Raw genomic sequence first — 48,641 nt, forward strand, 5'->3', positions numbered from 1 at the left:
CGTATAAGTGCAATTTTTTTATATAAAAATATCTGTTAGAGATTTACTCCCCAACAGATATTATAGAGCCAAAAAATAATGCTACAAGAAAACTCGTAGCATTAAAAATTTTATTTAATTTGAATCAACCTGGTGGCCAATTTAAACTTCTTCCACCAAGGACATGGAAGTGAAGGTGATCAACACTTTGACCTCCATCTTCTTTGCAGTTATTTACAATTCTGTAGCCCTTAGTAAGTCCTGCCTCAGCGCAAAGTTTTTTGGCAACTAAAAATACATGGCCAATTAATTCCTTGTGACTTTCATCAAGGTCATCTGCTGATGCAATATGTTCCTTTGGCACAATTAAAAAATGTGTGGGTGCTTGTGGGTCTATGTCCTTAAATGCATAGACAAGTTCGTCTTCATAAATTTTGTCTGAATGGATTTCTCCACTAATTATTTTACAAAATAAACAGTCCATTCTTACCTCCTTTTTCCTTCAACTTCTTTGCAGAGTTCGTTCCACTGACAAGATCTGCAAATTTCCTCTCGCCTATCTTTACTAAATATTATATCACAGGATAAAGCCCTAAGGTCCTCCCAAAAATATTTTTCATCTGCCCTTATATTTAAAAGCTTTAAAACTTTCTCGTCGTAGGATTTTACTTTCTCTTGGCTCTCACAAACTTCTCCAAGATTTTCTGGGCAGTATTTGCAAATATCATCTAGGTCTTTTATAAGCCTTACCTCAGGATTTTCTCTAAGCTTTTTTATAACTTCAGTCATATTTTTTGAAAAGTCATCGCTATATCCCTCGCCCACAAAATTTTCTGTGCACAAGAGATGATGGGCTCTTATCTTTAACATTTAATCACCAATAATTTCGCAGTTAGCAATTTTGCCTGTATCTAAAATTTTTACCTCTTTTATTTTATTTTTAAGATCAATCTGGCTTTTTGCCTTAACTCTAATGTAGTTTGTAGTGTAGCCGTAGTACTCGCCCTCATGTTCTTCTTCAAATAAAACTGACTGAGGGGTCTTCATATTTTCTCTCTCAAAAATTTCTTGATATTCTTCTCCAAGGGCAATTAATTTTTCTGATCTTTCTTTTTTCACATTTCCGTCAATTTGATTTTTCATGAGGGCTGCCTTAGTATTTTTTCTTTTGGAATACTTAAAGACATGAATTCTTGAAAAGCCAACTTCTCTTACAATCCTCATTGAATCACGAAAATCTTCTTCCCTCTCGCCAGGAAAGCCAACAATAATGTCTGTTGTAAGGCCTGCATGAGGCATATACTTTCTTATAATATTTGCTTTTTCAATGTATTCTTCACGAGTGTATCTTCTATTCATTGCCTTTAAAATGTTATTAGACCCAGATTGTAGGGACAGGTGGAAGTGGTCGCAGAGCTTTCCAGTTTTCACTGCTCTTTCCATAAATTCATCTGTAATAATTATGGGCTCAACAGAAGAAAGTCTTATCCTCTCAATGCCATCAACTTCTGCAATGGCTTCAATTAAATCAATTAGTCTCATGTCGCCCATATCCATGCCAAAAGACCCTATGTGAATGCCCGTCAAGACTATTTCTTTAAAGCCACGGTCTGCAAGAGTTCTTGCCTCTCTCACTGAATCTTCAATGGTCCTTGACCTAATTGGTCCCCTGGCAAAGGGAATTATGCAGTAGCTACAAAATCTGTTGCAGCCATCTTGAACCTTCATGTAGGCACGAGTCCTGTTGTTGCTGTCAAAATTTGTGGTGTTGGCAAACTCACGGACATTTTTTAAATCCTTAACTATATTTATTTTTTCGTGAAACGCTTTTGACTCTTCAATTAAGTCCACGATTTTATTTCTCTCAGTGGTTCCAATTACAACATCCACGCCCTCAATATTTTTAACTTCATCGGGGCTTACTTGTGAGTAACAACCAACAACTGCTACCACAGAATCGGGGTTTTTCTTTTTTGATTTTCTAATAAACTGTCTGGATTTTCTATCTGATAAGTTTGTAACTGTGCAAGTATTTACAATATACACATCGCTAAATTCATCATTTCCAACTTCTCTATAGCCTCTCTTTTCAAAAATTTCGCTCATGGCTTCTGATTCGTATTGGTTGACCTTGCAGCCAAGAGTTAAAATTGAAAAAGTTTTTTCCATTACTCACACTCCTTTCCGTGTATTATATAAAAGGACGCAGTGATTGCTGCAGTCTCGGCTCTTAATATTCTCCTGCCAAGACCAACTTTTTTTGCATCCCTTAAAATTTCAAGTTCCCTTTCTGATATGCCGCCTTCGGGTCCAATTACAAGACCAATATTATCGCCAAGCTCATGAATAATTTCTCCAAGCTGAGTCTTGTCTTCATCTTCATAGCAAAGGACCAGGTCGCCCTTAAATTTTAAAATGTCATCGGTCTTAATTATGTCGTGAACTATGGGGATTATGTCCCTCTTAGATTGCTTTGCCGCAGACTCAACAATTTTTTGATATCTTTCCTTCTTCTTGTCCTTTTTCTTTGAAATATCAGAAATCGTCCTATCCATTAAAACTGGGTAAAAGTCACTGACACCAATTTCTGTGGCGTGCCTTAAGACATCTTCTGACTTATTATTTTTTATGACTCCAAAAAATAGGGATAGCCTAACCTTGGATTCGTTAGATTCCTCAACCTCTCCAATTTTTTTGAGCTTGCCGGCATAAAAAGCAAAGGAAAAAATTCCATCACTAAAGACAACTTGAAAGACTTCTCCATCTTCTATCCTAATTACATTTTTTAAGTGATGGATTGTCTCTTCCTTTAAATTTGTATTTCCCTTAAATTCTCTATCTTCAAAAAATCTATACATTTAATTTTCCCACTATGGCAAGCCAATTATTCTTTTCGATTTCGTCAATTATTTCAAAATTATTTTCCCTTAGGGCATCAATTACCATTTGTCTTCTCTCTTTTATAATTCCTGAAGTGATAAAAATTCCGCCAGGATCCATATGATTTTTTAGATTTTTTATTTCATCAACGATTATCTCTGCAATGATGTTTGAAACAATTAAATCTGCTCTTCCCTTTACTACATCTAAGAGATTGCCCTTTTTAATTTCCATCTTGTCTTCTACATCATTTAATTTTGCATTTTCATGAGACGCATCAATGCACTTGTCGTCAATATCAATTGCAAGGGCTCTCTTTGCTCCAAGCTTTAAGGCAGCAATGGCAAGTATGCCTGAGCCGCAGCCAATGTCAAAAATTTCGTCGCCTTCCTTTACATATTTTTCTAAAAGTTCAAGGCACATGTAAGTTGACTCGTGAGTGCCAGTTCCAAAAGCCATGCCTGGATTTATTTTTATAATTTTTCTATTTGAATTATATTCTTCCCACTCAGGAACAATTGCAAGGCTCTCTCCAATTTCTAGGGGCTTGTAATATTTCTTCCAATTGTTAGCCCAATCCTCATCGTCTTTTTCTTCTATTTTTGAATTTCCTAAAGACTTTTCTTCAAGTTCAGCCTTTATTTTTTTTGCATCCTCTAAATTTTCTGGATAAACTTTTATGGCAAAAATTTCTTTATCAGAATTTAAAAGGGGATAATCTATAAAGTCCCAGTCCTTTTCGTCTTGGTCCAGCTCCTCCACTAAGTGGCTGGAAACTTCTTCACTTGTATAAATTCCATAGTCAAAAAGAATTCCCTCAATTAAATCTTTTTTTTCCTTTGAAGTATTTATTGTCATTTCAATGTATTTCATCTAATCACCTGACTTCATTATATATTACCTGAAATTTTTATACAATTTAAAAAATGCGAATCAGTGATCCGCATTAATCAAATAAGTCTTTTAACTTGTCTAAAAATGATTTTTTATTTTCCTCAACTTCTGGTTCAGTATCTCTCAATTCCTCCAAAAGTTTTCTCTGCTCATCTGAAACCTTTTTAGGAATAATTATGTCAACTTTAAAGAAAAGATCTCCCCTCTGATTTTCACGATTTACATAGGGAACTCCTTCGCCCTTTAGTCTAAAGACTGTGCCGCCAGTGGTGCCCTTAGGTATGTCGTAGTCCACAAGTTTTTTTAGAGTTGGAACTTTTATCTTTGCACCAAGGACTGCATCGGAATAGGATATTGGAATGTTTAGATAGATGTCATTGCCCTCTCTCTTAAAGACTGCATCAGACCTAACTCTAATGTAGACAAATATGTCTCCATTTTCTCCACCATTTTCACCAACAGAGCCTTGACCCTTTAGTGAAATAATATTTCCAGTGTCCACGCCCTTAGGAATATTTACTTTTAATTTTTTGCTCTTTAGGACAGCTCCTCTGCCACCACATTTCTTGCAAGGCTGGTCAATTACTTCGCCAGTTCCATGACACTTGTCACAAGAAGAAGTTCTAACAAACCTACCAAAAGGTGTGTTTTGCTCTGATGTGACTTGTCCAGATCCATGGCACTTGTCACACTCATGCTTTTCTGAGCCAGGTTCCATTTTGCTGCCGTGACATTGGCCGCACTCTTCCTTAACCTTTACTGAAATTTCTTTTTCCACACCAAAAATTGCTTCAAAGAAATCAAGAGTTACATCAACTCTAGTGTCAGGTCCCTTCTTTGGCATGTCCTTTCTATTTGCATATTCGTATCTATTTGATCTTGAGCCGCCAAAAATATCAAAGATGTCATCAAAAATATCAGAGAATCCACCAAAGCCGCTGCCGCCAGAAGCACCCATGTTACCCTTAAGTCCTTCTTCGCCATAGACATCGTAAATCTGTCTCTTTTCGTCGTCAGATAGGACTTCATAGGCATAGGAAATTTCCTTAAACCTTGCTTCTGCCACTTCGTCTCCTGGATTTAAGTCGGGGTGATACTTTTTCGCAAGCTTTTTATAAGATCTCTTTAATTCTTCCTTTGTTACATTTTTTTCAACTTCAAGAATTTCATAAAAATTTCTCATCTTCCACCTCAATAGTTTTATATTCTAATATAAAGTCTTGGAAAAATAAAGCTTATTTTGTAATTTCAATTTTACTCACAAGTTTTTGCAAGAAAAACAAAATAATTTTAAACATAAAAAAAGTTGCAGCCGAAACTGCAACAATTTTATTTAATTATTATTCTTCGTCATCATCAACAACTTCATAGTCAGCGTCAACTACATCATCATCTTGTTTTGCATCAGTTGCGCCAGCTTGTCCTTGTGCACCTTGTTGCTTGTAAATTTCTTCAGAAATTGCGTAGAAAGCTTGAGTCAATTCTTCTGTTTTAGACTTAATTGCTTCAAGGTCTTCGCCATCTTTTACATCCTTTAGAGCCTTAATTGCATCTTCAATCTTATTCTTGTCTGCATCAGAAATTTTTCCTTTAACATCTTTTAATGTGTTTTCAGATTGATAGATCATTGAGTCAGCATTGTTCTTTGCTTCAATTAAATCTTTCTTCTTAGCATCTTCTTGTGCGTACATTTCAGCTTCTTTAACTTTCTTTTCAATTTCTTCTTCATTTAAGTTAGTTGAAGATGTAATTGTGATGTGTTGTTCTTTGCCTGTGCCTAAATCTTTTGCACTTACATTTACAATACCATTGGCATCAATGTCAAATGTTACTTCAATTTGTGGCACTCCTCTTCTTGCTGGAGCAATTCCATCAAGGGTAAATCTGCCAAGAGTTACATTGTCCTTACCCATTTGTCTTTCACCTTGAAGTACGTGAATTTCTACAGAAGTTTGGTTATCAGCTGCAGTTGTAAATACTTGTGACTTCTTAGTTGGAATAGTTGTATTTCTTTCGATAAGTCTTGTTGTGATGTTACCCATTGTTTCAATTCCTAGAGAAAGTGGTGTTACATCAAGTAGTAACAAGTCTTTTACATCGCCTGAAAGAACTCCACCTTGAATAGCTGCACCAAGGGCAACACATTCATCTGGGTTGATGTCCTTTTGAGGTTGTTTGCCAGTTAATTTTTTAATACATTCTTGTACTGCTGGAATTCTTGTTGAACCACCAACTAGAAGAACTTTGTCAATGTCACTTGCAGAAAGTCCTGCATCAGAAAGTGCATCCTTAACAGGTCCTTCAGTCATCTTTACAAGGTCTGCTGTAAGTTCATCAAATTTAGCACGAGTTAAGTCCATATTTAAGTGAAGTGGACCAGCTTGTGATGCTGTAATAAATGGAAGGTTTATATTAGTTGACATTGTAGAAGAAAGTTCCTTCTTAGCCTTTTCAGCAGCTTCCTTAAGTCTTTGAAGACTCATCTTGTCAGCCTTTAGGTCAATGCCATTTTCCTTCTTAAATTCTTCAGCTATATAGTCGATAACTCTGTTGTCAAAGTCATCTCCACCAAGTTTGTTGTTACCACGAGTTGCGTGTACTTCAAATACTCCATCAGAAAGTTCAAGGATTGATACGTCGAAAGTACCACCGCCAAGGTCGTAAACCATTACTGTTTGAGCTTCTGTGTCCTTGTCTTCTCCATAAGCAAGAGCAGCTGCAGTTGGTTCGTTTACAATTCTCTTGACATCAAGTCCTGCTATTCTTCCTGCGTCCTTAGTTGCTTGTCTTTGAGCATCTGTAAAATATGCTGGAACAGTGATAACTGCTTCAGTAATTTTTTCGCCAAGATAAGATTCTGCATCAGATTTTAATTTTTGTAAAATCATAGCTGAAATATCTTGTGGTGTGTAAGTTTTTGAATCTATTTTTACATTAAAGTCAGAACCCATGTGTCTCTTAATAGATGAAATAGTTCTGTCTGGGTTTGTGATAGCTTGTCTCTTAGCAGTTTCTCCTACTAATCTTTCTCCATCTTTTGTAAAAGCTACAACAGAAGGTGTAGTTCTATTACCTTCGATGTTTGGAATTATTACAGCGTCTCCGCCTTCCATTACTGCTACTGCAGAGTTAGTTGTTCCTAAATCAATACCAATTATTTTTCCCATATAAATTACCTCCTAAATAATTCACTTATTGTGAAACTTTGACCATTGCAGGTCTTAACGTTTTGTCATTAATTAAATAACCCTTTTGTAAAACTTCAATTACATAGCCACTGTCGTATTCATCAGAATCTTCAGTTAATACTGCGTGGTGATAAGTTGGGTCGAACTCTTCACCAAGTGCCTTCATCTCAACTATACCTTCCTTTTTAAGGACATCAGTAAGTTGATCTTTTATCATCAATATCCCGTCATAAGTTGAGTCCTTTTCTCCAATAGAATCTAGGGCTCTCTCAAAATTGTCAAGAACGGGAAGTAAGTCATTTACTATTTTTTTAACTCCAAGCTCAACATATTCAGTCTTTTGCGCTTCAGTTCTTCTCTTGTAGTTTGCAAAGTCTGCTTGAAGTCTCATGAACTTGTCCATTAAATCTTGGTACTTTTCATCATCAGATGAGTCATTGGTAACTTCTTGACTATCATCTTGAACTTCTTCCTCTTTAACTACATCTTCTATATTTTCATTTTCTAATTCTTTATTTTCATCTAAGTTATCTTTTTTTATATCTTCATTTGTCATGTACTCCCTCACATTTCTTTTAATCCTCTCGTCAAAGCGTCGCTAAAAGTTTTAACCACCTTAACCAATCTCGTGTAATCAATCCTAACTGGTCCAATTAGTCCAATGCTGCCATAGATGCCAAAGTCCTTGGCAAAGGGTGCCCGAATGATTGTGTTTTCTTTCATAAGGCTTGCACTGTTTTCTGAACCAATAATCACTTCCACATCTCCTGTGAAGTTATCATTATTTAAGATTTGAAATAAACTGTCTCTGTCCTCAACTAAACTCATAAAATCTTTAGCCTTGTCAAGATCCCTATATTCGTCAAAATTTAAAATATTAGTGAGGCCGTCATAATAAATTTCAATGGATGAGACCTTTTTATTAAACTTGCTTGCAATTTTTACAACATTGGAAATAAAATTTCCATGCCTAATCATGTCATCGGAAAGAGAAATTTTTAGTGACTCAATTTTGTCAAAATCAATTCCCGACATCTTTTCATTTAAAACCTTCTCTATATAATAAAAATCTTCGTCAGGAATATTTTCAATTTCTAAAAAATATCTCTCAATAACTCCTCTGTCCCCTATTAGAACTAAGAGTGCTGTTTTTTCGTCAATTTTTACTAGAGTAAGTCTTTTTATCTTTGTGTCAGCCTTTTGCGGTGTAATAAGATATGCCGTACAGTTGCTGACGCTGGCAAGTAAGTTTACAGAATTTTTATAAAAGTCTTCAATATTTCTTGAAGTGTATAAAAGTCTGTCCTTGATTTTTTCTGAAGCATCTATGTCATGAAATTCATTTAAACTTTTAAAAAACTCATCAACATAAAATCTATAAGCCTTGTCAGAAGGAATTCTTCCAGCTGATTGATGTGGCTTATTTAAAAAACCAAGATCTTCAAGATCTGCCATTTCATTTCTTATTGTCGCTGAACTAACTCCAAGGTCGTAATCTTTGGATAGAGTTCGTGACCCGACGGGAGTGGGCATATCAATGTATGCCTCAATTATGGCATTTAAAATATTTATTTTTCTAGTATCCATAATTCCCTCCTTTGTTAGCACTCATTAATGTCGAGTGCTAATCTATTTATATAGTACCCTCTTCCAAAAGCTTTGTCAAGGATATTTCAAAAATTTTTTTCTTTTATTCTAGAAAATTATTCTAGAAAATTTTTTTAATTTTATTTTTATGAGAATACTTTAAATTTTAACTTAATATAATTTTTATTATCCATAGTCTCTGTGTATAAACTCATGATTTTTTAAAATTAATTACTTGCTTCTCAAAATTTTTTAACAAGACCCTGAAATTTTTTTATCTTATCTTATTGAATACTCTTCCTTCTCATTGAATACTAATAGCTATAAATTAAATTTATTCCAATCTTCAAGCTATTTATGTTAAAATTAGTAATTGGAGATGATTTAATTGAAAAAAAGTGAAACTACATCTTTTATTATCACAATTGTAGCTGCAGTTTTAATTGCACTCTTTGTGAGAAATTTTATTTTTAATATAGCTGTTGTAAATGGAGAGTCAATGCACCCAACCTTAAATGAAAAGGACAAATTGATTTGCCTTTCCTACAAGAGGTTTACTGACATACCTCGTGGCGAAATTGTTGTAATCGATGCGCCAAATGACAACAGAAACTACATCAAAAGACTTATAGGAAAGCCTGGCGACACCATAGAATTTATAGATGGAAAAGTCCTTTTAAATGGAAAAGTTTTAGAAGAAGCTTATACTTCAAGTGATTATACAGAATCTGATGAAGAAAAATTTGTTTTAAAGGATGATGAATATTTTGTCATGGGCGATAACAGACTCCCTGGCATGAGCGTAGACTCCAGATACTTTGGACCAATCGAAAAGAAGAGAATAAAATCATCAGCAGTTTATAGGATTTTACCTCTAAAAGATAGAGGAAAAATTGAAACTCTAATAAAATAAAAATCCCCTAGAACGGAGGTAAAAATTTGAGAAATCAAAATAATATAAGAAATTTTTCAATAATAGCACATATTGACCACGGCAAATCCACTCTTGCCGACAGGCTCATCGAGTCAACGGGCATGCTCACTAAGAGAGAAATGGATGAGCAAGTTTTAGACTCTATGGATCTTGAACGCGAGAGAGGAATTACAATTAAATTAAAGGCAATTAGACTTATCTACAAGGACGACAGAGATGGCAAGGAATACATTTTAAACTTAATCGACACTCCAGGTCATGTTGACTTCAACTACGAAGTTTCTCGTTCCCTTGCAGCTTGCGAAGGCGCCATTGTAGTTGTAGATGCAGCCCAAGGTGTTGAGGCACAAACTCTTGCCAATGTCTATCTTGCCATTGACCAAGACCTTGAACTTGTGCCTGTAATAAATAAAATAGATCTTCCTAGTGCAAGACCTGATGAGATAAAAGAAGAAATTGAAGATATTATTGGCATTGACACTGAAGGGATTCCACTTATTTCTGCCAAGGAAGGCATTGGCATTGATGATGTCCTTCACGCAATTGTGGACAAGATTCCTGCACCAAGTGGCGATCACAAGGCACCTCTTAAGGCCCTTATCTTTGACTCAATTTACGACTCCTACAGAGGAGTAATTTGTCATGTGAGAATTATTGACGGACAAGTAAAGCCTGGCGACGAAATCCTCATGATGGCAACAGGCAAAACTTTTGAAGTTGTTGAAGTTGGAGTAATCGCCAACGGTCACATAAATCTTGATTCTTTAAGCGCAGGCGAAGTTGGTTACATAACTGCCTCCATTAAGAATGTAAAGGACGCAAGAGTGGGCGACACAATTACTCACAAAAATAATAGAACAAGTGAACCAATGCCTGGCTACAAAAAAGTTCTACCCATGGTATTTTGTGGTGTCTACCCTGGCGAAGGCGAAGAGTACAACAGTGTTCGTGAAGCCCTAGAAAAGTTACAGGTAAATGATGCTGCCCTTGACTTTGAGGCAGAAACTTCTGTTGCCCTTGGTTTCGGCTTTAGGTGTGGCTTTTTGGGTCTTCTTCACATGGAAATCATCCAAGAAAGACTGGAAAGAGAATTTGACTTAAATATCGTCACAACTGCCCCTTCTGTTATTTACAATGTAATGAAAAAAAATGGCGAGATGATTTCAATTCAAAACCCATCAAACCTACCTGACCCAACAGAAATTGAGTACATGGAAGAGCCAATTGTAAAGGCAGAAATTATGACGCCAACAGATTTCGTTGGGCAGGTTATGGAGCTTTGCCAAAATAGGCGTGGCGTCTTTAAGGATATGCAGTACCTTGAAGAGACAAGAGCCCTAATAACTTATCACATGCCCCTAAATGAAGTTATCTACGATTTCTTTGATGCTCTTAAATCAAAAACTCGCGGCTACGCATCCTATGACTATGAATTAATTGGCTACGAAGAGTCAGACCTTGTTAAACTTGATATTTTAATCAACGAAGAACTTGTAGATGCTTTCTCACTTATTGTTCACGAATCTAATGCCTATACTCGTGCAAGAAAAATCTGTGAAAAGCTAAAGGATGTAATACCTAGACACCAATTTGCAGTGCCAATTCAAGCTGCCATTGGAAATAAAATTATTGCCAGAGAAACAATTCGTGCTCTTAGAAAAGATGTACTTGCAAAATGTTACGGCGGCGATATTTCTAGAAAGAGAAAACTTCTTGAAAAACAAAAGGAAGGAAAGAAGAGAATGCGTACTGTAGGTAATGTTGACATTCCACAAGATGCCTTCTTGTCTGTATTAAAATACGATGAAGAAAAATAAAATTTCAATTTATATTCATATACCCTTTTGCGAGAGTAGATGTCACTATTGTGACTTCTGCTCTTCTCTTTTAAATAGAGAAAATATTGAAAAATATTTTTCTTATTTGGAGAGAGAAATAAATTTATATAGAAATTTTTTAAGGGAAAAAATTATTGACACAGTTTTTATTGGCGGCGGCACTCCCTCTTCTGTTGACGAGAAATTTATTGAGAAAATTTTAAAAATTTTAAGTGACTTTGAATTTTCTAAAAATCCAGAAATAACTATTGAGTCCAACCCCAACTCTCTGACGCGAGAAAAGGCTGAAACTTATTTTTCTTCTGGCATTAACAGAATCTCCATAGGTGCCCAGTCCTTTAACGATGAAATTTTAAAAAAGATTGGAAGGATTCACAAGTCCGAAGATATTTATAAGGCTCTTGAAAATGCAAGGTCTGCTGGCTTTACAAATATAAATTTAGATTTAATGCTTGCCCTGCCCGATCAAAAATTTTCTGACATAGAAAAATCCCTTGAGGAGATAAAAAATTTAGACCTTCCTCACCTTTCTTACTATTCACTTATCTTAGAAGAAGGCACAAGGCTTTATGAAGCTCATAAAAAAAGTCCCCTAGATTTTCCCGATGAAGATGAGGACAGAAAAATGTATCACTATGTAGTTTCTGAACTTGAAAAAATTGGCCTTCATCAATATGAAATTTCAAACTTTTCGAAAAAGGGCTATGAATGTCGCCACAATTTGACTTATTGGAAGCTGAGGGATTACCTTTCCTTTGGACTTTCTGCCTCATCAAATATAAAAAATTTGCGTTACAGAAATTTTTCTGACTTTAAAAATTATTATGAGGCTCTTGATAAGGGAGAAAAACCCATAGAATTTTCTGAGACCTTGACTAAGACCGATAGGACCAATGAATTTATAATGATGGGACTAAGGCTCAGGTCTGGCATTGACTTAGGTGAATTTAAAGAACGATTTGAAGAAGATTTTGTAAAAACTTATGAAAGTGAAATAGAAAAAAGTATTAAGCTTGGCTTAATAGAAGAAAAAGAAAATAAAATTAAACTCACAGAAAAAGGCAGGGACCTATCCAACCAAGTGGAGCTGGACTTTTTCCGCTAAATAAAAAAAGACAAGAACAAAAAAATAAGAGGTAGAAATTTATCTACCTCTTTCTTTTTATTTGTGAAAAATAAAAAGAGAAACTTTCCCGGGAAAATTTCTCTTAACCAGCGATCTTGCTGTTAAGTTCCTTAGCTAGTCGACTTAGCTTTCTGGAAGCTTGTTTTTTGTGAATTATATTTTTATTAGCAGCCTTCTTTAATTTTCTGTCTGCAACAATTAAAAGTTCCTTAGCATCGTCAAGTCTGTTTTCATCAAGAGCGACTCTAAAGTTCTTAACTGCATTTTTCATTTCAGTTCTAATAGGTTTGTTGTGATCAGAATTTCTTTTAGCTACATCTATTCTCTTAATAGCTGATTTAATATTTGCCATTATTTCACCTCCAATATTTAACGCTTTTGCTATTTTACCACGAATTTACATTGATTGCAAGGTTCTTTTTGCATAAGTTTTTATTCCTAGCAAATTAAATTCCCTGGCAATATTTTATAATAAGAGTCTCAAAAATTATTATTTCATCAACTGAAGAAGTTTTAAAAAATTCATCTGCCTTAATCAGTTCATCATAAAATTCTGTCAAAAACTTTTTAGAAAAGTTTCTCTCATAGACCCTTATTTTTCTTTCAAATTCAAACTTTGATAATCCCATTTTATTCATCATTTCTGCCTGACTAATATTTTTTTCAGACAAAATTTTGTAGGACAAGAGGTTTTTAACTTGCCTAATTATCATGTAAAAGATTATGGGATACTGCTCCCCTAATTTTACTAGATTGTGAAATTCAACTAGGGCTCTCTCTCTATTTCTTTGGAGCATGGCATCTAAAAAGGCAAAAATATTTGTGTCAATATTTTCTGTTATTAAACTTCTTATGTCACTTTCTTTTATGACCTTGTCCTTTGCCACTGCTGCAATTTTATCCATTTCAGAGTTCAAGTCTAGTAGGACCACATCTTCATTTTTTGATGAATAGCCACTTTCCTTAATAAAGAGAGCTGCCTCCCTATCATTAATTTTCTTGCCCTTTCTCAAAAAATAAGATTTTACAAATCTATTTGCATCTACTGGGCCCAGCTTGCCAAATTCTATATCCCTTTTATTATTTTTGAAGTACTTGTAAAATTTTGTTGTCTTCTTAAGGTCTCCAGTGTCCCAAAAAATTAAAATTACAAAATCTGATAACTTGTCTAAAAATTCATAAAAGGAATCCTTTAATTCATAGTTGGCAAGAAAGTCGCACACATCTCTCACTAGGACAACTTTTTTGTCATTCATGACAGGATAGGTCTCGCAAGCAGAAATTATGTCCTCTGGCTTGACATCACTGCCCTTAAATTTTGTATAATTAAAGGCTTCTGTACCCTTTACATATTTATTTAATAAATATCCCACAGCATTTTCCATTAAATATTTTTCCTTGCCGAAAAATAAATAGGCTCCGCTGTGAGTCTCATCTTTGTAAATTTTCTTGTAGTTCATAATTTTTCCTCGCCGTCATATAAAGTAAAGTGGTATTTAAAAATATAAGTAAAATATAAAATTTATAGTCCTCTTCCTGGTTTTTCCTATCAATCTTGAGCTTGTCGCCATAAATTTTAAAGTCCACTTGCCCATCTCTTGCCGTAACATAGTATATGATACCATGTTTTTCCAAGTTTTGTAGCACTTCTTCATGGGGATGACCATAGGAATTATTGACGCCAGCAGAAATTAGGGCAAATTTTGGCGAAGTATTTTCCAAAAACTCCTTAGAAGTGGAAGTCCTAGACCCATGATGGGCGACCTTTAAGATGTCTATGTCCCTATTTATTTTTCTCTCAACATTTTCGGAAATGTCGCCAGTAAAAAGTGTCTTAAAGCCCCTATGATTTATGAGGAGAACCATGGAATTGTCATTTTCTTCTTCACTCTTTTCACTGTCAGAGAGGACTTCTGCCACTGTGTCCCCTAAAATTTTTACCTTGTCGCCTTTTTTTAGGATTACAATATTAGAAAATTTTTCTGCCTTTTCTAAAATTTCTGGGTCTTCTGGCAAGTGACTTATAAAAATATTATCCACCCTATATTTTTTTAAGATTTTGTTTAAATTGCCAGCGTGGTCTTCGTCAAAGTGAGAAATAAAAATTCCGTCAATTTTTGAAAGACCGCGAAATTTTAAAGTTGGAAATAAAAATTTTTCTGCAATTTTATTTTCCTGCCTTGCACCACCAGTGTCAATTAAATAATTTTTGCCACAAAAACTTATAAGTGTGCAGTCTCCCTGACCAACATAGAGGTGGCTTTCCTTGTAAGTGTTTAGGTCTTTTAAAATTCCTAGAGATGTAAGAACAAAAAAGACTGTCATATAAATTTCAATAATTTTTATATTTGGCTCAATAATTTCTTTTAGATTGTGCCTGTCTAAAACTAATATTAGTAAAATGTAGTAGACAAAAATGTAATCAAACTTAAAAGCTTTTAGGGCGAGAAAGATACTCCCCTTAGCTGCAAAAAGACTTTCCAAGCCAAAAGTTGCGTTCATTAAAATATTTAAGACTTTTCCAAGAATACCAGGTAAAATTCCAAGACCCATGATAAAACCAAGAGTAATGATTAGAGAATAAATTGGCACAATTATCAAGTTTGCAATAAAAACCAAAAGAGAAAAGCCATCAAAATAATAATTTAATAGAGGAAAAAGTGAAATTATTACTGAAATTGTCCCCACAAAAGATTTTTTTACAAGACCACTGCCTGCCAGCCTGCTATTTAGGACTGGATAGACAAAGACTAGGCCGAAAATTGCCCCATAGGACATGAGAAGTGAAAGGGAATAAATTGCCATGGGATTTATAAATAAAATTATGCTAAGGCTCAAGAAATAAATTTTTTTCAAATCTAAATCAATTTTGAGATAAATATTTCCCTTGTATAGAAGGTAAAACAAAAATGCCCTAAGGGCTGAAATTGGCATGCCAATAGTCACTATGTAAAAGAAAATAAGACCAGTCGCAAGAATATCAGTGAGCTTTTTATTTTTTGTTATCCCTTTTATTATGCCCTCTAGAAAAATAACAAGTACGCCTATGTGAAGGCCTGACACTGCCAAGATGTGGCTCATGCCAAGAGTATTGAACCTATCCTTTTCACCCTCTTCCATGAGAGTTCTGTCAGCAAGGACAATTGAGGACATGAGTTTAGAATTTCTTTCATCTAAGTTTTCTCTATAAAATTTTTTTGCCCTATCTATTAAAGTATTGGAAAATTTATAAAAAATATTTGGCTGAGAAATTTTTTGAAAGCTATTTATCTTTCCAAGGGCATAAATTCCCTGAGCCTTGTTATTTTTCGCGTAGTCAAAGTTCCCCTCATTCATGGCAGGAAGAGGCGGTGTGAATTTTCCAATAATCTTATACGTTCCTCCCCTATCTAACTTTTCATAAAATAAAATTTTTGTCACAAATTTTCTTCCATTAACAGAAGATGTTTTAAGGACAGACTTATTTTCACTTGATGAAATTACTTTTCCAGTGACTTCTCCTGTGAAATCCTTTAGCTTGTAGTCTCTAAGGGAAAAATTTAGGCAAACAGCAAAAATAAGGAGAGGAAATATAAACAATTTGGCATTTTTCTTTTGTGCAAGAATAATAATTGATAGCAAGAGAAAAAGTCCCGCTATTAATAAACTTGCCCTTGTAAAAATTGAAAGTAAAATTCCAAAAATAATTGCTGCAAATAAATACATAGGCACCCCCTCTTATTATATATCTTTTTAAAGCGCCAAGTCACGAAATATGATAATATATTAGTGGAGGTAGCTATGAATTCTAAATACAAAAACCCTTACAAAAAGAATTACAAATTAGAAATAATTGATAAAATAAATCGTGACGGCATTACTTATGGAAAGGTCCAAGACCCTCCCTTCTTCACTGGTAGTGAAAATCTTTTGGCTGACGAAATAAAAATAAATGGAGAAGACCCAGTATTTTTATCTGGCAACAAAAACTATTTTAAAATTGATGAAAATAAAGACCAAGTTGAAATAGAAATAAATTGGAAAAATAGACTGCTCATGATGCAGGAAAATCTTGGCAATGCCTTGGTGAGATATTTTTTATCAACAAATACAAATTCAGAAATTTTAAATTACAAGGTTGAAAAAAATTCTTCCTACATCGACATTTACGCTAAGGATTTTAAATTTATGACAGTAAAAAATATTGAGTCCCTTGTCAATTATGCCATCTTTTCAAATTTATCCATTGAAAATTTTGAAGATCACATAAAAATTGAAAGGCTAGCAGAAATTTCCTACCAGGGCCCTGCCATAAAAAGGACTGGTGAAATTGGCATGGTCTTTATTTCTTCAGTTGATAAAATAAATTCTGCCATTAGGCTAACTCTTGTCTCAGGCGAAAATGCCTACAAGCTTGCCAGAAATTCTCTAAATCTTTTGGACAACATGAAGATGTACTTAAATAGCCAAAGCCTGGAAAGTGTATTTTCAGATGTAAAAAAGTTAAAGGCAAAAAATTTCCCTGACAGGGGAAAAATTCTTGGTCAAGAAAAAAATCTTCATGAAGAAAAACTTCCTAAAGAGGATAAAAAAGATGAAGCCCCAAAAAATTCTGGCTTAGAAAAAGTTGATGAAGAAGAAAAAGTTCAAGAGGCAAAAAAAATTTCTGAGCCTGAAAAGGTCCTTGAAGAGGCAAAAAATTCTGAAATTAAAAATTCTTCTGACTTAGAAAAAGATTTTGTCACTGATAAAAGTTTAAAAGATTCTGAAAAAAGTAAAGAATCAGAGAAAGTTTCTCAGCCACAAAAAATTATTAAAGAGGCAAAAAAAGAAAAATACGATTCTAAATTCTTCCATGAAAAATATAAGCTTGAATCTTTTAGGGACTTGAATAAAAAAACTCAAGATAAAAAGGATGACGTGGAAAATAATAAAATAGAAGATCCTCAAAAAAATAGTGAAGAAAAGATAGAAAAGACAAATAATGATCTTAGTCAAAATAAGTCTAAGGACGTCGAGGAAAAATCACCACTATTTTATCAAGCTGTGGATTCCTTTAAACGCTTTTCCACAGAATTTTCTGGCATAAATTACATCTACAAGGTTTTAGAAGAAGTAAATTTAAAGGAACTTCGCGAAATTTCTTCATACATCTTAAAAGAAGACAACTTTATCCAAATTTATGGACTAAAAAATGGCAAGAGGTCAAAAATAATTGTCCTTCGCTCTATGAATTTAAACTTCAATTTGAAGAAAATTTTTGAAAAATTGCAGGACCACTTCGACTTCACAGGCACAGGCAATATGTATACCTTGGACTTGGAGTGTAAAGAGGAAGACCTTACGAGAATCATGGAAAGCTTCTTAATTGAAATCAGAAGAGAGGCAAAATAAAATTTTATAAAATCAAAAAAATTAGCTGCTAGGTAAAACTAGCAGCCTTATTTTTAATAATATTTTTCATTGATATAGTGATCTATTATTGATGTCTTCATTTGATTGTCAAAAATATTTTCTTCTTTCAAAATTCTTAAAAGCCATGGCGCCTTTGAGTGAAAGATTGCCTCCTTCTTGTCCTCTAAGACAATTTCATAGAGCTCGTTTCTCAGTGCCTTTGACTGACACTTGATGTAGTAAGCCTTGGTGTTTCTAAAATCTTGTATTCTCAAAATATTTAAGACAGATCTGTCTTTAAGTTCGTAATATTTGTTTGTTAAATTTAAATAATAATTGTAGTACTTTGAATGTTTTTTTGTATTCCTAACATCTTTTGAAAGTGCCCTATAGTACTTCGCCATTACATTGTAGTATTGGTAGTTGTACATTCCCTTTTCGTAAGAATCCACCTTGATGTAGGGTTTGGCATTTCTCATTTGAAAGTAATCAAAATTTTTTTGCAAAAATTCTCTCTTGGAGAGGTCACCATTGGTGTATTGCATTATGAGAAAAGACCTGTGCTCAAAAAAATCTTCAAAAAGTCCCTTATTTTTCTTAAGTTCCACAAAGCACCATTAAATCACACTTAGAATTATTGGAATTACCATTGCAATTACAAGTAGCATTGCAATAATTCTAACCATTGTTTTTCTATCCACTTATAACACCTTATTTTCCAGTTACTTCTAGACAGTGATCTTTTAGAGATTCAGGCATATCTTCCTTTAGATAATCAACATTAATGTAGATTTCTTTATTCTTTGCATCAGGAATTTTAGCAATCTTATTATAAAGATGTTCTAAGTCTTCAATATTAAGTGTCAATACCTTGTAAATTCCGTCAACATAAATTTTGTGCAAGTCATAGTCCATTGCAAGAAGTCCACAGATAAATCCGTAGAAACTTTCAATAGAGTTTAGTCTGTATTCAGTTGCATTAATAAGTCTTACATTGTAGTCTAAACTAAAGATGTGATCGTCATCAACTTCTACGAAAGCAATATTTCCATCGCCCTTTTTCATATCTTCATTTGCGTTGTCGATTAACCATCTTGTCTTTCCAGAGCCTTTGCTCCCTAAAATATACTTTATCATAGTATTTCTCCTTTCACTAGATCACCTTGAGTGTATCCATTTTCATGCATAACATTAATTATATCGTCTCTAATTTTCCACCAGGAAGTATTCCAATTGCAAAAAAGAGAATTTTCATAAGGTGCTCTTCCTATTATTCTTTCCACTATTATATCATCTTTAAGATTTCTTAAAAAGAGTATAACTTTTTTCTTGTAGTCATCCAAAGAAATTGGTTCAATTTCTCCTCTTTCATACATCTTTCCAAGAGCCGTATCTTTTAAGATGTAAAGGGCGTGAATCTTAACTTCATCAATGCCAAGGACATTTAAAATTTTCGCACACTCAAGAATGTCTAAGTCGTCATCCCAGGGAAGTCCAATAATAATGTGAGTGCAGACATTTAAATTTCTCTTTTTAAGCTTTAAGGCTGCATCGATAAATTCAGAAAGACCATGTCCTCTATTTAATTTTTTCAGGCTGTGATAATTTGGCGTCTGAAGACCAATTTCAACTGTCACAAAATAATTTTTGTTTAACTCTTCCAAGTAGTCTAAATGCCTCTTTGGAAGGTAGTCTGGTCTTGTGGATATGCTTATGCCAAGAACTCCTTCTATAAGAGACTCTTCTATTACTCTCTTGAAGTCCTCAAAAGGCATGTAGGTGTTGGTAAAATTTTGAAAGTAGGCAATATATTTATTGGCCTTGTATTTATTTTTTATAAGCTCTTTATTTTTTAAGAGTTGGTCTCTCACTGACCCAAAATTATTTTCGAAAGAGCCGCCTTCTTCGCCGCAAAATATGCAGCCACCCACTCCACAAGTTCCATCTCTATTGGGACAAGTTAAATCAAGTTTGACAGGCAGTTTGTAGACTTTCTCGCCAAACTTTTCCCTGAGAAAATCAGAATATTTTCTGTAAACCATTTAGAAAATTATTCTTCTTCCTCGTCGTCAAAAATTTCTTCGAAAGTCTTTGAAACTTTTTCAAATTCTTCTTCTGATTCGATTACATCAAGTTCTACTTCTTCTTCATTTACTTCTTTGTACTTGTAAATAAATACATCTTCGCCGTCTTCTTCATCTTCAGGAAGAAGTGCAATGTAGTCATTTCCTTCGCATTCAAAGATTCCAAGAACTATGCACACCATTTCACTGTCGTCATCAAGTGTAAGTGTAATAGTTTCATAGCCTTCTTCTTCGTGATCGTGGTCACAACCGCAATCACAGTTTTCGTCGTGTTCATGTAATTTTTTTTCTTCGTTACTCATAATATCCTCCAAATTTTATTTTAAATTTTCTAGTATTTTTATTAAGAAATCAAATACTCTTTCAGTTGATGAAATAGAAAGGTGCTCGCCAGGTGCGTGTACTCCCTTCATATTTGGTCCAATTGAAAGCATATCGATATCGCCAATTGTTTCTACAAAGATTCCACATTCAAGACCTGCGTGAATTGCTTCAAGTTTAAATTCTTTGCCGCTAACTTCCTTGTAAGCCTTCTTTGCTACTTCTCTAAGTTTTGAATGTTCCTTATATTCCCAGGCAGGGTACTTTGTAATAATCTCTATATCTGCGCCAAAATTTTCTGCTGCAATTTTATTTACAAGTCCAATATATTCCTTAGAAGATTGAACTGAAGACCTGATGTTGGAAATAATATTTACTGAATCTTCTTTGTTTTCAATTACTCCCACATTTACAGAAGTTTCAACTAAGCCTTCAATGTTTTTACTCATGGCAATTACGCCATTAGGTAGGACATTTATTAGACCAAGAATTTTATTTTTAAAATCATCAGTAAAGGCCTTGTCGCGAGATTCCTTTGACTTTTCAAAGTTTAGTCTCACATCAGGGTCAACTTTTCCAAGTTCTGTGACAAAGTGAGAGTTGAGTTCAACTATTACATCTTGAATTTTTTTGATGTCCTCTTCCCTTACTGCCACAAGGGCCCTTGCATATCTTGGAATGGCATTAGGTTTTGCTCCGCCTTCAATTTCAACTAAGTCGCCATCAACTTTTTCAAAAATTCTGTAAAGGCTTCTGCCTAGAATTTTTACTGCGTTGCCTAGACCAACTTGAATTTCTTGACCAGAGTGTCCACCCTTTAGTCCATTTACAATTATTTCATAGAGATTTTTATTTTTATCTAATTCTTTGTATTCTTTTTGTAATTTTATAAGATCTCTTTCTGCACCAGCACAGGAAATACATCCAACGCCTTCAGTTTCAGAGTCGATGTTTAAAAGTCTTTTTGAAGTAACCATACCCTTTTCAAGGTTAGCTGCTCCAGTCATTCCACTTTCTTCGTTGACAGTGAATAGTGCTTCAATCTTTGGATGTTTGTAGTCATCTGATTCTAAAAGAGCAAGTGTCATGGCAACAGCTATGCCATTATCTGCCCCAAGAGTTGTCTCGCGAGCGATAATAAAGTCGCCATCTATTTCATACTTAATAGGGTCTTTAGAAAAATCAATGGTGCATTCAGGAGTTTTTTCGCAAACCATGTCCATGTGACCTTGCAAAATTATGCTGTCTACATCTTCATAGCCTTCTGTCGCCTCTTTAATGATTACCACATTTCCTATCTCGTCAGTTTTATATTCCAAGCCCTTTTCCTTGGCAAAGTTAATTAGATAAGCTCTAATTTTTTCTTCTTCAAAGGAACATCTTGGAATTTTTGTCAATTTATCAAAATAATAAAAAATTCTGTTCTCTAATAAGGTATTTATATCTTTCATTTAAACCTCCTACTTACATTATACATGAGTATAAAAAATATTTATAGTTTAAAAAGTATAATTATCTTCAAATATTTTAATGATTTTTTCCATGCTTCTGGCATCACTTTTGTTAATTTCGCAAAGGACAGAGTTGAATTTATTTAAAGACTTGTCTAAGAGAAAGTCAATGGAAGGTCTCTCCTTAAATTCATCAATTACCTTAGATAAAAATTTATTTTCTATTTCATCTTGTTCTTCCTTAGAAAGATTTTTCTCTTCAAAAAGTTTTGTCATACAAGCCATGTACTCATATCTCACAAAAATTATAAACTCTGTAAAAATTTCTCCATAGGATTCTTGCGTAATTAGTCTTATGATTTTAAATAAAATATTCCAGTCTAAGTCGTTGTTAATAACTCTAGCCAAGACTTCTGTGGCACCCTTTGAGAAGGAATCATAATATTTGGGCTCCTTTTCACAGACAATGTACTCTTCTATGTTTAAGTCCTTATCTGTGACAGAATTTATCTTATTTATTAAATCTATGAAATTTTCTCCATAACTTAAATCTTTATTCTTGGAAGATTTCATAAATAAAAAGTCTACGACAACATCAGTGATGGTTTTAATATTGATAAAAAGTCCAAGCTCATCGTGAATCTTTCTCGTAAAGACATCGTGAAGAATTTTTGAAAGTAGAGTCTTTAGCTGACTTTCTGCTGAAATTATTTCTGAGGCATCTTGTTTTTTTACATGGTCATATAAAATCATAAGTTGCTTGTCTATCATCTTCAAGTTGTCATTAATGGAATTCATTATTTCTCTAAAAAATCCCTCTGTTATTATGTAATTATAATTTTTGTAGAGAAGCTTGTGGTCAATTTCTCCCCAAAAGACATTTACAAAGGATTTAATTTGTAGCTCAAAGCAATAGATAAAAGAACCTGTGTCGTATTCACCGTCAAGCTTGTACATTGTGAAACCATTTGCAAGGGTTTGAGGCTGAGGGTCATCTAGCTTTAGTCTAATCTTTTTATTTTTGTTAGACTTGTAGTAACCTCTGTCAGCTTTAATAGTAAAATCTTCTATGATTTTTTTATATAGAGCTTCTTCATCTTTTATAAAACGACATTCTACTCTAATACCAACTAGGTCTTGAATATATTTAAAGCCACGAACAGGATCAGGAAACCTCATGAAAAAATTTCTTCTAATTAATTTTTCACGAAGGGATTCCTGAGTCTTTATTCTCGTGGTAATATTTGTAAGTCTGTCGTCATCTAAAAATAAATCGGAAAAATACTTTTTAAGCTCTTTATTAACTCCAGCAAGTTCAATTTTATGATAATCAAAAAGATCTAGTACATCGTCAATATAATTAAAAAGCTCAAGTTTCATGTTCCACCTAGATATTCATCTTCACTTGGTATTTGCCTTTAAGTTCAGTAATTTTTTCGTTGTAAAGGGCTTGTTCCTTTTGTCTTCTAACTTGTGCAGCAATTTTGTCCTTCACTTCATCAAATTCTAGGTCTCTGCCTTCATTTTTTTCGTTGATTTTAATAATATGGTAGCCAAATTGTGTCTTAACAGGTTCAGTAACTGTGCCGACTTCATTGTCAAAGACAGCGTCTTCAAATTCCTTTACCATTTGTCCCCTAGTGAAAGTTCCAAGGTCGCCGCCCTTTTCCTTTGATGGACAAGTAGAAAATTCTCTTGCAAGAGCTTCAAAGTCTTCCCCATTTTTAATTTTTTCGTAAATTTCTTTAGCCTTGTCTTCTTCTGCAACTAAGATGTGAGAAGCATTGGCACTTTCATTTTCCTTAAAGACTTCTTTGTTGTCCTCGTAGAATTTTTTTATTTCATCGTCACTTACAGTTACTGTAGCAAGAAGTTTGCCAAGAGCGTAAGTTTTTAGCATGCTTTCCTTAGTCTTTTCCAAAACTTGTGTGAAGTCATTTTCCTTGTCCATGCCCTTTTCTATTGCATCTTCGTATAAAAGTGCTTGGTAGACAAGTTCATTTACAACTTCCTTATTCATCTCTTCGCCGCCAAAATATTGTTTAAGTTGTGGGTTTAGGGAGTCTAAAAATAAGTTGTAGTCCACTCCTGTAATTTTCTTGCCATTAACCTCTGCTAAAAGTTTTTCTCTATCCATTATTACCTCCGTAATTTATCTCAAATTATAAGTTTTCTATAAGTAATATTACCATTTGAAAAAATTTTTTTCAACTAATAGGCTTTCAAATTGCCCAGCCTTTCTAAGACAAAAATCTAAATAAAATATAAGTTTTTTGTAAAAAATATTTTATAAAGGCTTCCTAAATCCTCAGAACTTCTTAAAAAGTTTACTTTAAATTTGCCTTATGTTAAAATCAACTGAAGAGATAAAAATAATTTAAGCGCCTGAGCCCAAGTGGCTGACGAGGGATAGAGTTATCGAAAATCGGCGGATGCTCTAAAGGTTTCACAGCCTAAACATTTTACAAAAAATAAAAGCAATTTTATAACAAAATAAATGTAGTGAATCTCTAATAAATTGGAGGTAGAAATATGTGCGGAATAGTTGGATATATTGGAAAAAATAATGCAACAAAATTAGTACTAGAAGGTCTGAAAAAATTAGAATACAGGGGCTATGACTCTGCAGGCCTTTCTATGATAAGAGATAATAAACTTGTGACTTTTAAAAAGAAGGGTCGCATAAAAGTTTTGGAAGATTCCTTTGACCAAGATGAATTTTCTTCAAATATTTGCATTGGTCACACTAGATGGGCAACACATGGGGAGCCCAATGAAATAAATGCTCACCCTCACCTATCAAGTGATAGAAAAATTTCTGTAGTTCACAATGGAATTATAGAAAATTACTTAGAGCTTAGAAATGATTTGACAAAAAAGGGCTACAAGTTCCTTTCACAAACAGATACAGAAGTCATCCCAAATGTTATTTCTGACAATTACAAGGGCGACATTCTTGAAGCTGTCTTTAAGTCAACAGAAATTTTAAGGGGAGCCTACAGCCTTGGTATCATAGATGAAAATGATGGCAAGAGGCTTATTGCTGTAAGAAATTCTTCCCCTCTACTTTTTGCAATCTGCGAAGATGGATACTTTGTTGCCAGTGACATTACTTCTGTCATTGAACACACAAATAAGATCATCTACCTTGAAGATGGTGATGTAGTTGACATGAGAGAAGACTCTTACACAATTTATGACAAAAACCACAAAAAAGTTGAGAGAGATATTACTGAAGTTGAAATTTCTGCAGCTGATGCATCAAAGGAAGGCTACGACCACTTCCTAATTAAGGAAATTCACGAACAACCTCGCCTACTTCGCGAAGTTATTTCAATTAAACACAAGGATTACAAGATAAATCTTCCAGCCGAAGGAAGTCTTTCCCTTGATGAACTAAAAAATATCAATAAAATTTATGTGACAGCTTGTGGAACTGCCTTTCACGCAGGCGAAGCTGGCAAGTTTGCCATAGAAAATCTTGCAAAAATTCCTGTTATTTCAGAAATTGCCTCTGAATTTAGGTACAAGAATATGTTTGTAGACGACAAGTCTCTGGTAATTTTTGTTTCACAATCAGGAGAAACTGCTGACACCCTAGCAGCCCTTAGAGAAGCAAAGGCTCTTGGTGCAAAAACTCTTGCCATTACAAATGTAGTTGGCTCATCAATTTCAAGAGAAGCCGACAAGGTTGTCTATTGCTATGCAGGTCCAGAAATCTCTGTGGCATCAACTAAGGCTTACACAACACAAGTTATTTCACTCTACTTCTTGGCTATGGACATTGCCCTAAAGCTAAATAAAATAAGTGAAGATGAAGTTAAAGAAATAATCGAAAACATGGAAAAACTTCCAGGACAAATCGAAGAAATTTTAAAACATAAAGACCAATTTGAAGACATTGCTGAATTAATTAAGGATGCAAAATCAATTTTCTACACTGGAAGAAGTCTTGACTATATAACTGCCAAGGAAGGAGCCCTAAAGCTAAAGGAAATTTCTTATATTCACACAGAATCCTTCCCTTCTGGCGAGTTAAAACACGGTTCTATTGCCCTAATAGAAGAAGGCACACCAGTTATATCTGTTGCAACGCAAAGCTCAATTTTAGAAAAAACTATTTCTAATAACCAAGAGCTAATAGCAAGAGGGGCAACAGTAATTTCCATTGCAGAAGAAAAAAATGACTTCGTGAGAGGTTCTTCTGATGTAATGATTGAAATACCAGACACAATTGATTTACTCACTCCCCTACTTGCAGTAATACCTGAACAGTTAATTGCCTATTACTCTTCAGTCCTATTAGGAAATGATGTAGATAAACCAAGAAACTTGGCAAAATCAGTTACAGTTGAATAAAGAAAAGAGCTGCCAGGTGCAGCTTTTTTTAGTTTTCATATAGCTTTTTCGGGTATATAATGTAAAATGGAGTTGAATTTTATGAATGAGTATATATACCTACTTATATCCCTTGTGGCGCTTTTCTTTTCCTATTTGTTTACCCTTATAGAAAATGCTTATCTCGCCCTGGGACCTGTAAAACTTTCAAAGCTTGAGGATTTAGAAGTAAAAAATTTAAACATAATAAAAAAACTTGTGAAAAAAGAAAATATTTATTCTTCAACGCTTATCCTGGATTATTTTTCCAATTCCCTTACAGTTATCTTTATGTCACTTTTTTTCTTTCATAAATGGAATCATCTTGGCATAATAATCGGAATAGTAATTTCCACCATGATAGTGATAATTTTTGGAGAGAGTCTTCCTCGCAAGCTTGGCAAAAACAATTATGAAAGAATTGTGCCAAAGTACGCAAAATTTTTAAATTTTTTAATAATTTTTATGCGTCCCCTTTCCATGCTAATTAACTTCTTGTCACAAAGCATAATTAAAATAGTTATTAAGGACAAGACCTACAAGGAACCAATTATAACAGAAGAAGACTTAATAGATGCCATGGACCTTGGCATGGAAGAAGGAATAATAAATAAAAATGAGTCTATGATGATTCAAAATGTAATTGGCTTTAAGGACAATTATGCCAAGGACATAATGACACCAAGGACAGATATTGTAGCAATTGAAATTGATGATTCCTATGAAGACATTATCGAAAAAATTTCTGAATATTCTTATTCAAGAATGCCCGTATATGAAGACAACTTGGACAATATTATTGGTATCTTAAATGTAAAAGATATTTTCCATATGGATAGGACAAAACCCCTTGCTGAAAACAAATCTTTTTTCAAAAAGCCCTTCTTCACCTTTGAGTACAAGCCTACGGGAACACTTTTTTCCGAGATGAGACAAAATAAGTTATCCGTCGCCATAGTTACGGACGAGTACGGCGGCACTGAAGGTATGATTACCTTTGAAGACATCATTGAAAAAATTGTGGGACAAATTTCTGACGAGTACGACACAGAAGAAGACGAAGACATAATAACTATAGCTCCAGGAAAATATTTAATAGACGCCTCAGTTAACATTGACGAGATCAATCAAAAGTTTGAAACAGAACTTGAGTGCCAGGAATTTGATTCCCTTGGCGGTTTTATAATCGAAAATATTGACAGATTTCCAAAATTAAATGAAGTCATAAATATCGATGACTTAAAATTTACAATAGCAAGGAAGTCAAAAAATAGGATTGAAAAAATAATTCTCGAGTTTCCAAAAAATAAATAAAAAAATAAGAGATTCCAGTAAAAAAAGGAATCTCTTTTCTTTTCTAATTTTATAAATTTTTAATCAACACTCTTGAAGTTCAACGACTCTCATTTTAGAATTTTTCCAGCTTGCATTGTCGCCAAGCCTTTCCACTATATTTATAAGTAACTCGTCATCTTCCAACTCTTCTGTCAGTGGTTTAACTCTTGCATCTAAGTCGTGGGCAATAAAATCAACTTCAGAGCCAAGGTCTCTGTTTAAAATCACTCTGCTCTTTAAGTGCTTGAGCTCTTCTAGGTCTTCAACCTTTACATATTTTCCATTTTTTCTAGTGTAGAAAAAAATATCTTGTCCATATTTTTCTCTGTAATACATCATGTAAGTCTCACAAGAAAATTGAAAACTTCCAAGTGGACTAATGTCAAAAATTACTTTTTTCATTACCTCACCTTGGAAGTATTATATCACAATTATAAAGTTTTATATACAATTTGGGGACTTTTGTAAATTTTTAATCAAATATGACGTACTATTGAAGAAATAACTTCCTCTCTTTTCATTTGATTCTTTGGATTAAAATTTTTCTTTTCATCTAAATTTAAAAATCCAGAGCTAAGAGCCTTATAAGCAGATTCCCTTGCGTAATCAGAAATCTTTTTGCCATCCTTGATTTTTATTTTTTTGCCATCTTCTAGCTTAAATAAATTTGAAATAACAACAGCATAGTCTTCTCTTGTAATATTTTCCTTGGGAGCAAACTTGTCCTTGCTCTTTCCATTCATTATGCCAAGATCGCATGCCATGTTCACATATTTGTTGTCAGTGTCCTTAAAGTGTTTTACTGAACCTTGGGCACTTCTCTTGTACTTAATTTCATAAGCCTTAACTGCAATTTCTGCAAATTCTTCACGAGTGATCTTCTCTCTAGTGTTAGCTGCAAGATCCTTTGAGAAAAGTTTCAAGTCTTCTGCCTTCATTAAATCCTTGTAAGCCCAGTTGCTGTAATTTCTAAAAACTGGCGCCTTTCCAAGATGTAAGACATCTGTGTAATTTGATTTGCCCTCACTATTTGCAAATCTAAGTCTAAAGGCATAGCCACTTGAAGGTCCCACAAGGGAGTCAAGTTCTCTTTGCGTAATTGAAACATATTTTTTATTATTTTTTACAAAGACATTTTTTGTTAAATTTCCTTTTGCATCATTGCCTTCGCTTTTCACTTCGATTTCAACTGCATCCTTGTCCTTGGCATTTTTTATTTCAAAGTTGTAAGTTTCACTTTCCTTTACTGCGCTGACACTAAGTGGCATGGCAACTTCCTTAGCTGCAAAAACGCTAAAGGGCATTGCAAGTAAAATTATCATCAATATAATTATTTTTTTCATTCTTTCACCTCGAAGTCTTATAATAGCAAAAACTTTGGCGAAAATCCTCAAAATTTAAGATTTGTAATAATTTTGTAATCTTTTTGATAGCAGGCTAAAGTAAATTAAAGTCCTAATTTTTTCATTAAATCTCTTTTATCTCCTAAAAATTTTTCTTCTTCCCTTATTCTTTCATCCATTTCCTTTGCGACTTCAAGCTTGACATCTTCGCTTAAACTTTTGTCAGCAAAGGGATAAACTGTTTTATTTTCTTTTTCTGCATGATTTCTCAAAAGTTCCACATAAGCCATGGCATTAGTCAAGATGTGAAGCTTAGGAAGATCTTCCTTAGATTTTTCAAATAAATTTAAATTATTTTCAAGCTCCATAACATAGCCCCTTGCCATTTGATGTTCAACGAGCATGCCGCCACGCACAACTTTTTCTGCCACAGGCCCAAGATTTTCAAGCATAGCCGCAAATAAAATGTCCTCTTCCTTTTTGTGGTGAAGGCCGTCGGCATATTTTCTTATAAACTCAATTGCATTTCTAAAAAATTCTGTGTCCACCCTTCCCCTTAGGATCTCCAAACATTTTTCTTCCATTTTGTCGCAAAATCTTAAAATTTCTTCGTGTTCATCTTCCAAATAGTTAATTGTATTTTTTAAAGTATCCACTTAATCACTTCCTTATTACATAATTTCCATCTATTTTTTGATATTTTAAACAAGTGGAGCTTAAACTTCCAAGAATAAGGCTGTCCCTAAGCATCCAATAAATCTCAGGCTCTACATAAATTTCCCAAATATTTTTATGGACATCAGATGCAATTGTAAATACAAATTCATCCTCATCATTTTTTAAAATGGCAAGGGCATGGTCACAGGGCATGCCATCCAAAAATTTGGAAGTAATAAAAGAAAATACTTCCATTGGACTGTCGCCTGCCTTATAATTTTCTCCTATTTCAAAAAATTTATTTTTTAATTTTTCTAAGTCAAAGTCCCCTAATAGAATTGAAACTGCCTTTGCCAGTCTATTTTCACTTCTTATTACTCTCTCATTGAGCCAGCCGTGAATATTACTTTCATCAATTATATCTTCTAAATTTCCTCTTTCAAGTGGAAAATTATCATCTAAATCTTTTTTAAGCTCCAGACTTTTTTCTTCTTCCAACAATTCCATCAACTTATTTAAAATTTCTTCTTGAAATAAAATTTTATCGTACATAATATAGTGAATGCGTCCCAAAAATAAACTCATCTTATCCCTCATTTCTAATAAGATAATAGCATTCTTAGCAAAAAAATATTGTGATAATTGTCACAATATTTTCTAAAAAATTAAAAAAAAAAAAAAGAGGAGCCATAATAGCTTCTCTCTTCTCTCAAATCTAATTATCCTCTTAACTCTTGTCTGTTTTCGTTAAGCATTTTGATTATTTCTGATAGGTTAACTTGTGTGTTTTCAAGAAGTTCATCAGCGTAATCTCTAGCGCCTTCTCTAATTTGAGTAGATTCTTCTTTTGCAGATCTTAAAATTTCCATAGATCTTTCTTCAGCTTCTCTCACAAGTTCGTTTTCGTCAATAATTTTTTCTGCGTGAGCTCTTGCTGCTGCAATAATTTTGTCAGCTTCGTCATGGGCTCCGTTAATTATGTCGTCCTTGTCCTTTGCAATTCTTTGTGCTTCAGAAACTTCTCCTGGAATTTGCATCTTTACTTCGTTAACAATTTCCAAAAACTCTTCTCTGTCTACCATAACCTTATTTGTTAGTGGTATTTGTGATGATGTTTCAACAAGATCTTCCAATTCTTCAACTAAATCAATTAAATTCATATCTTCCTCCTAAGTAATTTTTTCTTCATAGCTTCTCCTACAACAGGAGGCACGAATAAATCTGTATCTCCGTTAAAGGTTGAAACCTCTTTTGCAAGTGTTGAGCTCACAAATAAATTTTCATTTGATGCCAATAAAAAGACAGTTTCAACGCCGTCTTTGTAATGCATATTTGCCATGGCAAGTGTATATTCATTAAAATAATCAGAAGCTGATCTAAGTCCTCTTACTATTACTTTACAATTTTTTTTCTTTGCGTAATCAACGAGAAGTCCGTCAAAGGAATCTATTTCTATTCCTTCCATTCCATCTAAAACTTTGTGAAGAAGTTCTTTTCTCTCTTCCACAGTAAATAATCCTTTTTTTGAAGTGTTGTCTAAAACTGCTACAATAACTTCTCCAAAAATATCTTTCGCTCTCTTTATAATGTCTAAATGTCCATTAGTCACTGGGTCGAAGCTACCCGCATATATTGCTTTCATCTACATCCCATCCGCATATGGAAATGGAAGTATTTCCATATTTTTTATTTTTTATTTCTTTAAAGCCCTCGCCAATTAATAGGGGAACATCTGTATTATACTCCACAATTAATTTTCCATGGGGCTTTAATAATTTATTTTCTCTAATTAGTTTAAAGGCTCTTTTATATAAGTCACGCCTGTCAAAGGGTGGATCCATGTAAATGTAATCGAATTTAACATCTAAATTTCTTAGGGCTCTGTTTAAGTGATCTTCAATAAGAACTGCTTCATCTAAAAATTTTGCCTTTTCTAAATTGTACTTCACGCAGTCCATGGCTTCCTTTGACTTGTCAACAAAGTAAGCTTTCTTTGCCCCTCTTGATATAAATTCAATTCCATTTGCACCGCTGCCACAGAATAAGTCTAGGACAAGGTCGTCAAAAAAATTTTGACCTAAAATGTTAAAAACAGATTCCTTTACCCTGTCTTCTGTGGGCCTAGTATCAAGACCCTTGGGTGCTTTTAATTTGAGTCCTCGTCTATTTCCTGAAATAATTCTCATAAAGCCTCCAAATTAGTTTTATTTTACCATAAGTCAAGAAATAATTAAAGATATTAGTTTAAATCAGAATAAAAGTCACTTATTTCTCTATTTAAATAAAAATATTTTTTGCTCTCTAGGTTTGGGTCAACTTCCAAAATCTCTTTCACATCATCTGCTGCATATTTTAAAATTGTTTCATCTCTAAAGGGATCAGCAAGTCTTAGGTTTGGCATGCCCGATTGCCTTGTGCCCAAAATGTCTCCAAAGCCGCGAAGCTCCAAGTCCTTGTTGGCAATGTAAAATCCGTCATTGGAGTCTGTCATAATTTTCATCCTCTCCCAAGAAATTTCACTCTTGGAAAGATTGTAGAGTATGCAGTAGGATTGATGAGTGCCTCTTCCCACTCTGCCCCTTAATTGGTGAAGGGTTGAAAGTCCAAAGCGCTCTGCGTTATAAATCATAATGACAGATGCGTTAGGCACATTTACTCCAACCTCCACAACTGTTGTGGATACAAGTAAATTTATTTTTTTGTCGGCAAAGTCATTCATAATTTTATTTTTTTCCTCTGCCTTCATCTTTCCATGGAGAAGTCCGACCTTGTAATCTGTGAAGAATTTACTCAAATCTTCATAAACTTTTTCCACAGCCTGCAAATTTTCGTAGTCTTCATTTTCTTCAATCAAAGAACAAATTACATAGGCTTGCCTTTCTTTTTCTAGTTCAGATTTTATAAAGGCAAGAGACTTTTCCAACATATTTTCATTTATTGCAATGGTCTTAATTGGCTTTCTGCCCTTTGGCATAGTCTTTATGACAGATATGTCTAAGTCTGCATAGAGAACAAGACTTAAACTTCTTGGAATTGGCGTGGCAGACATTACAAGTGTGGCTGCGTCCACATTTTTATTTTGCAGCATATTTCTTTGAACAACGCCAAAGCGGTGTTGCTCGTCAATTACGTTAACTCCAAGCCTTCTAAAAACCACATCTTCTTCAATGAGAGCGTGAGTTCCAATTAGTATGTCAATAGACCCCATCTCTAGGTTGTCTAGGATGTCCCTTTTTGCACTTTTTGTCGTTGAGCCAATAAGTAAGGCGACCTTTACTCCAAGCGGCTCTAAAAGCTCTACAAAAGACTCAAAATGTTGCTTGGCTAGAATTTCTGTTGGTGCCATTATAGATGACTGGTAGCCATTTAAGTAGGCAAGATACATTATAATTATAGCAATAATGGTCTTGCCGCTTCCAACATCGCCTTGGATGAGCCTATTTATTGCCTTTCCCTTTTTCATGTCATCAAAGATTTCGTCCACTACCTGCCCTTGACCCTCTGTAAGTTTAAATGGAAGCTTATTTATAAAGTCGTAAATTTCATCTTTTATTTCAAATTTTATGGCATCTCTTCTTTCATTTTGAAATTTATTTTTTAGAATTGAAAGTTCAAATAAAAATAATTCTTCATAAATTAATCTCTGGCGAGCCATAATATAATTTTTTCGCGACTTTGGATAGTGAATTGCCCTTATGGCATCATTCTTGCCTATAAAAGAATATTTTTCTAAAATTTCCTCTGGCAGGTTTTCTCCAAAGAGATTTAAGTCAATAACTTGGTTGATTAAATTTTCAAAGACAAAATTATTTAGCCCTTCCGTCAAATTATAGATAGGAGAAATTTTCCCCAGCTTTTTTAATTTATGTATATCTTCGATTTCTGGACTAGATAGGCTAACCCTTCCCCTGAAAAAATCTGCCTTGCCATAGACTAAATATTCTCCGCCAATTTTTATGAGAGAGTTTAAGTAAAAGGCATTGAAAAAAGAAAGCTCCACTTCTCCACTTTCATCTTCTGCAAGAAAAGATGTGAGAGTGAGACCCTTTCTTATTCTCCTATTTTGAAGTTTTGATAGGATCCTCACCTTGAAGGCATTTTTTTCACCAATCTTTGCCTGGGAAATCTTTACAATTTTTGAGCTATCTTCATACCTTCTTGGATAGTACAAGAGTAGGTCCTTAACTGAATAGATTCCAAGCTTGTGAAAGAGCTTTTCCCTCTTTGGTCCAATTCCCTTTAAATTATTTATAGAATCACTTAACTTAAGCATTTTCTCACCTATTATAAAAGCCCAAAGAAAAACTTCGGGCTCATAAAAATTCTAATTATTCTAATGAAAGGATGTAATAATAAATTGGTTGATCTCCCTTAATTACATCTATGTCAATATCTGGATATTTTTCTTCAATAGCCTGGCGAGCTTCTTCGGCATCTTCTGCTTTCACATCTTCTCCATAGAAAAGTGTTACAAGAGAAATATCTTCGTCCATGAGCTTATCCACTGTCTCTGTTACAACATCAAATACAGTCTTGCCGCTTGAGATAATTTCCTTAGCTGCAATTCCTATGATGTCGTCCTTGTGAATTTCCTTTCCGCCAATAGTTGTGTCTCTAACTGCATAAGTTACTGATGCGTCAATTACACTTCCTATGGCTTCTATCATATTTTCCTTGTTTTCATCTTTATCTAGGTCACCATTAAAGGCAAGCATAGCTGCAATACCTTGTGGCACAGACTTTGATGGAATTACAATAACATCTCTATCAGAAATATCTCTTGCTTGTTCTGCTGATAAAATTATGTTGCTGTTATTTGGAATTAGGTAGATGACTTTTCCGCCAACTTTGTCTATGCCCTTTAAGAAGTCTTCTGTTGATGGATTCATAGTTTGTCCACCAGCTACAACATAATCTACACCAAGGGATTTGAAGGTTTCAGTCATTCCATCGCCCATGGAAACAGTTATAAAGGAATAATCCTTTTCTTCAATTATTTCTTCCTCTTCCTCCTTCTTTTTTGCTTCAGCAACTTCGCTGTCGTCAAAGAGAACTTCCCTATGTTGGTATCTCATGTTGTCGATTTTAATATCTTGAAGAAGACCAAGTTCGCAAGCGTGTTGCAAAACAATTCCTGGATCATTAGTGTGAACGTGAACCTTAATTATGTGACTTCCGCCACCGCCAACTACAAGTAGACAGTCTCCAAGAGGAGCAATTTTTTCTCTAAAAGAATCGATGTCTTCGTAGTCAGTATTTATAATAAATTCAGTACAATATCCATACTTAAGAGATTTATCAGCTTCAGTAAATTGAATTTCCTTTTGTGCCTTTTTCTTTAAAGTTTCATCTTCAGATTGGTCAGCTATGTCTTCGCCCTTTAAAACCTTAAGCCCACCTTCAAGAAGGACAACAAGACCCTTGCCACCAGCGTCAACAACATCAGCTTCCTTTAAAACTTCAAGAAGATTTGGCGTATTGTCAAGTGACTTATTAGCTTCAACAATTACATCTTCCAAAAATTTTACTGGGTCTTCAGCCTTTTTGTAATGTCTAATAGCAAATTCTGCAGTTTCTCTTCCAACTGTGAGAATAGTACCTTCAATTGATTTCATAACAGCCTTATAAGTCGTTTCACTTGCCTTTTTAAAAGCGTGAGCAATTTCAGCAGTACCAGCTTCATCTAGACCTTCTAAACCTTCAGAGAAACCTCTTAAAAGTTGAGAAAGAATTACACCACTGTTGCCTCTTGCTCCCATAAGGGCACCACGAGCTGCAGCAGCAGAAACATCACTAACTTTAAAATCCCCTTCTAAACCATCAATTTGTTTTAAGGCAGATTTTGATGTAAGGCTCATGTTTGTACCTGTATCTCCATCAGGAACTGGGAACACATTAAGTGCATTGACCTCTTCCTTTCTGGATATTAGATAATTTACAGCGCCTTTAAAAATTTCTTTTAATAAAGGGCCATTAATTTTTTTTATTTCCAAAATCTTACCTCCACTATTTAAGTCTAATACCTTCTACAAGAACTTCAATTTTATCAACTTCAAGTCCTGTCAAATTTTCTATATTAAACTTAACTCTTTCTATAATATTTTCACCCACTGTAGAAATTTTTACTCCATATTCAAGAACAACATGAAGTTCAATAGAAATTTCATTTTCTTCAGTGTTTACAACAATTCCCTTTGACAAATTTTCAAATCTCAAAAGTTCAAAAATTCCATCTGCGGCATTTTTTGATGCCATTCCAACAATTCCGTAGGATTCCATTGCTGAAATTCCAGCTATGTTAGCAAGTACGCTATCTTCTATCACAATATTTCCAAGTTCTCTATTTATAATTGCCGGCATGAGGGCACCTCCTTATCTAATTTATTATAACAGAATTTGCAAAAGATTACGAGATTTTGAAAAATTCCTTTGTAAAAAAAGTGAAATTAGTGTAAAATAAGAACATATTGAAAAAATTATTTGCACTTAGCATCATTTTTTGATAAAATATTTGTTGCTTAATGACTAAAGGAGGTGCGTTATGGCTAAAAGATGTGAAATTTGTGGAAAAGAAAAAAAATTTGGAAATAAAATATCTTTCTCTCACTCTCGTTCTAACAGAAGCTGGTCTCCTAACATTAGAAGAGTTAAGGCTGTAGTTAATGGATCAAACAAAAGAATCAATGTATGCACTAGATGTTTAAGATCTGGTAAAGTAGAAAGAGCTATCTAATTAAGGGTCTTAGTAAGATCCTTTTTTTGTGGTCCTTTACATAGTCTCTTGCTCTTGCAAGAGATTTTTTATTTTTAATAAAATTTACAAAAAAAGTTCCCGAAGTGACAGGGAACTTTTTCTCTTTTATAAATTTTTTAATTTAATTTTTCTAATATAATTTTTCTTATGTCCTTAATTAAATATAGGGACCCGCACCACAAAATCATGTCGCCCTCACCTGCAAGAGAGAGAGTTTTTTCCACTGCTTCTTCCCTATTTTTTATAGGATAAATTTCTTTTTTTGAAAACTTTTTAAATTCAGCTTCAAGCTCCTTTAAATCTGTATGTCTATCACTATCAATTTCTGTCAAGACAATTTTATCAGCAATATTTTCAATTTTTTTAAGGATATGGTCATGGTCCTTGTCCTTTAAGAGGCTGAAGCCCAAAATAAGTTTCTTATACTTAAATTTTTTAACGCTCTCTTCAATTCTTTCTATAGAATCTAAGTTGTGAGAGCCGTCAATAATAATTAGTGGATCTTTTGATAGGCACTCAGTCCTTCCAATATTTTTTGCCTTTTTTAGCCCTTCTTTTATTTTTTCTTCGTCAAGCCCATAGCCCTTCTTTAAAAAATCAAGAACCATTAGGGCAAGGGAAGCGTTAAGGGCTTGGTGGTCGCCAATCAAAGAAATTTCCACATTCTTATGATCCCTAAAATTAAAAATATTTCCCTCTTCATTTGAGCTTAAAATCTCAACTTCATCTTGGCTAAATTCTTCAAAACTTGAATTTTTTTCCTTGCTAAGTTTTTTTAGTTCAGCTCTCGCCTCTTCATCTTGAGGGTAAGAGAATACTTGGGAGTTTTCCTTTATAATGCCGCCCTTTTCATGGGCAATCTTTCCTATAGTGTCTCCCAAAATATTTGCGTGATCAAGAGAAATATGACAAAATACTGGAATTGACTTTTCCATTACATTTGTGGCATCAACTCTTCCACCCATTCCAACTTCCATTACTGCAAAATCAAGATTATTCCTTGCAAAATAAATGTAAGCAATAGAAGTTAAAATTTCAAAACCACTTACAAAAATTTTTTTCTCGTCAAGTTCTTCTACCTTTTCTCTAACTTCTGTTGCAAGCTTTGCAAAATCTTCTTCTGAAATTTCTTCATTATTTATTTCAATTTCTTCGCGAATATTTGTGATGTAAGGCGAAGTAAATTTGCCAACCTTATAATTATTTTCCCTTAAGGCGCTGGCTATAAAGCTTGCCACAGACCCCTTGCCGTTAGTTCCCGTAATGTGTATAATTTTTAATTTATCTTGTGGCTTGTCAAAAATTTTTAATAGCTCTTTGATGTTATCAAGGGTAAACTCTCCAAGAGGAATATTTCTATTTTCAAGCCAAGTCACTGCTTCTCTATAATTCATATAATCACCTTACTTGAAATAGTACCAAAATTTTTATTCTCATTCAACATTTTAGTGTACCAAAATTTATTTAATTGTGGTAAAATAGAAAAAATAATTAAATGGAGGTAAAAAGATGAATAATGAAATTCGTACTAGAGATTTATTCATAATCGGTTTTGCACTTTTTGCAATGTTTTTTGGTGCAGGAAATTTAATTTTTCCACCTTATCTAGGACTTATATCTGGTCCACAATGGTGGGTTGGATTCCTGGGATTTACAATTACTGATGCAGGATTAGGATTACTTGCAATTATTGCTCTTTCTAAATATGATGGTAACTTAAATGTACTGGCTTCAAGAGTAAATAAGACTTTTGCAATTATTATTTCAACAGCAATTATTTTATGTATTGGACCTTTCCTTGCTACTCCTAGAACTGCAGCAACTACTTACGAAATTGGTATATTGCCAATCTTTGGTGAATCTGTAAATAGATATTTGTTCTCCGTAGTATTCTTTATAATAGCTTGCCTATTAAGTATTAGACCTAGCAAAGTTGTTGATATTGTTGGAAAGTTTTTAACTCCTTCACTAATACTTTGTATGGCTGCCCTTATAATAAAGGGAATTGTAAGCCCAATTGGTGAAATTGCAAATACTACTATGATCGATAATGTTCTTGAAAAAGGAATTACTGATGGATATCAAACAATGGATGCTATTGCAGGATGTATGTTTGCTCTAGTTGTGCTAAATGCCGTTAAAACTAGAAATTATTCTTCGCAAAATTTAGAAATTAAAGCAACTATTTTATCTGGTATTATAGCAGCAGTATGTCTAGCAATTATTTATGGTGGGCTACTATATCTTGGTGCTCAAACTTCAAGCCTTGGTGTATATGATATTAATACAGACAATACTAAGCTTCTTGTAGATATTACAAATAGAATTCTTGGTGGAGTTGGTGTTTATATCTTGGCAATTATAACTGCCCTTGCCTGTCTTACAACTGCAATTGGTTTAATTTCAGCTGCAGGAAATTTCTTTAATGAACTAAGTAAAGGAAAAATTTCTTATGAAATTATAGTTGTTATTTGTTCAGTTGTATCTTGTGCTATTTCAGTTCTTGGTGTAAGTCAAATTATAAAAATTTCAGCACCAATTCTTGAAATTCTTTATCCGTGTGCAATGACAATAGTTTTGATAGGACTATTTAACGAAAAAATCAAAGACGATATTGTATTTAAAATTCCAGCAATTGTATCTCTAATTTTTGGATTCCTATTTGTACTAAAGGGTATGAAGCTTTTAGGAAGCTTTGGAGATGTTTTGGATTCTTTCCCACTAGCTAAGTTTGGACTTGGCTGGGTTGTGCCAATGATCCTTGGACTTGTTCTTGCAATGATAATTTCAAGCACAAGAAAGACAAAGACAGCTTAAATAAAATTTTAAATTCATAAAAAATAAACTCTTCTTACTTTCACAGTAAAAAGAGTTTTTTTCTTGTGCAAATTTATTATATTTCAAAAACTTTTTGAATTACTTCTAAAATATTTGACATCTTGATGACCCTTAAGTCCTTATAATTTTCTTCTTTTACGCTGGCATATTTAGAGATGTATGCCTTTTTAAAGCCCATTCTCTCAGCTTCCTTTAGTCTCACATCAAGGCTTGGCACATTTTTAAGTTCGCCAGTTAGGCCTACATCGGCAATGAAAACTGAATTTGCTTCAACAGGCTTATTTAAAGTAGATGAAACAATGGAAATCATTACAGAAAGGTTTGAGGCTTGCTCCTTGACCTTAATGCCACCAGTGGACTTGACCACAATGTTTTTGTCCAAAAATTTTATGCCTGCTCGCTCTTCCAAGATGGAAACAAGGGTGTTTAGGTGCTCTCTTCTTATAGATTCAGAAATCCTCGATGGATAAGGGAGAAAGGTCTTTGATGCCAGTGCTTCTGTCTCTAAAATTATTGGTCTTGTCCCCTCTCTAATAACTGATAGGGATGAGCCAGGAACTTGTTCGCTAGCTGACCTCTTGGTCATAAAATATTCTGAAGGGTTGTCAATGGATATCATGCCCTTTTCAGTCATGGAGAAAAATCCAATCTCGCCAGTAGACCCATACCTATTTTTTGTCGCCATTAGTGACCTTAAATCTTCTGATGAATCGCCTTCGATGAGTAAAACTGTGTCCACTAAGTGCTCGAGAGATCTCACTCCAGCAAGTTCGTCTTGCTTAGTCATTTGTCCCACAAGAAAAACCATGCGAGGTTTTTCTAGGTCCTTGGCAATTTCTGTCATCTTGTAGGCACATTCCATAGTTTGCGTTGGCGTGCCAGGTCTTTGCGGAAATTCATCTAGGGTAAAAGTTTGAATTGAATCAATAATAATCAACTGCGGGTCAATTTTTTCAACTTGATCCAAGACAGAGTTAAGGGAAGTCACTGAATAAACCCAAATGTTGTCAGAGAGCTTGTCTAAAATTCTCTCTGCCCTCATTTTTATTTGCGTCTCAGATTCTTCTCCAGATGCGTATAAAACTCTCATGCCCTTATTCGCCAGGTCATTTGCCACTTGCATTAGTAGAGTTGACTTGCCAGAGCCAGGCTTTGCAGTTAAGATGCTGACAGAATCTCTCACAATTCCGCCCCCCATAACCCTATTAAATTCTTCTATGCCAGTCATGACTCTCTCGTCAGAAGAAATTTCCACTGCCTGAAGTTTTTGTGCATCTTTTTTTATTTTTTTATTTTTTGAAGGAGCCTTTCCACCAGACTCCTCCTCTTTTTCTTCTAGGGTGTTCCAAGAGCCACAGCTTGGGCATTTGCCAAAGAAGCCCTGGGAAATATATCCGCACTTACTGCACTGATACACTATTTTCTTTTTCATTTTTCGCCTTTTTAGTCCTCTTAACTTTTTCTATTTGAACTTTTTTGTACTTGACATCGAGATTGATTTCGTCGCCCTCTTTAATCTTTCCCTCTAAAAATTCGTCGGCAATCCTATCTTCAATTAATTTTGTAATAGTCCTTTGAAGGGGTCTTGCGCCAAATACCTTGTCATAGCCTTCTTCAACTAAGAAGTTTATGAGTTTATTTGAATAATTTGCCTTTATTCCCATTTCAGAAAGTCTCTCACTTAATTTATCAAGCATGTTCTTTACGATTTCTTTAATTTCAGTTTTTTCAAGAGTCTTAAAGATAACAACATCGTCAACCCTATTTAAAAATTCAGGTCTAAACTTTTCCTTTAGGGATTCGTTTATAATTTTTTTCATGTTTTCATATTCGCTCTTTTGAGCAGAACTTTCAGAAGTTGAAAAACCTAAAACTGAATTTTTGGCAAGGAGATTTGCTCCTGCATTGGAAGTCATAATTATAACTGTATCCTTGAAATTTACAGTCCTACCCTTGGAGTCCGTTACTCTACCCTCGTCTAAAATTTGTAGCAAGATGTTAAAAATGTCTGGATGAGCCTTTTCGATTTCATCTAAAAGAATTACTGAATAAGGGTGAGTCCTTACGGCTTCTGTTAGCTCGCCACCTTCTTCGTAGCCAACATATCCTGGAGGTGACCCTACAAGTCTTGAGACAGTGAATTTTTCCATGTATTCAGACATGTCAAACCTAATCATATTTTCTTCCTTGCCAAATAAATTTTTCGCAAGACTCTTGGCTAGATAAGTCTTACCTACACCCGTTGGTCCCACAAATATGAAAGAGCCAATTGGCTTGTTAGGGTCCTTAAGGCCAATCCTTGACCTTTTTATTGCCTTGGCAAGAGTTTTTACAGCCTCATCTTGACCCTTGACTTCTTCCTTTAATTTTTCGTCTAAGTCTCTTAACTTTTCAGTTTCTTCTGCCGTCATTTCAGTTACAGGAACCTTTGACCAATCAGAAACTATGTTGGCAATGAGTTCTGGCGTAACTTCTTTCTTGGCTTCCTCTTTTTGGAATTTTTCTATTTCTTCCTTGTACTTTTCTTCTAGCTTTTTTTGTTCATCGCGAAGACTTGCTGCAAGTTCGTAGTCTTGACTTTTTACTGCTTCAGCTTTTTTATTTTCAATTTCTTCAAGTTCCTTTTTGTATTTTTCTTCAAATTCAGGAACCTTATAGGATTCAATTTTTAACTTTGAACTAGCCTCGTCTATTAAATCAATTGCTTTGTCTGGCAAAAATCTATCATTTAAATACCTGTCAGAATATTTTACTGCAGCCTCAATAGTTTCATCGGGGATTGTAACATTGTGGTGGTCTTCGTAAATATTTTTTAGTCCCTTTAAGATCTTAATTGAATCATCAACACTTGGCTCATCTACTATTATTGGCATAAGCCTTCTCTCAAAGGCTGAGTCCTTTTCGATTTTCTTTCTGTATTCAGAAATTGTCGTTGCCCCCATAACTTGAAGAATGGACTTAGTTAAAAGTGGCTTTAAAATATTTGAAGCGTCAAGAGAACCTTCAGCTGATCCTGCACCAATTATGACATGCATTTCGTCAATAAATAAAATAATATTTTTGTTTTTTGCAGCTTCATTAGTTACATTTTTTAGTCTCTCTTCAAAGTCTCCTCTGTACTTTGAGCCAGCTATAATCTGAGAAATATCAAGAGTTAAAATTACCTTGTCCTTCATTAATTCTGGCACATTTCCTGCAACAATTTCTGCAGCAAGTCCTTCAGCTATGGCAGTTTTACCAACACCAGGCTCGCCTATTAGGACAGGATTATTTTTTGTCCTACGAGATAGGACTTGAATTACTCTTTTTATTTCCTTTTCTCTTCCAATTACTGGGTCGATTTTTCCCTCTTCAGCCTTTTTATTTAAGTTTGTAGTGTATTTTTCTAGGGCCTCTGAAGAAATTTCTCTGTCTTCATCATCATAATCTTCATAGTCTTCCATATTATTTAAAATGTCATTTTCAAGACTCATAATGTCAATGCCCAGTCTTTTTAAAACTAAAATGGCAACACCTTGACCTTCACGCAAAATTCCTAGAAGAAGATGTTCTGTTGACACAGCAACCTCTCCCATTTCTCTTGAAACTTCAAAGGCAAGCTCAAAAATTCTCTTTGTCCTTGGTGTGTAGGCTATGCTTGACACAATAGGTCCTTGACCGCTACTTACAATATCAAGTGTGGCTTCCTTTGCCTTCTTATAATCTATGCCAAGCCTTGATAAGATGTGAGCACCTGAGTCAGTTCCTTCCCTGATTATTCCCAGTAAAATGTGCTCTGAGCCTATATATGAATGTCTTTGCTCTCTGGCTTCTTGCTGAGCAAAGAGAATTGCCTTTTGCGATTTCTCGCTAAATTTTCCAAACATACTCATTTGAAAACCTCCTTCATAAGAGCCCTTGCCTTATTAGCCCTTAAAATATCTCTCGACTTAAGGTCTAATATTGCTCCTCTCTCAATTTGCAAATGTCCATTTCTCAGTTTTTTAATCTCTTCATAAAAATCAAAATCTCGATTTGCCTTTAAAATAGAAAGCTCAATTCCAAGATTAATTGTAGACATGGACTGCATCATCTCTTCTTCCGACAACAACCTTGCATGGGCAAGAACTCCAAAGGCTCTGTTTACCATATCCTCAAGAGTCATTATGTTGTCTAAATATAATTTTTTTCTATTTTCCCTTTCAACATCGGCGATTTCTCGCGCAATGATTTTTAATTTTTCTATATAAGACTTTTCCTCTTCGCCAAAGGTTGACTCAAAGGAAAGAGTGTAAATACTTCCCAGTGCCTTGTTAGAGCTGTCCCTATAAGAAGCAAGGGTGTAGCCAAGCCTTGATAGACCTCTTGCAATCTCCTCGATACCAAAATAATTTAGGGCAGGTAGATATAAAAGTACAATGGGCTTTAAGCCTGTGCCAGAATTTAAAACTCTAGAACTTAAATAACCAAAGTTTGGATCAAAGGAAAAATTAATTTTTTCTTCTAACTTTTCTTCCAAAGAATAAATTTCTCCATACAAGTCCTCAAGAGATTTTGTCCTTGAAAAAGCTTGTAGCTCAAGGTGTTCTCCTGAGTTGATTAAAATGTCTGGACTATCTTTTTTTTCGTAAAAGCCAATATTTTCTCTTTCAATAGATTTTTTGCCAAGTCTTCCATTTTCCACATATTCAAGTTTTTTTAGAGAAGAAATATTATAAAGGTCTATTTTAGAGTAGCCCAAATCATTTAAAATTGGGTCTAGGAAGTCTAAATTTTCCCTTAATTCTTCATCTGTCATTGTATTTACAAACTTTTTGCCGTAAATATTTCTATATAATTTTAATTTATATCCTAAAATAATTTTAGACACTGACATCTTCCTTTAACTTCTTTATTTCGTCCCTTATTTCTGCTGCCTTTTCATATTCTTCCAAATTAATGGCAAGGTCAAGCTTCTCCTTTAAATCCTCAAGTTTCCTGTTATAAACTAGATAACTTTCTGCATTTTTTGGAATTTTTCCCCTGTACTTTAAATTAATATTTAGGGCATTTAAATACTTTTTAATTTCGTCTCCAAAGGAATCGTAACACTTAGGACAGCCCAAAGTTCCTGTTGCCTTAAGCTCACGAAAAGATCTGCCGCAGTATTCACAGCTTATGTCATCTTCTTCATTGTAGGAATTTGCTGTAAACTGAAAAATATTCTTTAAAGCATTTTCAAGTTGTGGAATAATATTTTGATACCCCTTAAAGTCTCTTTTAAATTTTTCTTCGGCACAAACTTCGCAGAGATGCACTTCTTCTATTCCATCGTCTTTTATCCTTGTATAGGAAATCACTGATTCTCTTTCCTTGCAAACATCACATAGCATGATCTTCCCTCCTAACTAAAAATAACTAGGAGCATATTTTTTAACAAATCTGCCCTAAGTTCATTTTTATTTTCACACTCGCTGAGAGCCCTGTCTGAGAGAGCAACTTTCATGAGTTCCATCTCCCTTTCTGTCACTTTGTTAAGTCTTAAGAGTTCCTTCAGAAGTTCATCAGAATTATTTTTTGTAATAGAATCTCCAATAAAACTTAAAAAAGTACCCATTGTGTCTTCATCATCTTCAAATTTTACCTTTACTATTCTAATGTAGCCACCGCCGCCTCGCCTTGACTCAACATAGTAGCCCTTAAAGGGCGTGAACCTTGTGGTCAAGACATAATTTATTTGCGAAGGCGCACAGTTAAAGTGGTCTGAAATTTTTGATCTTTGTATCTCAAGAGCTCCACCAGATTCATAAATAAGTTCATTTATAAAATCTTCAATGGAGTTAGAAAGCTTTGCCATAATACACTTCCTTTGACTATCTTTGTCTTTTAAATTATAAAAATCTGACTATCTTTTACTATTTCTAGTATAAAATAAAATATATATTTTGTAAAGTATTTAGTTTCGTAACTTTTTAAGCTTATATATTTTTTGTTGTTTTTAAAGAATCATTACTTTAATTATTTTATTAAAAAATTAAGAAACTGATTCATATAAATAATATATTTTTTCAAATGAAAATATCTGTTGGGATTCAACTCACCAACAGATATTTTAGAGCCATTTAATTCTTTTTTTACTTATTTATGATTTTTTCTCGTTCTAGTTCTAAAATAGTAAATGTTCCTTTTGGAATACCACTTTTAGAAGAGAAATCTAAATCTTTTTTTGAATTTTTTGTATCAGTAATAAGTACATAACTACTATGTTTTTTAGAAGTATAAATTCTCAAACTCACATCAGAAACTCTTACTGCAATACGTGCATTCTCATTATCTTCATTAGAAAATATTAATAAATAATCCGCATCTTTATTTGTTGTAAATTTAAAACCCTGTCCTTCCATAATCTTGTTGCTTACTATAACATCTTTTAAATTATATTTGTACAAACTATCATAACTTAAATTATTAATAATTTTTTCATAGTCTGGTTTTTCATCACAAACATCTATGTTAAAATCATAATTTTCTTTATTAGAATTTAAAAAAGAAAAACCACACATAATTGACACAAGAGCCAAAGATATTAAAATTAAAACAATTTTTTTAGTTTTCATTTTTATCCCCTTTCTATAAGATATAATGTTACCTAACTAAATTATAAAACTATTCATGTTGCTTTTCAATATCTTTAATTGTTTTATAATAAAAAAGGTTGAGCACTTAAGCCCAACCCTTAAAAGTTTATAAATTTTTATTTTTCTGCTTTTCTTTCTTCAATAATTTTTTCTGCAATATTTTGTGGAACTTCTTCGTATCTCACAAATTCCATGCTGAAAGTTCCTCTACCTTGAGTTAAGGATCTCAAATCAATTAGATAAGAGAATAGTTCAGCTTGTGGAGCTTCTGCAATTAAAATTTGTGTGCCATCATTTTGTTGGTCCATACCAAGGATTCTTCCACGTCTCTTGTTCATATCGCCCATTACATCTCCAAGATAGTCATCTGGAATTGTAACTTCAACCTTCATTATAGGTTCAAGAAGAACTGGACTTGCTTCTTGCATTCCCTTCTTAAAAGCAAGGTTAGCTGCAAGTTTGAAACTCATTTCGTTGGAGTCAACATCGTGGTAAGATCCATCGTATAGGACAGCCTTGAAGTTAGTTACAGGATAGCCTGCAAGAACTCCCTTTTCTTTAGATTCAATAATTCCCTTTTCAACTGCAGGGAAATAGTTCTTAGGAACTGCTCCACCAAATACTTCTTCATCAAATTCAAATTCTTTATCAGATGGTTCAAACCTAATCCAAACATCACCGTATTGTCCTGCTCCACCAGATTGTTTCTTGTGCTTACCTTGAACGCTGGCAGTCTTTCTAATTGTTTCTCTATAAGGAACTATAAATGGAACAATATTTACTTCAACACCATAAGTGTTCTTTAATTTGTCTAGGATTACATCAAGTTGAACCTTACCTTGACCACCAATAGTCATTTGTTTAGTTTCAGGATTTCTTTCGATTACAAATGTTGGGTCTTCGTCCTTGATTTTCTTTAGAGATTGAGAAAGTTTTTCTTCGTCGCCCTTAGTCTTAGGTTCAATTGCGTAATATAGAACTGGATTAGAATACTTTAATTTTTTGTATTCAACCTTGTGGTCCTTGTCGCAAAGAGTGTCGCCTGTAACAGTATTTGCAAGTTTTGTTGTTGCACCAATATCTCCTGCGTAAATTTCATCTATTTCAATTTGTTCCTTACCTCTCATGATGTAAAGTCCGCCAAGTTTTTCACTTGTATCAGCATTTACATTGTAAAGAGCTGTGTTTTTATTGACAACGCCAGAGATTACCTTGAAAATAGAAATTTTGCCAAGGAATGGGTCAGAAATTGTCTTAAATACAACTGCAGCAAAAGGATCTTTCGCTGAAACTTTTCTTTCTTCTCCATCCTTATATCTAAAGCCTTGATTTGCACGCTCATCGTCTGGTGCTGGCATATAATTTACAATTGTGTTTAATAAAATGTCAATTCCAATTCCCTTTTCACCACTTCCTACAAGTAGTGGAACAGCGTCACCTTCAAGAAGGGCTGTTGTAACTCCTCTTAAAAGATCTTCTCTAGTGAATTTTTCTCCAGAGAAATATTTTTCCATTAAAACTTCATCAGAACCAGCAACAACTTCAGCAATTTCTTCATACATTCTTTCAGTTGCCTTAACTTGGTCGTGGTTAAGTTCAGTTTCTTGTGGTGCAGAGTTTACATATTTGTATCCCTTTTGGAAGATAACATCAGTAACACCTACAAAGTGTTCACCTTCGCCAATTGGCACAGAAAAAGGAATAACTTTTTTACCAAAGGAAGCTTCAAGCTCGTCCATTAGTTTTCTAAAGTTTACATTTTCTCCGTCAATTTTATTTATAAAAATAATTCTTGGAAGACCAATTTTTTCTGTGTATTTCCAAGTTCTTTCAGTACCAACTTCAATACCCTTAGTTGCATCAATAACCATAATTGCAGCTTCACTTGCTCTTAGTGCTCCGTGAGCTTCTCCCACAAAGTCAAGATAGCCTGGAGTATCTATAACATTTACTTTATAATTTCTCCATTCAATAGGAATAATTGATGTTCCAATGGATGTTCCCCTGTCCTTTTCTTCTTTAGAGAAGTCGGAAACTGTATTCTTGCTAGAAACATTGCCTAGTTTTTGTGTAGCTCCACTTTGGAATAACATAGCCTCTGTTAGGTTTGTCTTTCCGGAGCCAGAATGTCCTACGAGAGCAAGATTTCTTACCTTATCTGTTGTATAAACTTTCATATTTTCCTCCTGTTATGTAAATTTTTTGAAATCGTTTCGATGAATAAATTATAACATAGATTTTGCCATTTGAAAACTGTGTAAAATTATCTATTTAGGGTAATAAAATTCTGAAAAATATATTTTTATAAATGAATGAGTGATATAATGGATTTTAAATTTTTTAAAAAAGATAATCTTCCCTACATAGTTATTATTTGCCTATCTTTAATCATTGGCTACCAGTATTACGACTCTCACAAGGTCCCAGATGAGGCAAATGCCCTCCTTAACATAAAAACTTCAAACCTTGATTCTAAAGAAGTGGACAAAAAAGAATTAAAGGGTCTTGAAATAGAATCAGAGGAAGAAAATAAAGAAGTAATGGTTCACATTTCTGGCGCAGTAAAAAATCCTGGCATTATAAAATTAGATTCATCAAAGAGAGTTGTAGACGCTCTTGAAATGGCTGGCGGCGCAACAGATGAAGCTGACCTTGATAGAATTAATCTCGCCGCAAAGCTCCACGACGAAGAAAAAATTTACATTCCAAAAATTGGTGAGGTCCCAAAAAATGAAATTGCCCCTCTTATGTCAAGTGGCTCCAGTGGAAAGGCTTCTGATAAAATAAATATTAACACTGCCGACTCCTCTGAACTGCAAAAAATTCCTGGCGTTGGAGCAAAAACTGCTGAGAAAATTATTAATTATCGGTCACAAAATCCCTTCTCATCAATTGAGGACATAAAAAATGTAGATGGCATTGGCGACAAAAAATTTGAATCAATGAAGGACTACATATCAACTTATTGATGAAAGAAAATCTTATAAATAAAAAAATAAATTCACTCAATAAAAAGGCTCTATAATATCTGTTGGGGAGTAAATCTCTAACAGATATTTTTATATAAAAAAATTGCACTTATACGC

General features: G+C 34.0%; 46 protein-coding genes. 9 read left to right on the forward strand and 37 right to left on the reverse strand.

The genetic code is table 11. The features are described 5' to 3' along the window. Positions 1-124: 124 nt before the first annotated feature. The 9 genes from WMO19_RS05145 to hrcA form a co-directional block, all read right to left on the reverse strand. Complete coding sequence (locus WMO19_RS05145; protein WP_349170542.1) at positions 125-463, reverse strand: histidine triad nucleotide-binding protein; 339 nt, start codon at positions 461-463, stop codon at positions 125-127. Between the two features lie 2 nt (positions 464-465). Continuing rightward, on the reverse strand, positions 466-849 hold the full coding sequence (locus tag WMO19_RS05150) for a DUF1284 domain-containing protein (RefSeq protein WP_349170544.1): 384 nt from the start codon (positions 847-849) through the stop codon (positions 466-468). Further along, a complete protein-coding gene (mtaB, locus tag WMO19_RS05155) occupies positions 850-2,148 on the reverse strand; it encodes a tRNA (N(6)-L-threonylcarbamoyladenosine(37)-C(2))-methylthiotransferase MtaB (protein ID WP_349170546.1) in 1,299 nt (432 codons plus the stop codon). After that, positions 2,148-2,837, reverse strand: a complete 690-nt coding sequence (locus WMO19_RS05160; protein WP_349170548.1) for an RsmE family RNA methyltransferase — start codon at positions 2,835-2,837, stop codon at positions 2,148-2,150. The genes mtaB and WMO19_RS05160 overlap by 1 nt, the downstream gene beginning before the upstream one ends. Then, on the reverse strand, positions 2,830-3,732 hold the full coding sequence (prmA, locus tag WMO19_RS05165; RefSeq protein ID WP_349170550.1) for a 50S ribosomal protein L11 methyltransferase: 903 nt from the start codon (positions 3,730-3,732) through the stop codon (positions 2,830-2,832). Before prmA ends, WMO19_RS05160 begins: the two co-directional genes overlap by 8 nt. 73 nt (positions 3,733-3,805) lie before the next feature. Then, a complete protein-coding gene (gene dnaJ / locus WMO19_RS05170; protein WP_349170552.1) occupies positions 3,806-4,936 on the reverse strand; it encodes a molecular chaperone DnaJ in 1,131 nt (376 codons plus the stop codon). A gap of 157 nt (positions 4,937-5,093) precedes the next feature. Beyond that, positions 5,094-6,920, reverse strand: coding sequence for a molecular chaperone DnaK (dnaK, locus tag WMO19_RS05175; protein WP_349170554.1), 1,827 nt, complete (start codon positions 6,918-6,920; stop codon positions 5,094-5,096). A gap of 25 nt (positions 6,921-6,945) precedes the next feature. Beyond that, complete coding sequence (grpE, locus tag WMO19_RS05180; RefSeq protein ID WP_070611280.1) at positions 6,946-7,497, reverse strand: nucleotide exchange factor GrpE; 552 nt, start codon at positions 7,495-7,497, stop codon at positions 6,946-6,948. An 8-nt stretch (positions 7,498-7,505) separates the two neighbouring features. After that, positions 7,506-8,528 carry a heat-inducible transcriptional repressor HrcA gene (hrcA, locus tag WMO19_RS05185; protein ID WP_349170556.1) on the reverse strand — a complete coding sequence of 341 codons (1,023 nt, stop codon included), beginning with the start codon at positions 8,526-8,528 and terminating at the stop codon, positions 7,506-7,508. Positions 8,529-8,916: 388 nt separating this feature from the next. Here hrcA and lepB point away from each other — a divergent pair, with 388 nt between their 5' ends. From lepB to hemW, 3 genes are read left to right on the forward strand one after another with little or no spacing between them, the layout of a single operon-like run. Continuing rightward, positions 8,917-9,441 carry a signal peptidase I gene (lepB, locus tag WMO19_RS05190; protein ID WP_349170558.1) on the forward strand — a complete coding sequence of 175 codons (525 nt, stop codon included), beginning with the start codon at positions 8,917-8,919 and terminating at the stop codon, positions 9,439-9,441. A gap of 26 nt (positions 9,442-9,467) precedes the next feature. Next, positions 9,468-11,279, forward strand: coding sequence for a translation elongation factor 4 (lepA, locus tag WMO19_RS05195; RefSeq protein ID WP_349170560.1), 1,812 nt, complete (start codon positions 9,468-9,470; stop codon positions 11,277-11,279). Further along, a complete protein-coding gene (hemW, locus tag WMO19_RS05200) occupies positions 11,266-12,405 on the forward strand; it encodes a radical SAM family heme chaperone HemW (RefSeq protein ID WP_349170562.1) in 1,140 nt (379 codons plus the stop codon). The genes lepA and hemW overlap by 14 nt, the downstream gene beginning before the upstream one ends. Positions 12,406-12,508: 103 nt before the next feature. On the opposite strand, the gene rpsT is transcribed toward hemW, so the two are convergent. The 3 genes from rpsT to WMO19_RS05215 form a co-directional block, all read right to left on the reverse strand. Beyond that, a complete protein-coding gene (gene rpsT / locus WMO19_RS05205; RefSeq protein ID WP_019124761.1) occupies positions 12,509-12,778 on the reverse strand; it encodes a 30S ribosomal protein S20 in 270 nt (89 codons plus the stop codon). A 94-nt stretch (positions 12,779-12,872) separates the two neighbouring features. Beyond that, entirely contained in the window at positions 12,873-13,886 is a 1,014-nt protein-coding gene (holA, locus tag WMO19_RS05210; protein WP_349170564.1) for a DNA polymerase III subunit delta, read from the reverse strand. Continuing rightward, positions 13,858-16,131, reverse strand: a complete 2,274-nt coding sequence (locus tag WMO19_RS05215; protein ID WP_349170566.1) for a DNA internalization-related competence protein ComEC/Rec2 — start codon at positions 16,129-16,131, stop codon at positions 13,858-13,860. The genes holA and WMO19_RS05215 overlap by 29 nt, the downstream gene beginning before the upstream one ends. Before the next feature lie 75 nt (positions 16,132-16,206). On the opposite strand from WMO19_RS05215, the gene WMO19_RS05220 reads away from it, so the two are divergent. Continuing rightward, positions 16,207-17,799, forward strand: coding sequence for an alanyl-tRNS synthetase (locus tag WMO19_RS05220; RefSeq protein ID WP_349170567.1), 1,593 nt, complete (start codon positions 16,207-16,209; stop codon positions 17,797-17,799). 53 nt (positions 17,800-17,852) lie between these two features. Here the strand turns inward: WMO19_RS05220 and WMO19_RS05225 are convergent, their stop codons facing one another. From WMO19_RS05225 to WMO19_RS05255, 7 genes are all read right to left on the reverse strand, one after another. Then, positions 17,853-18,407, reverse strand: coding sequence for a DUF6648 family protein (locus WMO19_RS05225; RefSeq protein WP_311565147.1), 555 nt, complete (start codon positions 18,405-18,407; stop codon positions 17,853-17,855). A gap of 103 nt (positions 18,408-18,510) precedes the next feature. Beyond that, a complete protein-coding gene (locus tag WMO19_RS05230) occupies positions 18,511-18,936 on the reverse strand; it encodes a hypothetical protein (protein WP_349170568.1) in 426 nt (141 codons plus the stop codon). After that, positions 18,933-19,841 (reverse strand): TIGR01212 family radical SAM protein, encoded by a 909-nt coding sequence (locus WMO19_RS05235; protein WP_349170570.1) that lies wholly within the window; start codon positions 19,839-19,841, stop codon positions 18,933-18,935. The genes WMO19_RS05230 and WMO19_RS05235 overlap by 4 nt, the downstream gene beginning before the upstream one ends. Positions 19,842-19,849: 8 nt before the next feature. Then, positions 19,850-20,185, reverse strand: a complete 336-nt coding sequence (locus tag WMO19_RS05240; protein WP_019124770.1) for a DUF1292 domain-containing protein — start codon at positions 20,183-20,185, stop codon at positions 19,850-19,852. Positions 20,186-20,200: 15 nt separating this feature from the next. Beyond that, a complete protein-coding gene (locus WMO19_RS05245) occupies positions 20,201-21,655 on the reverse strand; it encodes an aminoacyl-histidine dipeptidase (protein WP_349170572.1) in 1,455 nt (484 codons plus the stop codon). A gap of 48 nt (positions 21,656-21,703) precedes the next feature. Next, on the reverse strand, positions 21,704-23,035 hold the full coding sequence (locus tag WMO19_RS05250; protein WP_332086768.1) for a GTP pyrophosphokinase: 1,332 nt from the start codon (positions 23,033-23,035) through the stop codon (positions 21,704-21,706). Positions 23,036-23,042: 7 nt separating this feature from the next. Then, positions 23,043-23,792: a peptidylprolyl isomerase gene (locus WMO19_RS05255; RefSeq protein WP_349170573.1), complete on the reverse strand. Its 750-nt coding sequence runs from the start codon at positions 23,790-23,792 to the stop codon at positions 23,043-23,045. Positions 23,793-24,187: 395 nt separating this feature from the next. Here WMO19_RS05255 and glmS point away from each other — a divergent pair, with 395 nt between their 5' ends. After that, on the forward strand, positions 24,188-26,014 hold the full coding sequence (gene glmS / locus WMO19_RS05260) for a glutamine--fructose-6-phosphate transaminase (isomerizing) (protein ID WP_349170574.1): 1,827 nt from the start codon (positions 24,188-24,190) through the stop codon (positions 26,012-26,014). A gap of 81 nt (positions 26,015-26,095) precedes the next feature. Next, positions 26,096-27,346: a hemolysin family protein gene (locus WMO19_RS05265; protein ID WP_349170576.1), complete on the forward strand. Its 1,251-nt coding sequence runs from the start codon at positions 26,096-26,098 to the stop codon at positions 27,344-27,346. Positions 27,347-27,409: 63 nt separating this feature from the next. Here WMO19_RS05265 and WMO19_RS05270 read toward each other — a convergent pair whose 3' ends face one another. The 10 genes from WMO19_RS05270 to WMO19_RS05315 all read right to left on the reverse strand — a co-directional run bounded on the left by WMO19_RS05270 (position 27,410) and on the right by WMO19_RS05315 (position 35,727). Beyond that, a complete protein-coding gene (locus WMO19_RS05270; RefSeq protein WP_349170578.1) occupies positions 27,410-27,769 on the reverse strand; it encodes a hypothetical protein in 360 nt (119 codons plus the stop codon). A 74-nt stretch (positions 27,770-27,843) separates the two neighbouring features. Then, positions 27,844-28,710 (reverse strand): S-layer homology domain-containing protein, encoded by an 867-nt coding sequence (locus WMO19_RS05275; protein WP_349170580.1) that lies wholly within the window; start codon positions 28,708-28,710, stop codon positions 27,844-27,846. 104 nt (positions 28,711-28,814) lie between these two features. Further along, positions 28,815-29,366: a hemerythrin domain-containing protein gene (locus WMO19_RS05280; protein ID WP_349170582.1), complete on the reverse strand. Its 552-nt coding sequence runs from the start codon at positions 29,364-29,366 to the stop codon at positions 28,815-28,817. Positions 29,367-29,370: 4 nt separating this feature from the next. Beyond that, on the reverse strand, positions 29,371-29,919 hold the full coding sequence (locus tag WMO19_RS05285) for a hypothetical protein (protein ID WP_349170584.1): 549 nt from the start codon (positions 29,917-29,919) through the stop codon (positions 29,371-29,373). Between the two features lie 167 nt (positions 29,920-30,086). After that, positions 30,087-30,527, reverse strand: a complete 441-nt coding sequence (locus WMO19_RS05290; RefSeq protein ID WP_019124780.1) for an ATPase — start codon at positions 30,525-30,527, stop codon at positions 30,087-30,089. Next, the gene (gene coaD / locus WMO19_RS05295) at positions 30,524-31,009 is read right to left on the reverse strand and encodes a pantetheine-phosphate adenylyltransferase (protein ID WP_070611258.1); all 486 of its coding nucleotides are present in this window, start codon (positions 31,007-31,009) and stop codon (positions 30,524-30,526) included. Before coaD ends, WMO19_RS05290 begins: the two co-directional genes overlap by 4 nt. After that, positions 30,987-31,553: a 16S rRNA (guanine(966)-N(2))-methyltransferase RsmD gene (gene rsmD / locus WMO19_RS05300; RefSeq protein ID WP_349170586.1), complete on the reverse strand. Its 567-nt coding sequence runs from the start codon at positions 31,551-31,553 to the stop codon at positions 30,987-30,989. The genes coaD and rsmD overlap by 23 nt, the downstream gene beginning before the upstream one ends. A gap of 53 nt (positions 31,554-31,606) precedes the next feature. Continuing rightward, a complete protein-coding gene (gene recG / locus WMO19_RS05305; RefSeq protein ID WP_349170588.1) occupies positions 31,607-33,640 on the reverse strand; it encodes an ATP-dependent DNA helicase RecG in 2,034 nt (677 codons plus the stop codon). 55 nt (positions 33,641-33,695) lie between these two features. Beyond that, positions 33,696-35,360, reverse strand: a complete 1,665-nt coding sequence (locus WMO19_RS05310) for a DAK2 domain-containing protein (RefSeq protein WP_349170589.1) — start codon at positions 35,358-35,360, stop codon at positions 33,696-33,698. Between the two features lie 13 nt (positions 35,361-35,373). Further along, on the reverse strand, positions 35,374-35,727 hold the full coding sequence (locus WMO19_RS05315) for an Asp23/Gls24 family envelope stress response protein (protein ID WP_070611254.1): 354 nt from the start codon (positions 35,725-35,727) through the stop codon (positions 35,374-35,376). Positions 35,728-35,908: 181 nt separating this feature from the next. Here WMO19_RS05315 and rpmB point away from each other — a divergent pair, with 181 nt between their 5' ends. After that, complete coding sequence (gene rpmB / locus WMO19_RS05320; RefSeq protein WP_019124785.1) at positions 35,909-36,100, forward strand: 50S ribosomal protein L28; 192 nt, start codon at positions 35,909-35,911, stop codon at positions 36,098-36,100. A 137-nt stretch (positions 36,101-36,237) separates the two neighbouring features. Here rpmB and WMO19_RS05325 read toward each other — a convergent pair whose 3' ends face one another. Beyond that, positions 36,238-37,515, reverse strand: coding sequence for a bifunctional folylpolyglutamate synthase/dihydrofolate synthase (locus WMO19_RS05325; protein WP_349170590.1), 1,278 nt, complete (start codon positions 37,513-37,515; stop codon positions 36,238-36,240). A 115-nt stretch (positions 37,516-37,630) separates the two neighbouring features. On the opposite strand from WMO19_RS05325, the gene brnQ reads away from it, so the two are divergent. Continuing rightward, positions 37,631-38,938, forward strand: coding sequence for a branched-chain amino acid transport system II carrier protein (brnQ, locus tag WMO19_RS05330; protein WP_349170592.1), 1,308 nt, complete (start codon positions 37,631-37,633; stop codon positions 38,936-38,938). A gap of 76 nt (positions 38,939-39,014) precedes the next feature. Here the strand turns inward: brnQ and radA are convergent, their stop codons facing one another. The 7 genes from radA to fusA all read right to left on the reverse strand — a co-directional run bounded on the left by radA (position 39,015) and on the right by fusA (position 47,732). Then, a complete protein-coding gene (radA, locus tag WMO19_RS05335) occupies positions 39,015-40,391 on the reverse strand; it encodes a DNA repair protein RadA (RefSeq protein ID WP_349170593.1) in 1,377 nt (458 codons plus the stop codon). Continuing rightward, complete coding sequence (locus tag WMO19_RS05340) at positions 40,360-42,831, reverse strand: ATP-dependent Clp protease ATP-binding subunit (protein WP_349170594.1); 2,472 nt, start codon at positions 42,829-42,831, stop codon at positions 40,360-40,362. The genes radA and WMO19_RS05340 overlap by 32 nt, the downstream gene beginning before the upstream one ends. Next, positions 42,828-43,808 carry an ATP--guanido phosphotransferase gene (locus WMO19_RS05345; protein ID WP_349170595.1) on the reverse strand — a complete coding sequence of 327 codons (981 nt, stop codon included), beginning with the start codon at positions 43,806-43,808 and terminating at the stop codon, positions 42,828-42,830. The genes WMO19_RS05340 and WMO19_RS05345 overlap by 4 nt, the downstream gene beginning before the upstream one ends. Beyond that, entirely contained in the window at positions 43,801-44,310 is a 510-nt protein-coding gene (locus WMO19_RS05350; RefSeq protein WP_349170596.1) for a UvrB/UvrC motif-containing protein, read from the reverse strand. The genes WMO19_RS05345 and WMO19_RS05350 overlap by 8 nt, the downstream gene beginning before the upstream one ends. 11 nt (positions 44,311-44,321) lie before the next feature. Further along, the gene (locus tag WMO19_RS05355; protein ID WP_349170597.1) at positions 44,322-44,774 is read right to left on the reverse strand and encodes a CtsR family transcriptional regulator; all 453 of its coding nucleotides are present in this window, start codon (positions 44,772-44,774) and stop codon (positions 44,322-44,324) included. A gap of 277 nt (positions 44,775-45,051) precedes the next feature. Next, positions 45,052-45,534, reverse strand: coding sequence for a hypothetical protein (locus tag WMO19_RS05360; protein WP_349170598.1), 483 nt, complete (start codon positions 45,532-45,534; stop codon positions 45,052-45,054). Positions 45,535-45,671: 137 nt separating this feature from the next. Continuing rightward, the gene (gene fusA, locus WMO19_RS05365; RefSeq protein ID WP_349170600.1) at positions 45,672-47,732 is read right to left on the reverse strand and encodes an elongation factor G; all 2,061 of its coding nucleotides are present in this window, start codon (positions 47,730-47,732) and stop codon (positions 45,672-45,674) included. 147 nt (positions 47,733-47,879) lie between these two features. Here fusA and WMO19_RS05370 point away from each other — a divergent pair, with 147 nt between their 5' ends. Further along, positions 47,880-48,524, forward strand: coding sequence for a ComEA family DNA-binding protein (locus WMO19_RS05370; protein ID WP_349170602.1), 645 nt, complete (start codon positions 47,880-47,882; stop codon positions 48,522-48,524). The last annotated feature ends 117 nt before the right edge of the window (positions 48,525-48,641 follow it).

Origin of the sequence: Peptoniphilus hominis (ex Hitch et al. 2025), assembly GCF_040096015.1 — a bacterium.
In the GTDB taxonomy this organism is placed as follows: Bacteria; Bacillota; Clostridia; order Tissierellales; family Peptoniphilaceae; genus Peptoniphilus_A; species Peptoniphilus_A hominis.

Excerpts from the sequence above, each read along its gene's own strand:
- WMO19_RS05145 (WP_349170542.1), bottom strand. The coding sequence starts at position 463 with ATGGACTGTTTATTTTGTAAAATAATTAGTGGAGAAATCCATTCAGAC.
- WMO19_RS05150 (WP_349170544.1), bottom strand. The coding sequence starts at position 849 with ATGTTAAAGATAAGAGCCCATCATCTCTTGTGCACAGAAAATTTTGTG.
- mtaB (WP_349170546.1), bottom strand. The coding sequence starts at position 2,148 with ATGGAAAAAACTTTTTCAATTTTAACTCTTGGCTGCAAGGTCAACCAA.
- WMO19_RS05160 (WP_349170548.1), bottom strand. The coding sequence starts at position 2,837 with ATGTATAGATTTTTTGAAGATAGAGAATTTAAGGGAAATACAAATTTA.
- prmA (WP_349170550.1), bottom strand. The coding sequence starts at position 3,732 with ATGAAATACATTGAAATGACAATAAATACTTCAAAGGAAAAAAAAGAT.
- dnaJ (WP_349170552.1), bottom strand. The coding sequence starts at position 4,936 with ATGAGAAATTTTTATGAAATTCTTGAAGTTGAAAAAAATGTAACAAAG.
- dnaK (WP_349170554.1), bottom strand. The coding sequence starts at position 6,920 with ATGGGAAAAATAATTGGTATTGATTTAGGAACAACTAACTCTGCAGTA.
- grpE (WP_070611280.1), bottom strand. The coding sequence starts at position 7,497 with ATGACAAATGAAGATATAAAAAAAGATAACTTAGATGAAAATAAAGAA.
- hrcA (WP_349170556.1), bottom strand. The coding sequence starts at position 8,528 with ATGGATACTAGAAAAATAAATATTTTAAATGCCATAATTGAGGCATAC.
- hemW (WP_349170562.1), top strand. The coding sequence starts at position 11,266 with ATGAAGAAAAATAAAATTTCAATTTATATTCATATACCCTTTTGCGAG.
- rpsT (WP_019124761.1), bottom strand. The coding sequence starts at position 12,778 with ATGGCAAATATTAAATCAGCTATTAAGAGAATAGATGTAGCTAAAAGA.
- holA (WP_349170564.1), bottom strand. The coding sequence starts at position 13,886 with ATGAACTACAAGAAAATTTACAAAGATGAGACTCACAGCGGAGCCTAT.
- WMO19_RS05215 (WP_349170566.1), bottom strand. The coding sequence starts at position 16,131 with ATGTATTTATTTGCAGCAATTATTTTTGGAATTTTACTTTCAATTTTT.
- WMO19_RS05220 (WP_349170567.1), top strand. The coding sequence starts at position 16,207 with ATGAATTCTAAATACAAAAACCCTTACAAAAAGAATTACAAATTAGAA.
- WMO19_RS05230 (WP_349170568.1), bottom strand. The coding sequence starts at position 18,936 with ATGATAAAGTATATTTTAGGGAGCAAAGGCTCTGGAAAGACAAGATGG.
- WMO19_RS05235 (WP_349170570.1), bottom strand. The coding sequence starts at position 19,841 with ATGGTTTACAGAAAATATTCTGATTTTCTCAGGGAAAAGTTTGGCGAG.
- WMO19_RS05240 (WP_019124770.1), bottom strand. The coding sequence starts at position 20,185 with ATGAGTAACGAAGAAAAAAAATTACATGAACACGACGAAAACTGTGAT.
- WMO19_RS05245 (WP_349170572.1), bottom strand. The coding sequence starts at position 21,655 with ATGAAAGATATAAATACCTTATTAGAGAACAGAATTTTTTATTATTTT.
- WMO19_RS05250 (WP_332086768.1), bottom strand. The coding sequence starts at position 23,035 with ATGAAACTTGAGCTTTTTAATTATATTGACGATGTACTAGATCTTTTT.
- WMO19_RS05255 (WP_349170573.1), bottom strand. The coding sequence starts at position 23,792 with ATGGATAGAGAAAAACTTTTAGCAGAGGTTAATGGCAAGAAAATTACA.
- glmS (WP_349170574.1), top strand. The coding sequence starts at position 24,188 with ATGTGCGGAATAGTTGGATATATTGGAAAAAATAATGCAACAAAATTA.
- WMO19_RS05265 (WP_349170576.1), top strand. The coding sequence starts at position 26,096 with ATGAATGAGTATATATACCTACTTATATCCCTTGTGGCGCTTTTCTTT.
- WMO19_RS05270 (WP_349170578.1), bottom strand. The coding sequence starts at position 27,769 with ATGAAAAAAGTAATTTTTGACATTAGTCCACTTGGAAGTTTTCAATTT.
- WMO19_RS05275 (WP_349170580.1), bottom strand. The coding sequence starts at position 28,710 with ATGAAAAAAATAATTATATTGATGATAATTTTACTTGCAATGCCCTTT.
- WMO19_RS05285 (WP_349170584.1), bottom strand. The coding sequence starts at position 29,919 with ATGTACGATAAAATTTTATTTCAAGAAGAAATTTTAAATAAGTTGATG.
- WMO19_RS05290 (WP_019124780.1), bottom strand. The coding sequence starts at position 30,527 with ATGAATTTAATTGATTTAGTTGAAGAATTGGAAGATCTTGTTGAAACA.
- coaD (WP_070611258.1), bottom strand. The coding sequence starts at position 31,009 with ATGAAAGCAATATATGCGGGTAGCTTCGACCCAGTGACTAATGGACAT.
- rsmD (WP_349170586.1), bottom strand. The coding sequence starts at position 31,553 with ATGAGAATTATTTCAGGAAATAGACGAGGACTCAAATTAAAAGCACCC.
- recG (WP_349170588.1), bottom strand. The coding sequence starts at position 33,640 with ATGCTTAAGTTAAGTGATTCTATAAATAATTTAAAGGGAATTGGACCA.
- WMO19_RS05315 (WP_070611254.1), bottom strand. The coding sequence starts at position 35,727 with ATGCCGGCAATTATAAATAGAGAACTTGGAAATATTGTGATAGAAGAT.
- rpmB (WP_019124785.1), top strand. The coding sequence starts at position 35,909 with ATGGCTAAAAGATGTGAAATTTGTGGAAAAGAAAAAAAATTTGGAAAT.
- WMO19_RS05325 (WP_349170590.1), bottom strand. The coding sequence starts at position 37,515 with ATGAATTATAGAGAAGCAGTGACTTGGCTTGAAAATAGAAATATTCCT.
- brnQ (WP_349170592.1), top strand. The coding sequence starts at position 37,631 with ATGAATAATGAAATTCGTACTAGAGATTTATTCATAATCGGTTTTGCA.
- radA (WP_349170593.1), bottom strand. The coding sequence starts at position 40,391 with ATGAAAAAGAAAATAGTGTATCAGTGCAGTAAGTGCGGATATATTTCC.
- WMO19_RS05340 (WP_349170594.1), bottom strand. The coding sequence starts at position 42,831 with ATGAGTATGTTTGGAAAATTTAGCGAGAAATCGCAAAAGGCAATTCTC.
- WMO19_RS05350 (WP_349170596.1), bottom strand. The coding sequence starts at position 44,310 with ATGCTATGTGATGTTTGCAAGGAAAGAGAATCAGTGATTTCCTATACA.
- WMO19_RS05355 (WP_349170597.1), bottom strand. The coding sequence starts at position 44,774 with ATGGCAAAGCTTTCTAACTCCATTGAAGATTTTATAAATGAACTTATT.
- WMO19_RS05360 (WP_349170598.1), bottom strand. The coding sequence starts at position 45,534 with ATGAAAACTAAAAAAATTGTTTTAATTTTAATATCTTTGGCTCTTGTG.
- fusA (WP_349170600.1), bottom strand. The coding sequence starts at position 47,732 with ATGAAAGTTTATACAACAGATAAGGTAAGAAATCTTGCTCTCGTAGGA.
- WMO19_RS05370 (WP_349170602.1), top strand. The coding sequence starts at position 47,880 with ATGGATTTTAAATTTTTTAAAAAAGATAATCTTCCCTACATAGTTATT.